This window comes from Leisingera daeponensis (assembly GCF_019801465.1).
GTDB classification, from domain to species: Bacteria; Pseudomonadota; Alphaproteobacteria; order Rhodobacterales; family Rhodobacteraceae; genus Leisingera; species Leisingera daeponensis_A.
This window is the reverse complement of sequence record NZ_JAHVJA010000006.1, coordinates 1-56,656: the sequence shown is the minus strand read 5'-3', so window position 1 is coordinate 56,656 and position 56,656 is coordinate 1. Positions and strand designations below refer to the sequence as shown.

The following is a 56,656-nucleotide window of genomic DNA, read 5'->3' as shown; positions in this document are numbered from 1 at the left end:
ACGGCGCTATGAAGCGGCACTGCTGAAAACTCTGGGTGCGCCGCGCAAACAGATCCTGGCAAGCTTTGCGCTGCGCTCCGCCCTGCTGGGGGCAGCAGCGGGGATGGTGGCCCTCGCGGCAGGCATCGCCGGGGCCTGGGCGATCAACGCCTATGTGTTCGAGACCAGCTATGCGGTGATCTGGCCGAATGCTGTGATGGTGATTTCCGGCGGGGTGCTGACGACGCTGCTGGCGGGTCTTGCCTTTGCCTTGCGGCCGCTGGCCGCCAAACCTGCCCGCATCCTGCGCGCGCGCGAGTAAGCGGAGATGCCGCGGCGTGCCTTAACGCGTGCCGCAGGAGACCGGCTGCAAGAGACGCATAAGGTCGTGGTTATCGCAGACCAGGGTGTCCAGTGAGATGTCGTCCAACGAGGCATAGAAAGCTTTTGCAGCATCCGCCAGAGCCACTTTGAGGCGGCAAGCATCTGTCAGCGGGCAAGTGTTGTCCGCATCCGCAAAACATTCGACCATCGGAAGGTTGCCCTCGACATCGCGGAACACGTCGCCGATCCGAATTTCCGTCGCACGCTTGGCTAGGCTCATGCCACCGTTGCGGCCGCGCTGAGTGGCGAGATAGCCCAGCTGGCTCAGTTGGTTGATCACCTGCGCCAGATGGTTCTCCGAGATGTTGCAGCACTCTGCAATCTCGGCCTTGGTCACAAGGCGGTCCGCATGCGCAGCACAATACATCAGCAGCCGCACGGCAATGTTAGTTCTTTTTGTAATGCGCATGGGTTAGCTCCCGCAGCTATACTGCATCGCTTATTGCACAAGCCGCCAAAAAGCGGTTTGACATACATCAATAAGTGGAAATGCGGCAGAAAGGCGCAGGTATGACAGCTCCTTACTTCTTTGGCTACGGAAGCCTCGTGAACACTTCCACCCACCGCTATGGCGGCGCGGCGCGTGCGCGGCTGCGCGGCTGGCGCCGCGCCTGGGTTCATACCGGACTGCGCGAAGTGGCCTTTCTGACCGCAGTGCCCTGTGAAGACAGTGAGATTGACGGGTTGATTGCCGAGGTGCCCGGCGGTGACTGGGCGGCTCTGGACGAACGGGAATTTGCCTATGAGCGGCTGCCGGCTTCCGGGAAGGTGGCGCACGGCCTGCCCGGCAAACCTGAAATTTCCGTCTACGCGGTTGCCGCTGGAAAACAGAACGGTGTCACCGAGCGGCACCCGATCTTGCTCAGCTATCTGGATGTGGTGCTGCAAGGCTACCTTCGGGAGTTCGGTGAAGAGGGCCTGAACGGGTTTGTGGGAACCACTGATGGCTGGGACGCGCCAATTCTGGATGACCGCGAAGCGCCGCGGTATCCGCGCCATCAGGTCATTACCGCAGCCGAGCGCAGAATCTTTGACGATTTGATCGACAGCACCGGTGCCCGCCGCATAGTCTGCAGGGCATGATCGAAAAGATTTTGCTGCATCTGGGCCGGATCGCCCGTCAGCTCTGGTTCAGGGTTGTTCTGATTTCCCTTTTCTCCGTCCTGGCGCTGCTGCTGGCACCGCTGGCAAAACCTTGGCTGCCGGATAACCTGAGCAAGGAATTCGGACGCGAGGCGGTGCTCCCGGTGCTGACAATCCTGGCCTCAGGAATGCTGGCGGTCACTACCTTCTCGCTGAATGTCATGGTCAGCGCTTACCGTACTGCCGCTTCTATGGCGACGCCTCGGGTCTACCGGCTGCTGCTGGAAGACACTGTCACGCACCGGGTACTGGCGACATTTGTCAGCGGCTTCATCTATTCGCTCAGCGGGGTGATCCTGTTCCGCGCGGGCTATTTCACGCCTGAGGGCGCCTTTGTCGTTTTCGGTCTGACCGTCATCGTGGTGGTGCTGATTGTCGGCGCCATACTGCGCTGGATCGACCACCTGTCGGGCCTGGGCAGCATGGACCACACCTTGCGGCTGATCGAAGGCCGCACGCGCGCCAGCCTGCGCGCCCGCTTGGACAAGCCCTGTCTCGGGGGGCTGTGCGCCCGTAAAGGCAACAAACCCTCAGATGCCGTGGATATTCCAGCCGCCAAGAGCGGCTTTGTGCGTTATGCCGGGCTGTCGCGGTTGAACGAGCTCGCGGATGAAGCCGGCACGCAGATCACCTTGGCGCGCGCGCCGGGAGAGTACATTCTGCGAGGCCAGCCGGTGGCCTGGGCCACGGCCGGGGACAACGATTTCTGCAAGGCGGCCTCTGCCGCAATCGACATCGGTGATGTACGCAGTTTTGACCAGGACCCCTCGTTCGGCCTGACCTTGCTGGCGGAGACCGCGCAGCGGGCGCTGTCACCCGGCGTCAACGATCCCGGCACGGCTGTGGAGGTGATGGGGCGGCTGGAGCGACTGCTGTGGGAGAACATGCCAGCAGATGAGACCAGCAGGACCCGCGAGCCGGCCTATCCGAATGTCAGCGTTCCACCGGTCACCGCCAGGCACCTGCTAAACTGCGCCTTTCCGCCGATTGCCCGTTGCGGCAGCGACTCGCCTTCTGTGATGCGCTGGATGGAAAAATCTCTGGATTCGCTGGGCGGCCATCCGAACCCGGACATGGCTGAGGCGGCCAAGGAGATGTGCAAGGAATTGCGCGACGGAAACTGGGGCTGATCCGGCTCTGTAGAAGAAGCAAAAGGCGGCGCCCTGAAGCACCGCCTTCCTTTATTGAGCCTGGCAGGGGTCAGCCGCGGGCGCGCACGGTTTCCATCAGCGCCAGCAGGGCGGACATGTCGGGGCCGCGCTCCATGCCGGTCACCGCCTTGCGTAAAGGCATGAAAAGACCCTTTCCCTTACGCCCCGTCGCCTCTTTCACTGCGGCGGTCCACTTGCCCCAGCTCTCGCTGTCGTAAGGGCCTTCGGGCAGCAGCGTCATCGCCTGGGCTATGAAGTCCTTGTCCTCATCAGCCACCAGCGGTTCGGCCCCATCGCGGCACAGTTCCCACCAACCAGCCAGATCTTTCAGCGTGGTGATGTTTTCTTTGGCCATATCCCAAAAGGCAGCCTGCTTGTCCGCCGGAACGCCCAGCGCGTCAACGTGGCCCTGCACGGCGTCCAGCGGCAGCGACTGCAGGTGGCGTGCGGTCAGCGGATAAAGGTCTTCGACGTCGAACTTGGTGGGGGCGGCACCAAAGCGGTTGATGTCAAAGCCGTCAATCAGTTCTGCCAGCTCCGTGCGCAGCTCAACCGGATCAGAAGAGCCCAGGCGCGCCATCAGGCTGAGCAGCGCCATCGGCTGCACGCCTGCTTCGCGCAGGTCGCGCAGCGCCAGGGTGCCCAGGCGCTTGGACAACGCCTCGCCCTGCGGGCCGGTCAGCAGCGAGTGGTGGGCGAAGGAGGGTACAGAACCGCCCAGCGCCTCGATGATCTGGATTTGGGTGGCAGTGTTGGTCACATGGTCGGAGCCGCGCACCACATGGGTCACGCCCATTTCGGTGTCATCCACCACAGAGGCCAGGGTGTAAAGGAACTGGCCGTCGCCGCGGATCAGCACCGGGTCGGAGACCGAGGCCGCGTCGATGGAGATGTCGCCCAGGATTCCGTCGGTCCATTCGATCCGTTCATGGTCCAGCTTGAAGCGCCAGACGCCATCCCCGCGCTCGGCGCGCAGGGCGGCTTTCTCGTCCTCGGACAGGTTCAGAGCGGCGCGGTCATAGACCGGCGGCTTGCCCATGTTCAGCTGCTTTTTGCGCTTCAGGTCCAGCTCGGTCGGGGTCTCAAACGCCTCGTAAAAGCGGCCGATTTCGCGCAGCTTGTCGGCGGCGGCGACATAACGGTCAAGACGCTCGGACTGGCGCTCCACTTTGTCCCAGGTCAGGCCCAGCCATTCCAGGTCCTGCTTGATGGCATCGACGTATTCTTCCTTGGACCGCTCCGGGTCGGTGTCGTCAATGCGCAGGATGAAGGTGCCGCCTGCCTTGCGGGCGATCAGATAGTTCATCAGCGCGGTGCGCAGGTTGCCGACGTGGATATAGCCGGTCGGCGACGGGGCAAAACGGGTGGTGGTCATCACGAGTCTCCTGTTGCCCTGCCCCTTGTCACATGGGCCGCAATTTGTCCAGTTTCGCAGACGTTAACGTGTTTTCGGCGGAGGTCTGCGGAACAAGTATTCCTGCAAAGAGAAAAGCCCGGCGGTCATTCCGGCTGCACTGGCCAGATCCCGTTCAGATCCCTGAGGCCTGCTTTGATCAGTTCAGCCAGAACATCGAGGTCAATATCAGCGAGCTTGTTCACATAGAGGCAGCTTTTGCCCAGCTTGTGCTTGCCCAGGCGGGACAGGATGGCACTGTAGTCCTGATAGCCCGGCATGATGTAGATCGAATGGCGCGCCCGGCGCGGGGCAAATCCGGTGGCCAGGAATTCCCCTTCCCGGCCCGTCGCATAGCGGTAGCGGTAGCAGCCGTAACCGATGATGGACGGGCCCCACATGTGCGGCTGGAAACCGGTCACCTTTCGGAACAGCCTGTCCAGCTCCTGCGCTTCGACCGATTTTCGCTCCGGCTCCACAGATTGCAGAAACTCTTCGACGCTTGCGCCCGTCGGGACAGTCTTGTTCCGGCTCATCCGCCAGCCCTCCTGCCGTAATGATAGTGCGCAGCCAGCGCTCTGACAGCCCGCATCAAGCCGGGCGGATGCCTCAATAGCCGGTTTGCGGCCCGTAACTGCTGCCGTCGGTGAACCGGGACAAGCGGAAGGCGCGCGGATCGACGACCGGGGTGCTGCCGGTAACCAGATCCGCCGTCAGCCGTCCTGCGGCGGGACCGATTCCGAAACCGTGGCCGGAGAAACCGGTGGCGATGAACAGCCCCGGCAGGCTGTCCACCTGCGAGATGACCGGGATCGCATCAGGCGTCACATCCATCAGCCCGGCCCAGCTTTGCACCACGTCGGCGTTCTGCAGCACCGGGAAGGCTTTTTGCGCGGCGGCCCAGCCGCTTTTCAGCGCCTTCTGCGAGGGCGCCGGGTCAAGTACGCGGCACTGTTCGAACGGGGTGGTGTCCTGCGGGCCCCAGCGGCGGGCCTGGGCCGCTTCCTCCGCCCAACGGCCGGAGATCCGGAACTGCAGCGCCCGCCATTCCTGGCGCAGGCTGCGCAGGTATTTCCAGCCAAGGCGCAAACTGTCGGGAACGATGTCCACCACATTCTCCATCGCGTCTGAGACCGTGTAGCCACCGTCCGCCCGCTTGCGCAGGCCAAGGTTGCCGCTTCGCACCGCGGTTTCCGGGCCGCCTTGCACAGGCGATGTACGCAGGACCGAGTTCAGCACCTTGAGCTGCGGCAGGTTCACGCCCGCGTTGCCCAGGAACAGCCGCGACCAGGCGCCGCCGGCGGTGACTACGGCGGAACAGGCCACCCGTCCGCGTTCGGTCATCACGCCGCTGATGCGGCCAGCGGAGGTTTCAACACAGCGAACGGCGCAGTCTGTCATCACCCGGGCGCCGGCCGCACGGGCGGCGGAGGCGATGGCATGGGTCGCCAGCTGCGGTTCGGCCCGGCCGTCCAACGGCGTGTGCAGTGCCGCACGGGTTGCGGTCTGATGCCCGGGCATCAGCTGCGCCAGCCGTTCGCCGCGGATCAAACGGGCGCCCTGCTCCCAGCCGTCGAGGTTGTGCAGCCAGCGTTCCAGCTGGGCCTCGCGCTTGGCGCCTTCCGCGGTATAGAGAATTCCGGAGCGGGTGAAGCCGGTTTCATGCCCTGTGCGCTCTGCCAGACCGTCCCACAGGCGCAGCGACTCTGCCATCAGCGGGATTTCACGCGGGTCGCGGCAGGCAATCCGCACCCATCCCCAGTTGCGCGAACTCTGCTCTCCCGCGATCTGGCCCTTCTCGCAAAGCAGCACAGAATGGCCTCGTTCGGCCAGTTCCAGCGCGGTGCTGGCGCCAATGATGCCGCCGCCGATCACAACGGCGTCGACGGCCTTGGGCAAGGCCAGATCAGGTTGGAAATGAGGCAGTCTGGGTCCAGGCATGAAGGCATCTATGCCCGGTGCCAAAGCGCTGGTCCAGCGTGCATGCGACACCGGTTGCGCCGCATTCCGCCATTGTGATTTTTCCGCCGCATATCAGGGCATTACCGGCAGCAGAAAGGTACAGCCGCCTTTTTGAAAGTGCAGAAAAACCTGCGCCTTCAGAGGGTTAATGCGCGCCTCAGGAAGGGTCGCGCCAGCGGTTCACGATCGGGTAGCGGCGGTCCAGCCAGAACGCGCGCCGGGTCAGCCGGGCGCCGGGGGCGGACTGGAAGCGCTTGTATTCGCTGATGTAAACCAAATGCTCGACACGTTTTGCAGTATCCCGTTCAAAACCGGCCGCAACACAATCTGAGATTGATCCATCCTGATCGACAAGGATGTCCAGGATCGCGTCCAGCACCGGGTAATCCGGCAGGCTGTCGCTGTCCTTCTGATCCTCCCGCAGCTCGGCACTGGGCGGTTTGTCGATCACATTGGGGCGGATCACCTCGCCTTCAGGCCCTTTCATCCAGGGCCTGTGGTTGGCGTTGCGCCAGCGGCAGGTTTCGAACACGCGTGTTTTGTACAAGTCCTTGATCGGGTTGTACCCCCCGCTCATGTCACCGTAGATCGTGGCATAGCCGACGGCAACTTCCGATTTATTGCCGGTGGTCAGGAGCATTTCCCCGAACTTGTTGGACATTGCCATCAGGAGCAAGCCGCGCAGGCGGGACTGGATGTTCTCCTCAGCAAGCCCCGGCTCCATCCCTTCAAACAGCGGTGCCAGCGTGTTGGTGATGGCGGCACGGCCCTCGGAGATCGGGACGTAATCGTAGTGGACGCCCAGCGCCTTTGCCACAGCTTCGGCATCCTCGAGCGATTCCCGGCTGGTGTACTCGGACGGCAGCATCACGCAGCGAACGTTTTCAGCGCCGAGTGCGTCCACAGCGATGGCTGCAACGATGGCCGAGTCCACACCGCCCGAAAGCCCCAGCAGAACCTTCCTGAAACCGGTTTTGCCCATGTAGTCGCGCAAGGATTCCACCATCACCCGGTAATCCTGCTCCCACTCATCCGGCAGATGCGCCTTTTCTCCCTCGACCGCGCGCCAGCCGTCATCGGTGCGCTTCAGGTCTAGATGGGCATAGGCCTCGTCGAACACGGGCATCTGCAGAGCCAAGGCGCCGCCTGGATGCAAGACAAAGGAGCCGCCGTCGAAAACCTGATCATCCTGACCTCCCACCATGTTCAGATAGATCACAGGCAGGTGAGTTTCGACCGCGCGCGCCACCATGTGGTTGAAGCGCACCTCCATTTTGTTGCGGTAATAGGGAGAGCCGTTGGGGATCAGCAGGAACTCGGCTCCGGTTTCGGCCAGAGTTTCCGCGACATCCTCATGCCAGCCGTCCTCGCAGATAGGGGAGCCGATGCGGGTGGAGCCAACAGAATAGGGGCCGCCCAGCGGACCGGCCTCAAAAATCCGCACCTCGTCGAACACGGTTTCATTCGGCAGGTGGTGCTTGAGGCTGCGGGAGGCGATCTTGCCGCCCTTGAGGATCAGGTAGGCATTATAAAGCTGTGCGCCCTCAACCCACGGGCTGCCGATCGCCAGCGCCGGGCCATCAGCGCAGTCTGCTGCCAGTTTTTCCACTTCGGCGATGGCGGCGGTATGGAAGGCCGGCTTCATCACCAGGTCCTGGGTGTTGTAGCCGGTGATGAACATTTCCGGCAGCGCCACCAGATCGGCGCCGGCCTTGCGGCCCTCCTCCCAGGCGGCGCGGGCCTTGGCGGCATTGCCCGCCAGGTCGCCCACGGTGGGGTTCAGCTGCGCCAGTGTCACGCGGAAACGGTCTGCCATGCTGCTAGGGCCCTTTGCAAATTTCCTACCTCAGCCATTTACCAGATTGACGGCCAAGGGGAAGGGCAAGGGGCCCGGGCCCGGGAAAAGACATTGCGGCCAGTGTTACGGTAGCTTAGTTTCCGGGCGAGCAACCCAATATGGCAGCAGCACCGTAATCCCTGGGCAGGCAGAGGTTTTCCATGACCCGTTTCGGCACCGCATTCGCGATTTCCACCCTTTTGGCTCTGGCCTCTCCCGCGCTGGCGCAGGAAGGCGAGGTCATCACCACCCAGGATGAAATCGGCGGCGTCTATGAAGGCACCTTTCGCAACGGCTTGCAGCATGGCACCGGCACCTACAAGCTGCCGAACGGCTATGAATACACCGGCGACTGGGTCGAAGGCGAAGTGCGCGGCCAGGGTGTCGCGCGGTTTCCGGACGGGTCGGTCTATGAAGGCGAGTTCGCGCAGGGCAAGCCGCACGGGCTGGGCAAGCTGACCCGCGCCGATGGCAGCACCTATGAGGGCGGCTGGCAGGACGGCCAGATCCACGGCGACGGCATGTCAGTTTACGCCAGCGGAGTGCGCTACCAGGGCAGCTTTGCCAATGGCAAACGTCATGGCCAGGGCGTGATGACCTCGCCGGACGGCTACACCTATGACGGCGGCTGGGCTGAAGGACGCCAGGAAGGCCAGGCCAAGATCACCTATGCAGACGGCACGGTTTATGAGGGCCAGGTGTTTGATGGCCAACTGCAAGGGCGGGGCCGGCTCGAAACCCCGGAGGGACTTGTCTACGAAGGTGAGTGGGTGGCCAGCCAGATGCAGGGAACCGGCCGCCAGGCGCACCCCAATGGCGATGTCTATGAAGGGGAGCTGAAGAACACCCGCCGCCACGGCCAAGGCAAAATGACCTACGCCAATGGTGATGTCTATATTGGCATGTTTGCCGACGATCAGCGCCACGGCACCGGCACCATAACCGAGAGAGACGGCTACACCTACACCGGCGACTGGGCCCGCGGCCAGATCGACGGCAAGGGGACAATGACCTATCCCGACGGTTCGGTCTACGAGGGCGATTTCCGCGACGACCTGGCCGAAGGCCAGGGCAAGATCACCTATCCGGACGGTTCCACCTATGAAGGGGATTGGGTCGCAGGTGTCATCGAGGGCGAAGGCACCGCCACCTACCCCAGCGGCCTCACCTATACCGGTGGTTTCAAGAACGCCAAGAACCACGGCCAAGGGGTGATGATCTACGCCGACGGCTACCGCTATGAAGGCGGCTGGCAAGACGGACAGCGCCACGGCGAGGCGACGGTGACCTATGCGGACGGATCGGTCTACACAGGCGATTTCGCCAACAACCAGCGACACGGGCAGGGCAAGATCGTGATGCCGGACGGCTTTACCTACGCGGGAGAATGGCAGGAAGGTAAAATCTACGGCCAGGGCGTTGCAACCTATGCCAACGGCGACGTCTACGAGGGAAGCTTTGTCAACGGCAAGCGCCAGGGCCCCGGCACGATGAAATACGCCAGCGGCCAGCAGGCGGACGGCACTTGGGAGAACGGTGCACTGGTTAGCCAGGAAACCGGAGACGCCAGCCAGACTGAGTAAGTCCGACGGAATGAAGGCGCGCCATGACGGCGCGCCTTTTCGTTTCAGCCAATGCGGATGCGGCTCAGATGGTCGGGCATCACAATCCCCTCCAGATTGGCAGGATCAGGCTGCGGCGGCTTCAGTTCCATCGCCATCGGTACCACGCCGGCCCAGATCGGCAGACTGTAGTCTTCCTCGTCATCCTTGGGCGGGCCGGAACGGATCTTGGCAGCGCCTTCCTCGATCGGCATCCGCAGCACCGCAGTCGCCTTTAGCTCCTGCGCATTCATCGGGCGCAAGGTATCCCATCGGCCGGGAAACACATGGTCCACCATCGCCTTGAGGCTGGCCGCCTTAGCATCATTGCCCGCGACCTTTTCAGCCACCCCGAACAGCATCGCGGACCGGAAGTTGACGGAGTGATGGAAAGCCGAGCGCGCCAGCACATAGCCATCCATGCAGGTGACGGTCAGGCAGACCTCCGCCCCTGCCATCGCGCGGATCGCCCGGCTGGCTGCAGAACCGTGCCAGTAGACGTGGTCCCCCTCGCGCCATTGCAGGGTCGGCAGCACCGAGGTGGCGCCGCCGATCTGGTAGCCAATATGTGCCAACGGCATGGCGTCGAGCACCTGATACAGGCTCTCACGGTCATAATGCCCGCGTTCATGGGCACGGCGCAGGCGGCTGCGGCCGGATTTCAGGGCGGCTGGATCTTCGGACTGGCGCATCGGCTGACCTCATATTTCTTATTGTTTCGCGTGACAGCTACGCGCACACTGGGTTGATATTAACTTCCAGTTTCTGACAAAAAGAGCAGTCCAGTATGATTGACCTGTCCGGTATGGTTTTTGGCAGTAAGGCTGAGCCGCTGTATCTGCAGATCGTCGCGGCGATGCGGTGCAGGATCAGCGAGGGGAGCCTTCGCATCGGCACCCGGCTGCCTTCGTCGCGGGCGCTGGCGCATGATCTAGGGGTGGCGCGCTCCACCGTTGTGACGGCCTATGACCAATTGGTGGCCGAAGGCTTTGCTGAATCCCGGCAGGGCGCCGGGATATTTGTCTGCGACGTTGCGCCGATCCGGCCGCCGGAGGTTCCTGCCAAGCCGATTGCAGCGCCACCGCCTCCTGCACCGGGTATGCTGCTGCCCGGCGCGCCGGACCCGGAGGTGTTTCCTGCGCGCCCGTGGGCGCGCTGTGTTGCTCGGGTGGCAAGAATGGACCCGCTGAGCCTGTGTCACCAGGAAGACGGCTTTGGCGACCCCGAGTTGCGCAAGGAAATTGCGGCCTATGCGGCGCGGTGGCGGGGCATCGAGTGCAGCGCGGAGCAGGTGCTGGTGACCAGCGGCGCACGCGAGGCGCTGGAACTGGCGATGGAGTTTCTGGTGGAAGGCGAAGACATTGCGCTGGAAACCCCTGGGTTCACCCCCACCCAGCGCTTTGCCTTGTCGCGCGGCTGGAAAGTGCGATGGCTGCGGGCAGGCCCGCGCGGCGCTGAGAGGCCGCGGCAGATGGCCAAGGTCACCCTGCTGACCCCCTCACATCAGTTTCCGCTGGGCGGCACCCTGCCAGTGCCGCAGCGGCAGGCTTTTCTAAAGGCAGCCAAGGAAAGCGGCGGCTGGATCATCGAGGATGATTTCGACAGCGAGTTCCGCTATGGCGGCCAGCCGGTGCCAGCAATGGCTGCGCTCGACCGCGAGGGGCGCTGCATCTATGTCGGCACCTTTTCCAAGACGTTTTCCCACGCGCTGCGGCTGGGTTATGCGATCCTGCCGCCGGTTCTGGTGCCGCAATTCCGGGCGCAGTTCATCCACCCGAGCGCAGGCGCTGCCGTCACCGCGCAGCGGCCACTGGCGGAGTTCATGGCATCGGGCCAATACGACCGCCACATCCGCCGCGCCCGCAGGCTCTATGCCGAACGCTATGCCGCGGCGGCTGAGGCGTTGGCGCAGTGGCCGGAAACACTCGGTTCCTTCCACCGTCACAACGCCGGCATGCAGATCGCCTTTCACCTGAAGCGGCCCCGGAAGGACGCGGAGATCTGCCGCCGCGCGGCCGCTGAGGGTTATGGCGTCCAGCCGCTGTCGCCTCATGACCCGGATGGCGCGGCACAAGGGCTGCTGATAGGATTCTGCCAGTCGCAAGCTGGAGAACTTCCGGGCCAGTTAGCCGGGCTGCGCCGGTTCGTGGAGGACGGCATTTAGGGTCAGGCCAAAGAAAAGGCCTCCCCGGGTGACCGGGAAGGCCTGATTTTCAAGCTTTAATCAGGCAGGGCCTATCAGCTGTATTTCCTGATCTCACCCGATTTCAAGCGCGACATGTAGCTGTTCAGCTCTTTCTTGACGATCGGCATCAGGAAGTAGAGCGCGATGATGTTGACCACCGCCATGGCAAAGATTGCCGCGTCGGAGAAGTCGATCACCGGACCGAGGTTGGCAGCTGCGCCGATCACAACAAAGATGCAGAAAATCACCTTGAACACCAGTTCGGTAATCTCGCCTTCGCCGAACAGGAAGGTCCAGGCCTTGAGGCCGTAGTAGGACCAGCTGATCATGGTGGAGAAGGCGAACAGGATCACCGCCAGCGCCAGCACGTACTGGAACCAGCCGAAGGCCGAGGAGAAGGCCGCCGAGGTCAGCGCCACCCCCTTGTTGCCGTCGACGGTCTGGATAGTGCTAGCGCCCTCGTCCAGCAGGTAAAGACCGGTGTTTGGGTCCTGGATCAGCTGACCGGTGATGATGATCACCAGCGCGGTCATGGTGCAGATCACAACGGTGTCGATGAAGGGCTCCAGCAGCGACACGAAACCTTCGGTGATCGGCTCCTTGGTGCGCACAGCGGAGTGGGCGATGGCTGCCGAGCCGACGCCGGCCTCGTTCGAGAAGGCCGCCCGCTTGAAGCCCTGGATCAGCGCGCCGACCATGCCGCCGGCGATGCCGAGGCCGGTGAAGGCACCTTCAAAGATCTGGCCGAAGGCCCAGCCGATCTTGTCCGCGTTCATGCCCAGAATAACAATTGCCGCTGCCACATACATGATGCCCATGAACGGAACCACCTTCTCGGTCACCCGGGCAATCGACTTGAGGCCGCCGACGATCACGGCAAAAACCACCGCTGCGAACACCACACCGGTGATCCAGCCCGGATACTCGCCCACGACGCCGGAGATTTGCGCGTGTGCCTGGTTGGCCTGGAACATGTTGCCGCCGCCCAGCGCGCCAAGGATACAGAACACCGAGAACAGCACCGCCAGGACCTTGCCCATTGGCAGGCCGCGTTCGGCAAAACCCTTGGTCATGTAATACATCGGTCCGCCCGACACATGGCCGTCCGCGAACTCGTTGCGGTATTTCACACCCAGGGTGCATTCGGTGAACTTGGAAGCCATCCCCATCAGGCCGGCCAGGATCATCCAGAAGGTTGCGCCCGGTCCGCCGATGCCGACGGCGACCGCAACGCCGGCGATGTTGCCGAGGCCGACGGTGCCCGAGAGCGCGGTTGCCAGCGCCTGGAAATGGCTGACCTCACCCGCGTCATTCGGGTCGGAATAGTCGCCTTTGACCAGCGAGATAGAATGCGGAAAAGCGCGGAACTGGATCAGGCCGAAGTAAATGGTGAAAACGGTGGCGGCAATCACCAGCCACGCCACGATCCAAGGAAAGCTGGTGCCGGGAAACGGGCTGAAGATCAGGTTGACGAACCAGCCGGTGGAGCTGGCAAACAGCTCATTGACGCGCTCATCGACGGATTGTGCCATCGCCGGCGCAGTTGCCGCCAGCAGCAGCGGCGCAGACAGGGCTGCCGCCTTGATTGATTTCCTCATGACTGTCCTCTGAGTTTATCTTTAGGGAACGATGGTGACAGGAACCGGCGCGGCCTGCGCCAGACTGCCCGCGACAGAGCCGAACAGCCGCGACGACAGCGCCGAATGGCCGGTGCGGCCGATGATCAGGTGGCTGGCGCCATGCGCCTTGATCACGTCGATCAGGGTTTCCGCGATATGGCCGTATTTCAGTTCGGTCAGAACGGTGACACCTTCGCCTTCCAGGCTCTTGCGTACGGGGGCCAGCAAGGCGTCTTCTGCGCGTTTCAGCTCTTCCTCGCGGCGCTTGTGGCGCTGCTCGATCTCCTCCGGAGTGAGGAAAGAATAGGGCGACCATTCCAGCACATGCACGATGACCAGCTCTGCCCCTTGCGCTTTGGCAAGGCTGACGGAAAACGCAAGCGCCGATTTGGCGGCCTCGCTGTCGTCATATCCAAGGACAATTTTATTCGACACTTTTCCCTCCTGTCGATGACGCCTTTCTCAACAAAAACGCCGGATCCGGGGCGTTGGCGCCGGAAACCCGTCCGGCGCAAGACCCATTGCCATGCCCGCCACAAAAAAAGACGCAGCGCGGACAAACTGACGCATTGAAACTGCGGCAGGTCCTTAATTATATTATACCCCTTTTTCAATACTGTCTTGCACTCGCCGCATGGAGCCGCAAAAGGCCTGCCGGGGTGATGCCGTGCCGCGACGGCAACCTGTCCCTCTCACTACGGTCAGAATCCCCCTTTCCATTCGGCGCTGCCTCTGTATAAATCCGTGGCATGACCAATTGCGCAGATATCACCCAAGCCGCCACCGCTTCCCGCGGTGCAGCTCTGCGCACCCTACTGATCCTAGCCCGCCTCTGAGCGTGCCCTTCCGGCGCGCCCGCTCAGAGGATTGCCGCACGCGCGCCACAACAGGCTTATGATGCCCCTAAGGGCCTAGGACAGAGACAAGAGATACCAAAATGACCAACGCATCCCCGATTTCCGGCGACAAATCCCGTGTATTGATTTTCGATACCACCCTGCGCGACGGTGAGCAGAGCCCCGGCGCAACCATGACCCATGACGAGAAGCTGGAGATTGCCGAGCTTCTGGACGAGATGGGCGTCGACATTATCGAAGCCGGCTTTCCGATTGCCTCCGAAGGCGACTTTGCCGCCGTGTCCGAGATTGCCGAGCGCTCCAAGAACGCGATGATCTGCGGGCTGGCGCGCGCCAATTTCAAGGATATCGACCGCTGCGCCGAAGCCGTGCGCAAGGCCGCACAGCCGCGCATCCACACTTTCATCGGCACTTCGCCGCTGCACCGCGCCATCCCGAACCTGACGATGGATGAGATGGCCGACAAGATCCACGAAACCGTGACGCACGCACGCAACCTGGTGGACAACGTCCAATGGTCGCCGATGGATGCGACCCGGACTGAGTGGGATTACCTGTGCCGGGTGATCGAGATCGCCATCAAGGCGGGTGCGACCACCATCAATATCCCCGACACCGTCGGCTACACCGCGCCTGCGGAAAGCGCCGACCTTATCAAGCGGCTGATTGAGACCGTGCCGGGGGCTGATGAGGTGATCTTTGCCACCCACTGCCACAACGACCTGGGCATGGCGACCGCAAATGCGCTGGCCGCGGTGGCCGGCGGCGCGCGCCAGATCGAATGCACCATCAACGGCCTCGGCGAGCGTGCGGGTAACACCGCGCTGGAAGAAGTGGTGATGGCGCTGAAGACGCGCAATGACATCATGCCCTGGCACACCGGCATCGACACCACCAAGATCATGCACATCTCGCGCCGGGTCTCGACCGTTTCTGGCTTCGTGGTGCAGCCCAACAAGGCCATCGTCGGAAAGAACGCCTTTGCGCATGAGTCTGGCATCCACCAGGACGGTATGCTGAAGAACCGCGAAAACTTCGAGATCATGCGGCCCGAGGATATCGGCCTTTCCGGCACCTCGCTGCCTCTGGGCAAGCATTCCGGCCGCGCTGCCCTGCGCGACAAGCTGGAGCACCTCGGCTATGACGTGGGGGACAACCAGCTCAAGGATGTCTTTGTCCGCTTCAAGGAACTCGCTGACCGCAAGAAAGAGGTATTCGACGACGACCTCATCGCTCTGATGCGGACAGGAACCGACGCGGACAATGACCACTTGAAACTGGTCTCGATGAAAGTGGTGTGCGGCACCGGAGGCCCGGCGGAATCCACTGTCGAGATGGAGATCGACGGCAATGACGTCACCGAGACCGCCGAAGGTGACGGGCCGGTGGATGCGACCTTCAAGGCGATCCGCAAGATATATCCGAACTCCGCCCGGCTGCAATTGTACCAGGTGCATGCGGTGACCGAGGGCACCGATGCGCAGGCAACGGTTTCCGTGCGGCTGGAGGAAGATGGCAATATCGCCACCGGCGAAAGCGCCAACACGGACACGGTGGTGGCCTCGGCCAAGGCCTATGTGAACGCGCTGAACCGTCTGATCGTGCGCCGCGGCCGGGTTGGCGAAGGCGCCGACACTAAGGAGATCTCCTACAAGGATCTGGCCTGACCCCAGCTCTCACCAAAACGAAAAGGCGCCCGTTGCGGCGCCTTTTTTTACTTCGCAGCAGCGGCCTATTCCAGCCCCGCCGTTCGCAGACCTTCGCAGAAATGAGCGGCATCTTCCTCTCGGCCATAGTGCAGCCCGGAAAGCAGCTTCTCTGCCGTGGCATCAGGCTGCATAACCCGGACTTGCTCCACACAGTCCTGCGCCTGCTGCGCGTTGCCGAGGAAACTGTGGCAAGCCGCCGCCAGCCCGGCCTGAACCGCATCCATCGACGGCAGCCGCAGGAAATCCGACAACGCCTCCTCATACAGGCGCGCGGTGAAATGCGCCTTGCCGAGGTGGCTCCAGAACCTGACCGGAAAATGCGGGTTGAGGCGCATCGCCTTGCGTATCCATTCCGCGCCCTCCTCCGGGCGACCTTGCCAGGTCAGCAACTCCCCCATCTGCACTACAACCAGATCATAGTTGGGATTGAGGGCCAGCGCGCGCTCCTGGTGGTACTGCGCCTGGGACAGATTGTTCTGGATAATGGCCAGTGCCGCCATCAGCCGGTGGACGTCGGCGTCGTTGTCATCCATTTCAGCGGCTTTCTGGATCGACGCCATCGCCAGCTCAAGCATTGCCTCGACGTCGTCGCACCAGCCGTATCCCCAGGCCTGACCGCGGATACAACCCCGCCAGGCGTGCGCATGGGCGAATTCCGGGTCCAGCTCAACGGCCCGGTCAATCAGCTTCATCGCCTCGGCATTGTCCTCGCGGGTACTGCGGTGGTGCAGCACCTTTGCAGCCAGAACGCATTCATAGGCCGCCAGGCTCGAGGGTTTTTTGCGAGAAACCTCATCCTGCTGGGCCGCTTCGATCCGCCCGGGAAGCGTAGCGACAATTGCTGATGTCACCTCATCCTGGATTTCGAAAATATCATCCAGAGTGCGGTCGTATTTCTCTGCCCAGATGTGGCTGTCGTTGCAGCTGTCAATCAGCTGCACGGTGACCCGCAGCCGGTTGCCCGCCTTGCGCACGCTGCCCTCGACAATGTAGCGGGCGCCAAGCTTTTCCGCCACTTCGCGAATGTTAACCGCCTGCCCCTTGTAGACAAAGGAGGAGTTGCGGGAAATCACGAACAGCTCGTGGCGGCGGCTCAGTTCGGTCAGGATGTCCTCAGTCAAACCGTCAGCAAAAAACTCTTGCTCCGGGTCGCCGCTCATATTGGCAAAGGGCAGCACCGCAAGCGAGGGTTTGACCACTGGAGCCGGAGCGCCGGCTTCCTCCGGCGGCGCCGCGGGAACGTCCTCATCCAACAGAAGGCGGTATACTCTCACCGGTTCGGAGATGTTCTTCAAGATGTGCTCACCCAGATCTTCGAACTGCAGCCCCCCCATTCGGCGGACCTGACCGTACACTGCGGCCGAGACACAGACGTCCCCGGTGCCGGCAAACTGTTCCAGCCGGGCTGCCACGTTGACGCCACTGCCGTAAATGTCGCCATCGTCAAAGATGATATCGCCAAGGTTTACGCCGACCCGGAACTGAATGCGCTTATCAGGCGCCACATCGGCGTTTCGGCGGCGCATCCGGTCCTGCACCTCAGCCGCGCAGGCCACTGCATCGCAAACACTAGGGAACTCAACCAGCATCCCGTCGCCGGTGGTCTTGATGATAGAGCCGCGGTTCTTGGTGATCGCAGGGTCGATCAGTTCAATCCGGTGGGTGCGAAGACGGGCCAGGGTGCCCTGCTCATCGACGTCCATCAGGCGGCTGTAGCCAACCATATCCGCCGCCAGCACGGCGGCCAGCCTGCGCTCCATATCGCACCCTCCCTGCTGAAAAGCGTAGCGGGAAAGCGATGGATTTCAAAGTTGTTTGCAAATCCTCAGCCTCGCAAAATGCGGGCTGCCGACGCCGGGGAGAGGCAGCGGATCAGACGCAACAGCTTCATCTGGCCTACCCGGATTTCGCTTTTGCCCGCCGCAATCCCGCCAGCAAGGCAGAGGCTGCCGCATTGGAGCATGGTCAAAGCCGCCGCACTAAACGGCGAGGCAGGCAGTGCCTCTTTGGTTGCTCGTGCAGAACTTGCGATCCGGGGTTACTTGCGGGACACCGCGTCGAACAGCGCCGAAATCCGCGCTGCTTCCTCTGCCGCGCCATAGGGCGCATTGACCACAAACATCCCGCTGCCCATCATCCGGTGCCCTTCACGCACCGGCGGGAACGAGACCTCGTGGCGCAGGGCATCAGGCAGCCCTTGCGTCTCCAGCGCCTTCAGCATCTGCTTATGGCTGCCGTCCTTCAGGATCGGATACCACAGCGCGATGACCCCGACGTTCCACTTCTTGTGCAGTTGGCCGATGATGCCGGGGATGCGGGCATAGTCGGATTTGATCTCGTAGCTGGGGTCAATCAGCAACAATCCGCGGCGCGGGGCTGGCGGCGCCAGCGACATGGCGAGCTCGAACCCGTCCTGCTGGTGCACCTTGGCTTTCCAGGGCTTCAGCGCGTCGCGGAGGGCGGTGTTTTCCTGCGGGTGCAGCTCGGCAAACTGAAGCGAATCGCCCGGCCGCAGCAGCGACGCTGCGATCAGCGGCGAGCCGGGATAGGCTGCCGACCCGTGCTGTTCGCGGATCTCCGTCAGCGCGCGGTGCAGCGGGTGGTCCACCGCCAGCCCCTGGTCCGCCAGTACCTTGGTGATGCCCTGTTCCGCCTCGCCCGTCTTCACGGCCTCGGGCGCGTCCAGCTGGTAAAGCCCGCGTCCCGCGTGGGTCTCGATATAGCTGAGCGGCTTGTCCTTGCGGGTGAGGTAGTCAAGCATCCAGGCAAGCAGCGCGTGCTTCTGGACATCGGCCGGATTCCCGGCGTGATAGATGTGCTGGTATGAAAGCATGCGCGTCCTCTAGCTTCTATTTCCAAGGGGCGGAAGAGGCGGCGTGCGCAGGATAAACGGAATCTCAACCCCGCTGCAGCAGACTGGCCCCCGACGAGTTGCCGCAGAATGCAGGTTCCCATGCCCCTCAGAATGAGCGCCCTTGCCCTGATCCTGACGTTTCTGGCCTTGCTGCTGTGCACCGCGGCTGCGGTCAGCGCGCAAGGATATTCGCTGGTAGGAAGCCAGTTCTTCCTGCAAAAGGCCTCCGCTCCGATGCCCGGACCGGCACCCTCCGCCGCGGCCCCTGCGCCGCAGGCAGTTGCCAGTCTGCTGCCCGACACCCTGCCGGGCACCGAACAGGGGCGCGGCGCCGTATCCCTGAACCCCGGCGCCGCCAGCCTGTTCCGCGGCCGCAGCGGCGGCGGGCTGTTCGCCCCGATCCTGAGGGCGCCGCCCAGCGTCAAACGTTTGCTGGACCTGATTGCCAGCGCCGAAGCCGGGAAGGCGCAATATGATGCGGTGCAATACGGCGCCACCCGCAAGCCGCCGAAGAAGCCGACAAGCATGACCATCGCCGAAATAAATACCTGGATTGATGCCACACCGGGCCAGCCGCATGCCATCGGGCGCTATCAGTTCATCCCCGCCACGCTGCGTCGGCTGGTCCGGCATCAGGGCGTGAAACCACAGGCCCGCTTCACGCCAGAACTGCAGGACCAGCTGGCGCATCAGCTGATCGAGGAGGCAGGCTACAGCGCCTTCCTGGCCTCCGAGATGCCGCGCAAGACCTTTATGCTGAACCTAGCCAAAATATGGGCCGGGCTGCCCGTATCCAGCGGAAAATCCTATTACGAGGGGTACGCCGGCAACAGCGCCAGCTTGACCTGGGCGCATTTCAAAGCAGAGATGCAGCGGATATTCCCGACCTGAGAGCTGTTTCAGCAGCACGGGCTGCGTCCCGTCGGGACCGGCTGGATGGACGCCGCAGGAACAGCGCATGAACGCGGCGCACTGACGCCACTGGATACTGGGCGGAAAGGCGCTGTTTCACCATAATACGCCCTTTCGCGGCCCTGCCGTGCCGCTTATAAGGTTTGGCGAGGCGGCTCCCGCAGGGAGTCGCCCATGGAACATTGGCAGCACTCACAGGATCCCTTCTATATGGCGCTTTTCGGAAACTTGGGCGGTCTGTTCTCCTCGGACATGGCCATCGACCTCGGCACAGCCAACACTCTGGTCTATGTCAAGGGCCGCGGAGTGATCCTGTCCGAGCCGTCGGTGGTGGCCTACCATGTCAAGGACGGTGTCAAGAAGGTGCTGGCCGTGGGCGAGGACGCCAAGCTGATGCTAGGCCGCACCCCCGGATCGATCGAGGCGATCCGGCCGATGCGGGAAGGCGTGATTGCCGACTTCGACACTGCCGAGGAGATGATCAAGCACTTCATCCGCAAGGTGCACAAGCGCTCGACCTTCTCCAAGCCCAAGATCATCGTCTGTGTGCCGCATGGCGCCACCCCGGTTGAAAAACGCGCGATCCGCCAGTCGGTGCTGTCCGCAGGCGCCCGCCGGGCCGGCTTGATCGCCGAGCCGATTGCCGCCGCCATCGGGGCAGGCATGCCGATCACTGATCCGACCGGCAACATGGTCGTCGACATCGGCGGCGGCACCACCGAAGTGGCGGTCCTGTCGCTTGGTGATATCGTTTACGCCCGCTCCGTCCGCGTCGGCGGCGACCGCATGGATGAGGCGATCATCAGCTACCTGCGCCGCCAGCAGAACCTTCTGGTGGGGGAGTCCACCGCGGAGCGCATCAAGACCTCCATCGGCACCGCCCGCATGCCCGACGACGGCCGCGGTCAGTCGATGCAGATTCGCGGCCGCGACCTGCTGAACGGTGTGCCGAAGGAGATCGAGATCTCGCAAGCCCAGGTGGCCGAGGCGCTTGCCGAGCCGGTGCAGCAGATCTGCGAGGCAGTGATGACCGCGCTGGAAACCACCCCGCCGGATCTGGCCGCTGACATTGTCGACCGCGGCGTGATGCTGACCGGCGGCGGCGCGCTGCTGGGAGATCTGGATCTGGCCCTGCGCGAGCAGACCGGACTGGCCGTGTCGATCGCAGACGAGAGCCTCAACTGCGTGGCCCTGGGCACCGGCAAGGCGCTGGAATACGAAAAGCAGCTTGCCCACGCCATCGACTACGACAGCTGATAGACCCTGATCGCCGGAGCGGCGCCAGCTGACAGGACGCTGGAAGGGGCGGCTGGAAGGAGAGACGTGGCAAAAGACAAGTCACAGCGCGACGATTACGCAACCCCGCTGCGGCGTCTGCTGACAGCGGTGCTGTGCTTGTGCCTCGCCGCAATTTTCATTGTCTGGCGGATTGACAGCCCGCGGGTGGAACGGTTCCGCGCCCAGGTGGTGGACAAGGTGGTGCCCAGCATGGACTGGGCAATGGTGCCGGTCACTGCCACCATCAACCTGATCCGCGATTTCCAAAGCTACCAGCGGCTGGCCGAACAGAACCGCGAACTGCGCAGCGAGTTGCGGCAAATGCGGGCCTGGAAAGAGGCCGCGCTGCAGCTGGAACAGGAAAACGCCCGGCTGCTGGATCTCAACAACGTGCAGCTGGATCCGCAGCTTACCTACATTACTGGGGTGGTGATGGCCGACAGCGGCTCTCCCTTCCGGCAGTCGGTGCTGCTGAACGTCGGCAGCCGCGACGGGGTGCATGACGGCTGGGCGGCAATGGACGGGATTGGACTGGTGGGCCGGATTTCCGGCACCGGGCGCGATACCGCGCGGGTGATCCTGCTGACAGACGCAGCCAGCGCGGTGCCCGCCATTATCCAGCCGTCGGGGCAGACGGCGCTGGTCACCGGCGACAACAGCGCCGCACCGGTGCTGAGCTTTCTGGAAAATCCCGATCTGGTGCGCCCCGGCGACCGTGTGATCTCCTCCGGTGACGGTTCCGTCTTTCCGGCAGGTCTGCTTATCGGCCAGGTCGCCAAGGACCGGTCTGGCCGGATGCGCGTGCGCCTGTCCGCTGATTACGGCCGGCTGGAGTACCTGCGGGTCCTGCGGCACCACGGCACCGAGGTGATCCAGGACCCGGGCGGGCTGGTCGGCGCCGCCCCCGGTGACCCGCTGCCGCAGCCGCGGCCTGAAACCCTGGGAGACGACAGCGCCAACAGTGCGGCAGAGGCCGGTAATGGCTAATACCTCGCCCGCCCGGATCTGGATGATGCGCGCGGCCTTTCCGGCGCTGGCGCTGCTGATCATTTTCTTTCACCTGTTGCCGCTGGAGACCGAACCCCGTTTCTGGGCGCCGCCGGATCTGCTGCTGGCGTTCGCCATGGCCTGGTCGCTGCGCCGCCCCGATTACGTGCCTTCCCTGTCCATAGGCCTGGTGATGCTGCTGGCTGACCTGCTGTTCCATCGCCCGCCCGGGCTGCTGGCGCTGCTGACAGTGCTGGGCTGCAGCTTCCTTAAGGCCCGCGCGGCGCCGCACCGTGACAGCACCTTTGCCAGCGAATGGCTGGCCGTAGCCCTTGCGCTAGCAGGGATTGCCACGCTGAACCGGCTGATCCTGGCCCTGTTCGGCGTGGAGCAGGCGCAGCTGAGCCTGACCGTTATCCAGGTTGTGATGACTATTGCCGTGTATCCGCTGGCAGTTTGGGTCAGCCAGTCTATTCTGAACGTACGCAAGCTGTCCCCGGCCGAGGCCGAAACTCTGGTAAGCCGCAGATGAAACGCAATTCCAAGGATCAGGATGCCGCACACGGCAAAATGACCCGGCGGGCGTTGTTCCTGGGCGGGCTGCAGCTGGCCTTTGCCGGCGGTTTGGCGGCCCGGATGCGTTATCTGCAGGTGGATCAGGCCGATGAATTCCGGCTGCTGGCGGAGGAAAACCGGATCAACATCCGCCTGCTGCCGCCGGCACGCGGCCAGATCTTCGACCGCAACGGGCTGATCATCGCGCAGAACTCGCCCTCTTACCGGATCACCGTAGTGCCCGAGGACGCAGGCGACGTGGAGGCGGTGATCGCAAAGCTGTCAGGTCTGGTGCCGCTGGACCCGGAAGACCTAGAGCGCGCCCGCGCCGAAATGCGCCGCTCACCGCCGTTCCTGCCGATCACCCTTGCCGACCGGATCGGATGGGAGGATATCTCCAAGGTCGCGGTGAACGCCCCCGCTCTGCCCGGTGTCACGCCGGAAGTGGGCCTGACGCGGGTCTATCCGCAGCTCGGCGATTTTGCCCATGTCGTGGGCTATGTCGGCCCGGTTTCCGACTATGACCTCAGCAAGATGGAAGATCCCGAGCCGGTGCTGATGATCCCGCGGTTCCAGATCGGCAAGGTTGGTTTCGAAGCCAGGCGCGAGGACGTGCTGCGCGGCAAGGCCGGCGCCAAGCGGGTCGAGGTCAACGCCACCGGACGGGTGATGCGTGAACTGGACCGGCGCGAAGGCATTTCTGGTGCCGACATGCAGCTGACCATCGACGCTGGACTTCAGAACTATGTGCAGGCCCGGCTGGGCCGCGAGAGTGCAGCCGCTGTGGTGATCGACTGCGAAGATGGCGACATCCGTGCGATCTGCTCTTCGCCCAGTTTCGACCCTAACCTCTTCGTGCGCGGTATCTCAGTGGCCGATTACCGGATGCTGACCGAGGACAAGTACCGTCCGCTGTCCAATAAAACGGTGCAGGGCACGTATCCGCCCGGCTCCACCTTCAAGATGATCACCGCTCTGGCGGCGCTGGAGAACGGTGTCGTCGGACCGGAGGAAACTGTCTGGTGCCCCGGCCACCTGAAAGTTGCGGGCCGCCGCTTCCACTGCTGGAAGCGCGCGGGCCACGGGCATGTGGACCTCAACACCTCGCTGAAACGGTCTTGCGACGTTTACTACTATGACGTGGCAATCAAGACCGGCATCGACAAGATTTCCGAGATGGCCAACAAGTTCGGCCTCGGCATCAAGCATGACCTGCCGATGTCAGCCGTGGCACAGGGAATCACCCCGACCAAGGAGTGGAAGGCCAGCTCGTACGGCAAGGACTGGCTGATCGGCGACACCGCAAACGCCTCGATCGGCCAGGGGTACATGCTGGCCTCGCCGCTGCAGCTGGCGGTGATGACGGCGCGCATCGCCACCGGGCGCAGCGTGACCCCGCGGCTGCTGAAATCGCTGGACGGTGTGGAGCAGCCCAGCGGTGCCGGCGAGCCGCTGGGGATCAGCGAGAACAACCTGCGCATGGTGCGGCGGGGCATGCATTCGGTCAGCAACGACCGCCGCGGCACCGCCTACCGCTCCCGTATCATCGGCGATGGAATGCAGATGGCGGGCAAGACTGGCACCAGCCAAGTCCGCAATATCACCGCCGCCGAACGGGCGGCCGGGGTGATCCGAAACGAGGATCTGCCCTGGGAAAGGCGCGACCACGCGCTGTTTGTCTGCTTTGCACCGTATGACAAGCCAAAATATGCAGTCGCCGTGGTGGTCGAACATGGCGGCGGCGGTTCCAAGGCGGCGGCGCCGGTGGCGCGTGACGTGCTGTTGCAGGCGCTTTATGACGGCACCCCACCGCTGGAAGCCTATCCCAACGCCGACCGCAGCCGTATAAAGGCGCAGCAGGAGCGGCTGGAGCGCGAACGCGTCAAGCGCCCGCTGGGCAGCAGGAGCAGCCGGGCATGAGCTATCTTGAGTACCACGCCAAATCGACTCCTACCGGCCTGCGCAAGGTTCTTTTCCTGAACTGGGGGCTCATCCTGCTCCTGGCCACGGTGTCGAGCGTCGGGTTTCTGATGCTTTACTCAGTGGCGGGCGGCTCCTTCAATCCCTGGGTGGAACCGCAGGTCAAGCGCTTTGCCCTCGGCCTGGGCGTGATGTTCGTGGTGGCGATGATCCCGATCTGGTTCTGGCGCAATATCTCGGTGGTGGCCTACCTGGGATCGCTGGCGCTGCTGGTCGCGGTGGAGCTGTTCGGCACCGTCGGCATGGGCGCGCAGCGCTGGATCGACATCGGCTTCATGCGCCTACAGCCCTCGGAAGTCACCAAAATCGCCATGGTGATGCTGCTGGCCGCCTACTACGACTGGCTGCCGCCCGAGAAGACCTCGCGCCCCTTGTGGGTGCTGCTGCCGGTCGCGCTAATCCTTCTGCCGACGGCTCTGGTCCTGAAACAGCCTGACCTCGGCACGTCGATCCTGCTGATGGCGGCCGGCGGCGGCGTCATGTTTCTAGCCGGGGTGCACTGGGCCTATTTCGCGGCGGTAATCGCCGCCGGCGTCGGGCTGGTGAGCGCAGTGTTCCAAAGCCGCGGCACCGACTGGCAGCTTCTGAAGGACTATCAGTTCCGCCGCATCGACACCTTCCTGGACCCGTCGCAGGATCCCTTAGGCGCGGGCTATCACATCACCCAGTCGAAGATCGCGCTTGGGTCCGGCGGCTGGTCCGGGCGCGGTTTCATGCAAGGCACCCAGTCACGGCTGAACTTCCTGCCCGAGAAACACACCGACTTCATTTTCACCACCTTGGCGGAAGAGTTCGGCTTCATCGGCGGCATCACACTGCTGTTCATCTACATGCTGATCATCCTGTTCTGCATCGCCTCGGCAATTGGGACCAAGGACCGGTTCTCCTCGCTGGTGATCATGGGCATTGCCATCACCTTTTTCCTGTTCTTTGCAGTGAACATGTCGATGGTGATGGGGCTGGCTCCGGTGGTGGGCGTACCGCTGCCGATGGTATCTTATGGCGGCTCGGCAATGCTGGTGCTGCTGGGCGCCTTCGGAATCGTGCAGAGCGCCCACATCCACCGGCCCCGGCAAACCCAACGCTAAGAATTTCAGGGAGATATCATGACTGCCAATGTCCTGTTTGCAGGCCGTCCCGATGCCTGGCCTGCTTATGAACCCCTGCTGCGCGCGGAGTTCGCCCGGCTTGGCGTTCCTGCCAACCTGCGCAATGAATTCGCCCCGGAGGAAGTCGATTACATTATCTTTGCGCCAAACGGGCCGGTCAGCGACTTCACCCCCTTCACCCGGCTGAAAGCGGTGCTGAGCCTCTGGGCCGGGGTAGAGAAGATCACCCCCAACGCGTCTCTGACCGTGCCGCTCACCCGGATGGTGGACAGCGGGCTGGAACAGGGAATGACCGAATGGGTGGCGGGCCACTCCCTGCGCTATCATCTAGGGATGGATACACATATTCTTGACCAGAACGGGCGCTGGGAGCCCAAAGCCCCGCCGTTGGCCAAGGACAGAAACGTCACGGTTCTGGGTCTGGGCGCCCTCGGCACTGCGTCGGCACAAGCACTGGCTGCGCTTGGATTTCAGGTCTCAGGCTGGAGCCGGACGCAAAAGGAAATAGAAGGCGTGAGCTGCTTTGCTGGTGCAGACGGTCTGAAGGAGGCACTGGCGAAGGCCGAAATCGTCATTCTGCTGCTGCCGGACACGCCTGCCACGGAAAACACCCTGAACGCCGAAACCCTTGCCATGCTGCCCAGGGGTGCAAAGATCATCAACCCCGGCCGCGGCCCGCTGATCGACGACGGCGCACTGCTGGCCGCTCTGGACAGCGGCCAGGTCGGACACGCGACGCTGGACGTGTTCCGCATCGAGCCGCTGCCGCCGGAGCATCCCTACTGGGCGCATCCCAATGTGACGGTGACACCGCACATCGCCTCTGAAACCCGCGAGAGCACCGCGGCAGAGGTGATTGCCGAGAATATCCGCCGCGCCGAGGCGGGAGAGCCGCTCCTGCATCTGGTCGACCGCAGCCTCGGCTACTGAGCGGAAAAGAGCGGGCCGGCGCCCGCTCTTTCATTGTTCCGGAATTACTCCTGTGCTGTTGGCCTGCAGGCGGTTTTGCCGCAGACAGAAGAGGCAAGCACGCCTATTCTGCAACCAGACCGCGGCCTTTCAGCAGTGCCTCCACGCCCGGCAGCCGTCCGCGGAAGGCGGTGTAAAGCTCAGTCGGATCAACGGAGCCGCCGGTGGAAAGGATGTGCTCTTCCAAGGCCTTGGCGCGCTCCGCATCAAAGGCGCCGCCTGCCTCCTCGAATGCGGCAAAGGCATCAGCATCCATCACTTCCGACCACATGTAGCTGTAATAGCCAGAGGAATAGCCGTCACTGGAAAACACATGCGCGAAATGCGGCGTTGCGTGGCGCATGATAATCGCCCGCGGCATGCCGATTTCTTCCAGCACTTCCGCCTGCCTGGCCATCGGGTTCGACGGCGCGGGGCCATCATGGAAGGCAAGATCCACTAGGGCCGACGCAACATACTCCACCGTCTGGAAGCCCATGTCGAAATTGGCTGCCCCCAGCACTTTTTCCAGCATTTCCTGCGGCATTGGTTCGCCGGTTTCCGCGTGGGTAGCGAATTCCTGAAGCACCTCCGGCACCTCCAGCCAGTGTTCATACAATTGGCTGGGCAGTTCGACAAAGTCGCGCGCGACCGAGGTGCCCGAGATACTTTCATAAGTCACGTTTGACAGCATCTGATGCAACGCATGACCGAACTCGTGGAACAAGGTGCGGGCATCGTCCCAAGACAACAGCGCCGGATCACCTTTGGCGAAGTTGCAGACATTGATGACCACCGGCGCCTGCACCTCCGGGAACTTGGCCTGCTGGCGCATGGCCGAACACCAAGCGCCGGAGCGTTTTGAACTACGGGCGAAATAGTCACCGATGAAGACCGCCACATGCTGCCCGTCCCGGGTCACCTCCCAAGCGCGGCAGTCGGGGTGGTAAAGCGGCACGTCCAGCGGTGCGAACTCCAGCCCGAACAAGCGGCTGGCGCAGGCAAAAGACGCCTCGATCATCCGGTCGAGCTGCAGGTAGGGCTTCAGCGCCGCCTCATCCAGATCATGTTCCGCCTTGCGGCGCTTCTCGGCGTAGTATCGCCAGTCCCAAGGTTCCAGATCACCGTTGATGCCGTCCGCCTGCATCATCGCGGTCAGCACCTGCGCGTCCTGATCGGCGCGGGATTTGGACGCGTCCCAAACCTCCATCAGCAGGCCGCGCACGGCCTCCGGCGTCTTGGCCATTTCGGTTTCCAATTTGTACGCTGCGAAATTATCGTAGCCCAGCAGATGCGCGCGCTCCTCGCGAAGCTTCAGGATCTCGGCCGCGATGGCGCGATTGTCGGTCTCGCCGCCATTGGCGCCGCGGGCGGCCCAGGCGTTGAAGGCCTTCTTGCGCAGGTCGCGGCGCGGCGAGAATTGCAGAAACGGTGTGATCAGCGACCGCGACAGGGTGACGACCGGACAGCCCTTGCCCTGTTCCTCGCCAGCGGCGCGGGCCGCCTTGACCACGAAAGCCGGCAGGCCTTCCAGATCCTCTTCGCTGAGTTCCATGAACCAGCTGCGTTCATCCGCCAGCAGGTTCTGGGTGAACTGGGTGCCAAGGGTGGCCAGCCGCCCCTTGATTTCCTGCATCCGCACGTCAGCATCGCCTTCCAGCGCCGCGCCGCCGCGGACAAAGCCGCGGTGGGTCAGCATCAGCACCCGCTGCTGTTCATCGGTCAGATCCAGCTCCGCCCGCTGATCCCAAACTGCCTTGATGCGCGCAAAAAGCGCCTTGTTCGCGGTAATGGCCGAGAAATGCGCCGCGAGTTTCGGAGAGAATTCCCGCTGCAGTTCCTCCCGCTTGGGGTTGCTGTCGGCGCCGGCTACGGTGAAGAACACGCACAGAACCTGCTCCAGCTCGCGGCAGGGTGTTTCCAGCGCCTCAATCACATTGGCAAATGTGGGCAGCTCGGAACTGTTCGCGATGGCGTCTATCTGAGCGGAGTGCGCCGCCAGCGCTTGCTTCAGCGCGGGGGCAAAATCATCATCGGAAATGCTGTTGAAAGGGGCAATTTCAAACGGCGTGTCCCAGCGGGACAGAAGCGGATTGGACATGTACGGCTCTCCTTTGACGGCGACGCTAGCGGGAAAGCCACCGGGCTGCAATCGAGCTTAGAAGCCGCAGCCAGGTCTGCCCGGATTTACCCGGATGAGGGCAAGGGCTGATCAACCGCCCGCTCCCAGGCCGTCCGCCAGTTCCGCCGGAATGATACGGATAGGAACGTCCGCTACATTGGCCGCCCGGGCAATGCGCCACTCGAACCGGCCCATTCGGCCATCGGTATCGATTAGGACCACCACTGGTTCCTTACCGGTGATTTCTGCTGCAAACAGGGCCTGCTGGAGGCTGTCGAGACTGCTGCGTTTGTCGAGTCCGAACTCGACAACCCGGCTTTTATTCTCGCAGTCGATGCGGATTGAGGCCGCACCGCCGGGATACGTGAAATCATGCACCTGCTCCGGTATACCACCGAACAGGGCGCCGCACAGCAGCGCGATGTAATAGGCTTCATTCACTGGCGTTGATCAGCTTTCCACGCTGCCGCCGCAAGCCGGGCAATCTTCCCGCCGGGACAGTCGGATCTTGCGGGTTTCGCCATACAGCCCGTCGTAGATCAGCATCTCGCCCCGCAGCACCGCCCCGGCTCCGGCAATCTGCTTGATCGCTTCCACCGCCATCATCGAACCGACCACACCGGGCAGCGGGCCGACCACCCCGGCCTCGGAACAGCTGGGCGCAAGACCTGCGGCCGGAGCCTCCGGGAAAATGCACTGGTAGCACGGACCGCCTTTTGCCGGGTGGAACACGCTTAGCTGCCCCTCCCATTGCGACAGCGCGCCGGAGATCAGCGGCTTTCCCAGCGCCACTGCGGTGCGATTGGCCAGGTAGCGGGTTTCGAAGTTGTCCGTGCCGTCGAGGATCAGGTCATAGTCGGCAAACAGCCCGGCCGCGATCTCCTCGGTCAGGCGGCGGTTGTAAGGGCGCACCTCCGCATAGGGGTTCTGCGCCTTCATCGCAGCCTGGGCCGAGAACACCTTGGGCTTGCCGATGTCCTCGTCCCGGTGAACCACCTGCCGCTGCAGGTTGGCATTATCGACCACGTCGTCATCAATCACCCCGATGACGCCCACACCGGCGGCAGCGAGATATTGCAGTGCAGGCGCCCCCAGACCGCCCGCACCGATCACCAGCACCTTGGCGTTCTTCAGCTTCTTCTGCCCTGCCCCGCCAAGTTCGCGCAGGACGATGTGGCGGGCGTAGCGGTCAAGTTCGCTTTCGGTGAAGGTGCTGGCAGGCTGGCTCATTTCGGTATCCTGGGGCTGGGCACGGCTTTTCAGGGCGGCCACGATACGTGCATAAAACCAGGCCGCAATAGCAATGCCGCCCAGCATCAGCCAAGGCGCCACGGCGCCGCCAGTGCCTTCACGCAAAGGGTGCCCGTCCGGCAAGGTCAGCTGAACAGCCAGAACGGCAGTGAACAGAACTGTGAGCAGCGTTATCCGCAGATTGCGCGGCAGGCCGAGAAAGCGCCCGCCCCACCAGATCAGCGCGCCCAGGACCAGGATCCGCAGCATCAGCCGCGCCCGGTGGAGCCGAAGCCGCCAGCACCCCGCTCAGTGCCGGACAGCGTGCCGGCAAGCTCGAAACGTGCTTGCAGCACCGGCGCCACCACCATCTGGGCGATGCGCTCTCCGTGGCGGATTTCAAAAGATTTGTCTCCGGCGTTGAGCAGGATCACCCCCAGCGGCCCTCGATAGTCACTGTCAATTGTACCGGGCGTGTTGGGCAAGGTGATCCCATGCTTCAGCGCCAGACCGGAGCGCGGCCGGATCTGCACCTCATAGCCCGCCGGGATCTCGATCCGCAGGCCGGTCGGCACCAGCTTGCGCTCGCCCGGCTGAAGCGACAGGCTGCCGCGGTCCGGCAGGTTGGCGCGCACATCGGCACCCGCGGCGCCGGCGGTTTCATAAGCCGGCAGCGGCACATCCCGGTCTGCACCCTCATCATGAATCACACGGATAGTCACCATCACAGCGCCCCTGCTTCTTCTTTGCCTAAATACTCAAAATCACTTGGCCAGCGCTGCAGCAATCCGGTCTGCCAGCCTGCGCGCGACCTCGCCCTTGCCCATGCGCGGCCACTCTTCGGCCCCGTCATCAGAAATCAGGATCACCGCGTTCTCGCTGCCGCCCATGATGCCGGTTGCAGGCGAGACATCATTTGCCACAATCCAGTCGCAGCCCTTGCGCTTGCGCTTGGCAGTAGCGTTTTCCACCACATCGTTGGTCTCGGCAGCAAACCCTACCACCAACCCGGGGCGGCCGTTTTTCATCTGCGAAACGGTCTTCAGAATGTCGGGGTTTTCCGCGAACTCCAGCACCGGCAGCCCGTCCTTGGATTTCTTCAATTTCCGGTCGGAGGCGCTGGCCACCCGCCAGTCCGCCACCGCGGCGGCAAAGACGCCGGCGTCCGCAGGCAGTGCTGCCTGCACTGCCGCCTCCATCTCGCGGGCGCTTTCCACCGGCACTGCCTGCACGCCCTCGGGGGGGCGGACCGCTGCCGGGCCCGTAATAAATACCACCTCCGCGCCCAGATCGCGCAGAGCACAGGCCACCGCTGCCCCCTGCGCTCCGGAGGAGCGGTTGGCGATATAGCGCACCGGGTCGATCGGCTCATGGGTCGGACCGGAGGTCACCAGAATGCGCTTGCCCTTCAGCGGCCCGTCCGCAAGCTTGGCGGCGATGGCCGCCAGGATCTCTTCCGGTTCGGCCATCCGGCCGGGTCCGAATTCGCCGCAAGCCATGCTGCCGTCATTGGGACCAACAAAGGACACTCCGTCCTCTTTGAGCGCCTGCAGATTGCGCCGGGTCGCCGGGTGCTCCCACATGCGCACATTCATGGCCGGCGCCAGCAGCACCGGAGTATCTGTCGCCAGCAGCAGGGTCGAAGCGAGATCATTCGCGTGGCCTTGCGCCATTTTGGCCATCAGATCGGCAGTGGCAGGCGCCGCCACCAGCAGATCGGCGCTGCGGGACAGCTGGATATGCCCCATCTCAGCCTCCGCTGTCAGGTCGAACAGCTCCTGATGCACGGCTGTTCCGGACAAAGCGGAGACCGACAGCGGTGTCACGAACTCAGCGCCGGCCTTGGTCAGCACAGGCGTCACCCGTGCACCCTGATCCTGCAGGCGCCGGATCAGTTCCAGTGACTTGTAGGCCGCAATGCCGCCGCCGATGATCAGAAGAATATGTTTGCCAGCCAGCATCAGCGCATCCTTGCCCGGTTTCCCGCGACCTTACTGCGGCGCGGCAGAAGTGTGAAGTTGTCAGCCGTTCTTGCGGAAGGCAAGACAGGGATCTGGCCGTTCGGCCGCCTGCGCATCTAGCACTAGGTCAAAAACACCGCTGATTTGCCCGTCTTCAGACTGGCCCAGGCTGCGGATATCTGCATCTGGACGGGCCATGGCGAGGTAGACCGCTATCCCCCGGTCAGTTCGGGCGTGGCCGTTCCCGGTAATGACGGCCACCGGTCCGCCTGTTTCAGTTAGTGCCTTGTCCGCGGCGGCTGCCAAGCTTGCATCCCGCAAGCGCTGGAAGTCGACCAGCACCGGCAGCATTTCCTGAGGTATCGCATTGCAGTGATTACCCAGCTGATCCGCTTCCCGCACCGCCTGCTCTTCTTCCGGCAACGGCTGATCCAAGCCAAATCTGGCAGAAGCCGTTGCCCCAAAAAAGGCAGCCGCACCCTGCTCCATGGCTTCGGTCGCCTGTTCCCGCAGCACAAGCGCGCCGTACTGACGCGCGCCCTTGGCCGCCGCGAAGACAGGTGCATATAGGGTGAACTCCGGCCAGCCGCTGGCAGCCCAGTCCAATAGGCTTTCCGTCTGCTCTGCGTCGGCAAGCGTACCCGGTTCCAGCTTTGCGGCCTGTTCCGCGGTCAGCATCTCCCAGACCACGGCTTTCGGCTCCAGCACCGACAGCAGCGCTGCCTGCCGCAAATGGTGGACAGCGTTATCGTGCACTTCGCCAAGGATCACCACATCCGCGCCGCGCAGCGCGTCCGCTGCGGCAGAAACCGAATCTGCGCGGGCGCCAGACAGGCCAAGCGCCGCCAGAGCGGCAGCGCTTGAAATGATCTTAAGGAGACTGTTCCGCTTTCTCATGAAAGCAGTTTGTGCACCTCGCGCGACTGGCCTTCAAGGCACTTGCGCATTTTCTGGAACGCTCCGGCTTCAAGCTGGCGAACCCGTTCCTTGGACAGGCCCAGTTCGGTGCCCAGGCTTTCCAGCGTGCGGGGCCGTTCGCGCAGCTTGCGCTCGGTGATAATGAAACGCTCGCGCTCATTCAGCGACTGCAGTGCCGAGACCAGCCATTTACGCAACTGGCGGCGGTCATGCTGTTCCTGCACCAGTTCTTCGGCCTGTGAGGCTTCATCTTCCAGCGCATCAATCCATTCGCGGCCTTCTTCATCCGCGGACTGGATCGCGTTGAGCGAGAAGTCGGCACCTGACAGACGCCCCTCCATCATTTCGACATCGCGCAGCGGCACACCGATTTCGGAGGCAATTTTCTGATGCAGCTGATGCCTGTCCAGCGGCACGCCCGTGGCGCGCGCTTCGCGCTCGAACTGCGCCTGCACGCGGCGCATATTGAAGAAAAGCGACTTCTGCGAGGAGGTCGAGCCAGTCCGTACCATCGACCAGTTGCGCATCACATAATCCTGGATCGACGCTTTGATCCACCAAACCGCATAGGTCGAGAACCGCACGCCGCGGTCAGGGTCGAACTTGTCTGCAGCCTTCATCAGACCCAGGCCCGCCTCCTGGATCAGGTCGTTCATCGGCGCCCCGTACCGCTTGAACTTGGCCGCCATGGAAATCGCCAGGCGCATGTAAGCGTTGATGAGCCGGTGCAGCGATTCGACGTCGCGGTCATCCCGCCAGGCATAAGCCAGACGCCGCTCGGTCTCCGCATCCAGCAGTTCCGCCTTCATTGCCTGCCTCGGCAATGGGTTTTCGACTGTTTGATCAAGTGCCATGTGTTTTCCCCCCGGAAACTAATTAACAAACTGCCGCCTGGGGGCGTGCTTGGAACAATCGGGGGCCCGGTTTTCATAGGCCGGCAGCTACAGCGCACTGGATGCGTCTCGCGGCTCATCCAAAGGCCAAAACGGAAAAGCTAAATGTACCTTGGCCCCTGCGCAGTCTTTCCCGGCCTGAAAAAGTGGAACCCCGGAACGCTGCGGTCTCTTGTCTTCACCGGGCCCTGCAGTTACCCACAGGAACGGCTTCGGACTCACAGGTTAGCAAAAAATGCCTGCAAATGTAACTTTTATTCTGGGGGGCGCCGCCTCAGGGAAGTCGGCATTTGCCGAGCAACTATGCGCAAATGCCGGAAAAGACAAAGTTTACTGGGCAACTGCGCAGGTTTTCGACGCCGAGATGCGCGAAAAAGTGTCCCGGCACCTCAAACAAAGAGGGGAGGGCTGGACGACTGTTGAGGAACCGGAAACAGCCGCGCATGTGCTGGCCCCTCTTTTCTCGGATCAAGTCTGCCTGATGGATTGCGCCACGATGTGGCTCAGCAACCACTTTCTGGCCGAGCACGATCTGGACGCCGCCACAGAAGAGCTGCTGTCCGCCATCGGCCGCTGCCAGGCAGATGTGGTCATTGTCTCCAATGAAACCGGGCTGGGCATCGTGCCGGAGAACAAACTCGCACGCCGTTTCCGCGAAGCCCAAGGGCGGCTCAATATTGCCTTGGCGGCACGTGCGGACACCGTGGTTCAGGTGACGGCCGGGCTGCCTCTGGTGCTGAAAGGGGTATTGTGACCACCCGGCTCTATCTGGTGCGGCACGGGCCGACCCATGCGAAATGCATGGTCGGCTGGTCTGATCTACCGGCAGACCTGTCTGACACGGCGGCCCTCAACCGCCTGTCGGAATATCTGCCTGCCAAGGCCCTGGTTGTGTCCTCCGACCTCTCCCGCGCAGCTGAAACCGCCAGCGCCATCCAGGGCCGCCGGGAACGCCTGCCCCATGCCCGGGCCCTGAGGGAAATTCATTTCGGAGCCTGGGAACTGCGGACTTGGGCCGAGGTGGACGCCGAAGACCCGGAGCGCATCCGCGCCTATTGGGAAACGCCCGGGGATGTGACCCCGCCAGGCGGTGAAAGCTGGCACCAAGTCTGCGCCCGGGTGAATGCCGCCATTGACGCGCTGATCGCAACTCATCAAGGCCGCGACTTGATTGTGGTCGGCCATTTCGGCCAGATCCTCACCCAGATTCAGCGGGCGGAGATGCTGACCGCGGAAGAGGTTTTCGCCCACCGGATCGACAACCTGTCGGTCAGTGAAGTCTCCTATGGTCCAGACGGCTGGCAAGCCGGGGTTATCAATCATCTTCCGTGAATATTGCCATCACAAACATTCCATTTTGAAATGTGCCGCCCCGCGATAGCCTCCTGTCATGGCTTATGAAATCTATATTGGCGACCGCATGTATTCCAGCTGGTCATTGCGCGGCTGGCTCATGCTCGAAAAATTCTCACTGCCCCATACAGTGCATATGGTGGAGCTTTATTCCGGAACCATGGCGCAGGAAATGGCGCATCTGGCACCCGCGCGGCTGGTGCCCGCGCTGCGCACGCCGGAGGGCCTGATGGTTGGCGAAAGCCTGGCCATTGCCGAGACTCTGGCCGAACGCCACCCGGACGCCGGGCTGTGGCCGTCCGATCCTGCACAGCGTGCCACGGCGCGCTGGCTGGCAGCGGAAATGGTCGGCGGCTTCTCGGCCCTGCGTGGCGAATGCCCGATGCAGCTGGCCCATATCTATGAAGGCTTCGAGATGTCGCGCGGTGTGAAGGCCGACTTGGACCGGCTCGAGGCGCTGTTTGCCCATGCCCGCAAGGTTTCCGGCCACGGCAGCGGCTATCTGTTCGGGGACTATTCTCTGGCAGATGTGTTCTACACCCCGGTTGCCGCCCGGATCGTGGGATATGGCCTGCCGGTTTCCGCAGAAACCCGCGCCTTCTGCAAGCTCCTGCTGTCCGACCCGGCGGTTCTGAAGTGGCAAGCGCTGGCGCAGGAGGTCAGCTACGACCCGGAACCCTATGCAATGGACCTGCCAAAGCGGCCCTGGTCGCTGGACTGAACAGACGGCCTGCGCGAAATCTTCGTGAATTCGCGACGCGCGTCTAAGCGCGTTAACGAATTGGAAACCACGATTTCCAAGCATCTCTCCCTGACCTTTCGAGAGGCGGGGAGAGATGACTGCACGGTCCTACACGGTGGCTTTTCAGGGCGTCGAGGCCCGCCAGGTCGAGGTGCAATGCGCCGTCGCTCCCGGCCTGCCTGCCTTCTCGGTGGTTGGCCTGCCGGACAAGGCGGTCCAGGAAGCGCGCGAGCGGGTGCGGGCAGCCTTTGCGGCGATGTCCATCGCCCTGCCCTCGCGCCGGATCACTATAAACCTGTCACCCGCGGATCTGCCCAAGGAAGGCAGCCATTTTGACCTGCCGATTGCGCTCGCCTTGCTGGCCGCCATCGGCATCGTCCCGGCGGAAAAGGCTGAGGAAACCATTGCCCTTGGCGAATTGTCGCTGGACGGCCAGCTGATGCCCGTGGCCGGAGCCTTGCCCGCAGCGGTCACAGCGGCGGAGGAAGGCCGGATGCTGCTCTGCCCGAAACCCTCAGGGCCGGAGGCCGCCTGGGTCGATGCGGCCCAGGTGATCGGTGCCGCCACCCTGACCGAGGTGGTGCAGCATTTCACCGGCCAGCGGCGAATCGAACCTGCCGCACCGGGGGAAGCTGTCCTCGGGCTAGGCGGCAAGGACCTCCGCGATGTTAAGGGGCAGGAGACCGCCAAGCGAGCGCTGGAAATCGCCGCCGCCGGGCGCCACCACATGCTGATGGTCGGCCCGCCCGGGTCTGGAAAGTCAATGCTGGCGGCACGGCTCCCCTCGATCCTGCCGCCGCTCACGCCGGCGGAGGCGCTGGAAACCTCAATGATCCATTCCCTGTGCGGGCTGATCGACGAGGGAGGCATCAGCCGCGCCCGCCCTTTCCGAGAGCCGCACCACACCGCCTCCATGGCCGCCATAGCGGGCGGCGGGCGGCGGGCGCAGCCGGGAGAAATCAGCCTGGCCCACAACGGGGTGCTGTTCCTTGACGAGCTGCCGGAATTCGGCCGCCCGGTGCTGGAGACCCTGCGCCAGCCGCTGGAGACAGGAGAGGTGATGGTGGCGCGTGCCAATGCGCATGTGAAATACCCTAGCCGTTTCATGCTGGTAGCGGCTGCGAACCCCTGCAAATGCGGTTTTCTGGCCGATGCCAACCGTGCCTGTTCGCAGGCCCCTATTTGCGGGGCAAATTACTTGGGCCGGATTTCCGGCCCGCTGCTGGACCGGTTCGACCTGCATCTGGACGTGCCGCCGGTCGATTTGGCCGACCTGGAACTGCCGCCCAGCGCCGAAGGTTCTGCTGAGGTCGCCCGGCGGGTGGCAATTGCGCGGGAAGTGCAGACCGCCCGGTTTCAGGACCACCCCGGCCTGCGCCAGAACGCCGACGCCGAGGGCGCGCTGCTGGAGGAAATCGCCGCCCCTGACGTCGAAAGCCGCGATCTGCTGGTCCGCGCGGCTGAACGCTTTGGCCTCAGCGCGCGCGGCTACCACCGCGTGTTGCGAGTCGCACGCACGATTGCAGATCTAGCCTGCGAGGAACACGTGCAGCGTCCCCATTTTGCCGAGGCGCTGAGCTTCAGGCTGCCGGGATGACCCCGAACCGGAGCACATCTCAGACCTTCGCTTCGATCGCCTGCCAGACCTTCTCAGCGATATTCACGCCGTCGAACCGCTCCAGTTCCTGAATGCCGGTCGGGGAGGTCACGTTGATCTCGGTCAGGTAGTCGCCAATCACGTCGATGCCGACAAAGATCTGGCCCTTCTCGCGCAACAGCGGTCCGATGGCGGCGCATATCTCCAGGTCACGCTCGCTCAGACCAATCTTTTCGGGCCGGCCGCCCACATGCATGTTCGAGCGGGTCTCACCTGCCGCAGGCACGCGGTTGATCGCGCCAACCGGCTCGCCATCCACCAGAATGACCCGCTTGTCGCCGTTGCTGACGTCGGGCAGGAACTTCTGCACGATCAGCGGTTCGCGGCTGAAGCCGGTGAAAAGCTCATGCAGTGAGGTGAGGTTGCGGTCATTGGCATCCAACCGGAACACGCCGGCGCCGCCGTTGCCGTACAGCGGCTTCAGGATCACATCGCCATGCTTTTCCTTGAACGCCTTGATGGTCTGCAGATCGCGGGCGATGGTGGTCGGCGGGGTCAATTCCGGGAAGTTCAGCACCAAAAGCTTTTCCGGGTAGTTGCGCACCCAGAACGGGTCGTTCACCACCAGTGCCTGCCCCTTCAGCATGTCCAATAGGTGGGTCGAGGTGATATAGTGCATGTCAAACGGCGGGTCCTGGCGCAGCCAGACCACGTCGAAATCCGCCAGATCAACCTCGCGTTCGGGCCCCAGCACCGCCGGGGCGCCCTCCACCCGCTGCACGGTCATATCGTGGCCGCGGGCGGTGATGCGGCCTTCCTGATAGGCCAGCTGGTCGGGGCCGTAGTAGAACAGCTCATGCCCCCGCGCCTGGGCTTCCTCGGCCAGGCGGAAGCTGCTGTCAGCGTTGATGTTCACGCCCATGACCGGGTCCATCTGGAAGGCGATTTTCATGGCAGTATCCCTCGTAAGCTGCCCGAATACATGGCCCACAGAACGCCAGGGTTCAATGGGGCAGCTGCGGATCAGTCAAAGCCGATGGCGTTTTCGATGATCTCCACCGCGCCCGTGCCATCCACCAGCGCCGCGTCGAACCTGACTGGTGTCAGCTGGCCTTGCAGTTCGTTTTCCAGGTACTGCCCGGCGCTGGCATAGATCCGTTCCGCCTGCCGACGCGTGATCCGCATCGCCGCGCCGGCACTGGTGGAGCTGTGCTTCACCTCCACGAACACCAGTTCTTCGGGGCCGCGCAGGATCAGATCGATCTCGCCGCCCGGCCCGCGCCAGCGGCGCTCGGCCACGGTGTAGCCGCGGTTTTCATAGTGGCGTGCAACAATCTCCTCCGCTGCCTCGCCAGCCATATGGGCGCGGGCACCGCGGTGCTGGCGGGCGCCGGCCATGTCTCAGCTGCCCTTCGCCAGCTGCAAGGCCATTTGGTATACCTTGCGCCGGGGCAGCCCGTGCATCTCTGCGACGATCCCCGCAGCATCCTTGACCGAGTTGCCCAGCAAGGCGGCCTGCAGGTCGCTTTCCAGATCGCCCTCGCTGACTTCCGCCTCCCGAGCGCGATCGACCAGCAGAACGATCTCGCCCTTGACCGGGTTCTCCTCCAGCCCGGCAGCCAATTCCATCAAGGGTGCGCGGCGCACCTCTTCGAATTTCTTGGTCAACTCGCGGCACAACGCGGCAGGCCTGTCGCCCAACACCGCGGCCATATCGGAAACCGAAGCTGCCACCCGTTTAGGGGATTCATAGAAAATCAGCGTGCCGGGGATGTCTCGCAACTCCTCCAGCCGCTTGCGCCGGGCGCCGGAGGCATTGGGCAGAAAACCTGCAAAGAAAAACGCATCCGTTGGCAGCCCGGCCAGCGTCAGCGCCGTGACCGCAGCAGAGGCACCAGGGGCGCAAGTCACCGTATGGCCCGCCTCCGCCGCTGCGCGGCTCAGGTCAAAACCGGGATCAGCGATCAACGGCATCCCGGCCTCAGACGCATAGGCAACCGATTTCCCTTCATCAATCGCCTCCAGCAGTTTCAACCGCGCCCCGGTGCCGCTGTGATCATGGTAGGCGATGATCCGCCGCCCGCCCAAGGGGACACCGTGAATCTCCATCAGCTTGCGCAGCGAGCGTGTATCCTCAGCCGCGAGAACATCGGCCGATGCCAGCACATCCAGCGCCCGCAGGGTAATGTCGCGGGCGGTGCCGATCGGCGTGGCAACAAAGTACAGCCCGGGGGACAATATGACATTCTGGTGATTCAACGCTGGACCCGCCTTTTTGGTCGTTTATGATCCGCCCTTAAACCCACACGGCGCTGCAGCGCCGGGAGAACGGAGTTTCAAGCCATTATGTTTGCTGTTTTCAAACGCGCCCGCAAGGCGGCACTGACAGCCGCCGCAGCCGTTTCCGCCATTGCCCTCACCGCCTGTGATCCGATTGCCGTTGGCACCGGCCCGACAATCAATACCTCCAAACCCGTTCCGGTGGCGCTGCTGGTACCGCGCGGGTCCGCTCAGCAGGGCGACAGCGTGCTGGCAAAGAGCCTGGAAAATGCTGCCCGGATGGCCATCGCTGACCTCGACGGCGTGCAGATCGACCTGCGTGTTTATGATACCGCAGGCAGCCCTGAGGTTGCATCCGGCGCAGCGCAGCAGGCGCTGAACGACGGCGCCCGCGTCATTCTTGGCCCGGTTTACGCCGAAGCCGCGAATGCCGCGGGTATCGCGGCGCGGCAGCGCGGCGTGAATGTTCTGGCTTTCTCCAACAACCCGGCGATTGCAGGCGGTAATGTCTTCATTCTGGGACCGACCTTTGACAATACTGCCCAGCGGCTGACCAGCTTTGCCGCCCGCAACGGCAAGCGCAACATCCTGATTGTTGGCGGCAATGACGCCGCAGGCACTGCCGGACGCAGCGCGATCCAACGCGCCGCCAGCCAGAGCGGTGTGAACATTGCGGGGAGCGTTGGCTATGAGCTGTCGCAGCAAGGCGTGATCAATGCGATCCCCAATATCCGCTCCCAAGCAGCAAGTGCTGATGCAGTCTTCCTGACTTCGACCACGGCCGGCGCACTGCCGCTGCTGGCGCAGCTGCTGCCGGAAGCAGGCGTCGATCCGGCAGAAAAACAATACATCGGCCTGACCCGCTGGGACATCCCGCCCCAGACCCTCTCGCTGCCCGGCGTTCAGGGCGGCTGGTTTGCGCTGCCGGACCAAAGCAAGGTCCAGCAGTTCAGCGCCCGCTACCAGGCCAGCTATGGGGCCGCGCCGCATTCCATCGGCAGCCTGGCCTATGATGGCATTGCCGCCATCGGCGCTCTGGTTGCCGCAGGCAAGTCCGACGCGCTGACCGCGGGTGCCCTGACCCAAGGCGCAGGTTTCCAAGGGGCCGGCGGCATCTTCCGGCTGCGGTCCGACGGCACCAATGAGCGCGGCCTGGCAGTTGCCACCATCCAAGAGCAGAAGGTCGTGATCATTGACCCAGCCCCAAGCAGCTTCGCCGGCGCAGGCTTCTGAACCCGCCCGGACGGCGCAGCCATCAGCCAACGGCCATCCTGAACCGCTGGGTCCGCTGATTTGCGGCCCGGCGGACATCTTTGACGCGGTCAGCATCCGCGCGCAGATCAAAGCGCTGGCAGAGGACACCGCCCCAGCCGCCCTGCGCAGTGAAACGGTCAAGATCCTGAAGGCGGCCAACAAGGCCGGGCGCACCGCTATTGCCGAAGCCTTTGCCGAACAGCCCTTCGCTGCCCGGGAGCTGACACGCTCCTACACCTTTTTGACCGATGGACTGGTCACCACTGCTTTGTTTGTGGCCAGTGAAATGCTGCACCCCCTGGCGAACCCGACCCGGGGCGAACGGATCGCGGTGATGGCAGTTGGCGGTTACGGCCGGGGCGAAATGGCGCCGGCCTCTGACGTCGACCTGCTGTTCCTGACGCCTTACAAGATCACTGCCTGGGCGGAGAGCGTGATTGAATCCATGCTCTACATCCTGTGGGACCTGAGGCTGAAGGTCGGGCATGCCAGCCGGACCATCAAGGATTGCGTCCGGCTGGGCGGAGAGGATTACACCATCCGTACCGCGATGCTGGAGCACCGTTTCCTGGCAGGCCATGCACCGCTGGCCAAAGAACTGGACAAGCGCCTGAAAAAAGAGCTGTTCTCCCAGGACGCAGAAGAATTCGTCGATGCCAAACTGGCCGAACGCGATGCCCGCCACCTGAAACAGGGCCAGCGCTACATGGTTGAGCCCAACGTGAAGGAGGGCAAGGGCGGCCTCCGCGACCTGCAGTCGCTGTTCTGGATCGCAAAGTATCTCTATCAGGTTCAAGACGCCGAGGAGCTGGTGCCTCTCGGCCTGTTCCGCCCCGAGGAAATGGAGCTGTTCGCCAAGGCCGCAACCTTTCTGTGGGCAGTGCGCGCGCATTTGCATTTGGCGACCGGCCGCGCTACCGAGCAGCTGACCTTTGACCTGCAGGTCGAAGTTGCCAGCCGCATGGGATACGAAGACCGCGCCGGGCGCCGCGGCGTGGAGGTCTTCATGCAGGAATATTTCCGCCATGCCACCCGTGTCGGTGACCTGACCCGCATTTTCCTGACGAAACTTGAAGCCAGCCAGCAGAAAGGCGCGCCGCTGCTGGAGCGGATCTTCCGCCGCCGCCCCAGAATCAAGCCCGGCTACAAGGTGGTGCATAACCGGCTGGACGTGATCGACCCCAAGGAATTCCTCGAGGACCGGGTGAACCTGCTGCGGATCTTCGAGGAAGCGCTGCGCACAGGCATGCTGATTCACCCGGACGCGATGCGCCTGGTGACCGCCAACCTGCACCTGATCGACGAGGACATGCGCAACGACAAGGAAGCCCGGCGTATCTTCTTGGACCTGCTGCTGAAGCACGGTAATTCGGAACGCGCGCTCCGGCGCATGAATGAACTTGGCGTGCTGTCCGCCTTCCTGCCGGAGTTTGAGCCCATCGTGGCGATGATGCAGTTCAATATGTATCATTCCTACACGGTGGACGAGCACACCATCCAGGTAATCGCCAACTTTGCCGCCATCGAACGCGGCGAATTGGAAGACGAACTGCCGCTGTCGTCCGAAATCCTGCGCAAGGGGCTCAACCGCAAGGTGCTGATGGTTGCAATGCTGCTGCATGACATCGGCAAGGGCCGCGAGCAGGATCACTCCATCCTGGGTGCTCAAATTGCCCGCAAGGTCGCGCCGCGGCTGGGCCTGAAACCCTCGGAATGCGAGACCGTGGAATGGCTGGTGCGCTATCACCTGCTGATGTCCGACATGGCGCAGAAACGCGACATCGCCGACCCCCGTACCGTGCGCGATTTCGCCAAGGCAGTACAGACGGTGAAACGGCTGGACTTGCTGTTGCTGCTGACCGTCTGCGACATCCGAGGCGTTGGCCCGGACACTTGGAACAACTGGAAGGCGGCCCTGCTGCGCGCGCTTTACGGCCAGACCCGCGCGGCGCTGGAGGGCGGCATGGAGGCGTTGAACCGCGAACACCGCGGCGCGTCGGCCAAGAAGGCCCTGCGCGATGCGCTGCCGGACTGGTCCAAGGCCGATCTCAAGACCGAAACCGCCCGCCACTACCCGCCATACTGGCACGGGTTGCATGTGACCGCGCATGTGGATTTTGCTGAAATGCTGCGCGATTACACCGCCAAGGGCGACCCGGGTGAGGTGATGATCCGGCTCTATCCGGATGTGGAACGCGACGCGACCCGGGCCTGCTTTGTGATGGAAGATCACCCGGGCATATTTGCCCGCATTGCCGGTGCACTGGCCCTGGTCGGGGCCAACGTTGTGGATGCACGCTCCTACACAACCAAGGACGGATATGTGACCGATGCCTTCTGGATCCAGGACAGCGAAGGCCACCCTTTCGACCCGATCCGCCTGCACCGGCTGAAGCAGATGATCGAAAAAACCCTGAAAGGCGAGGTCATCACCCGCGACGCGCTGAAATCCCGCGACAAGATCAAGAAGCGCGAGAAAGCCTTCAAGGTGCCGACCCATATCACTTTCGACAACGAGGGGTCGGAGATCTACACCATCATTGAGGTCGATACCCGCGACCGGCCCGGGCTGCTCTATGATCTTGCCCGGACTCTTGCCTCTGCCAACGTCTATATTGCCAATGCGGTGATTGCGACCTATGGCGAGCAGGTGGTGGATGCCTTCTATGTTAAGGACATGTTCGGCTTGAAGTACTACTCGGAATCCAAACAGCGGACGCTGGAGAAGAAACTGCGCGAGGCCATTGCCGAAGGCGCCAAGCGGGCGGATACATGAAACCGATCAAATTGCTGTCGGGTTTCCTGACCGTGGGGTTCTGGACGCTGGCAAGCCGTCTGCTGGGGTTTGCCCGCGAGATCCTCATTGCTGCTTTCATCGGCCCGGGGCCGGTGCTGGACGCCTTTATTGTCGCATTCCGCCTGCCCAACATGTTCCGCCGCTTCTTCGCCGAGGGCGCCTTCAACGCAGCCTTTGTCCCGGCCTTTTCAAAACGGTATGAGGCCGGCGAGGACGCCCGGTCTTACGCCCAGCAGGCCTTCAACCTGCTCGCAGCGGCGGTTCTTGCCCTGGTTGGTCTGGGCATGGTGTTCATGCCGGGGCTGGTGTGGCTGACGGCGGGCGGCTTTGTCGGCGATGCACGATTTGATCTGGCCGTGGGATACGGCTACATCGTCTTTCCCTACATCCTGTTCATGTCACTGGCAGCCCTGTTCTCCGGCGTCCTGAACGCCACCGGGCGCTTTGCTGCCGCAGCGGCAGCACCAGTGCTGCTAAATATATTTGCCTGCACGGCAATGACGGCCGGAGCGATCCTGGGCGGCGACGTGGTGGTTTGGCTGGTCTGGACGATCCCGGTTGCCGGTGTGGCCCAGCTGGCGCTGGTCTGGGCGGCCGCCGAAAGGGCCGGCGTTTCCCTGCGCCCCGGCCTGCCGCGCTGGAACAGCGAGATGCGCGATCTGGTGCGGGTGGCCGTGCCTGCCGCGCTGGCCATGGGCGTTACCCAGATCAACCTGGTGGTCGGGCAATACGTGGCCTCAGACATCGAAAAGGCCGCCAGCTGGCTGTTCATTGCCGACCGCTTGTACCAGCTGCCGCTGGGTGTTGTGGGCATAGCCGTTGGCATTGTGCTGCTGCCCGCCCTGTCGCGCCGCCTGCGGGCTGGCGACGGCGCAGGCTCGCAGGACGCCCTTTCGCGCGCCGGGGAGTTCTCGCTGCTGCTGGCGGTGCCTTCCGCCGTGGCCTTCATCACCGTGCCGCTGCCGCTGGTCTCGGTCCTCTATGAACGCGGCGCCACCGGCCCCGAAGATGTCGCCGCCATCGCCGTCGCGGTTGCCATTTATGGTGCGGGCCTGCCGGCCTTCATGCTGCAAAAGGTGCTGCAGCCGCTCTATTTCGCCCGCGAGGACACCAGGACCCCGTTCCGTTATGCGCTGGTGGCGATGGCGGTGAACGCCGCCCTGGCCTTTGGCCTCAAGCCGGTGCTGGGCTGGATCGCCCCCGCCATTGCCGCCTCCGCTGCAGGCTGGGCCATGGTGGCTCTGCTGGCGCTCGGCACCCGCAGCATGGGGGAGGACGCCCGGTTCGATACCCGCTTCCGCCGCCGCGCCTGGCGTATCCTGGCCGCTTCTGCCGTGATGGGCGCGGTGCTTTATACCGTGGCCGAAACGGCGGGCTGGCTGTTCACGCTGGACTACTGGCGTTACCTGTCCCTGCTCGGGCTAGTGGTGCTGGGCGGCGCGGTCTACTTTACTGTTGGCCAGGCCCTGGGCGCCTTCCGCCTGTCGGAATTCCGCTCCGCTCTCAGCCGCCGGAAACAGGCCTGATCCCGCAAGCCAGCTCCTCATAGGATAACAAGCCTTCAGGTGAGGCCTGCCCCTGAGACGCTTCTACGCCGGAGCCTGCCGTGCTTCGGAGCAGTTTCGCCACCGTTGGGAAATGCCGCCTTAAAGGTGCCCTGAGCGCTCCGGTGTCAATCGTGGCGGATGCGGTTGCGGATCCGTGCCCAGCCGCCCGGCGCCAAGAAGAACGAAAGCCCGAAGCCGGTGGCAAAGCCGCTCAGGTCTGCAACCCAATCCTTCTGGCCTCCAAACAGCAGCCCGAACAGCAATTGCGCGCCCATCAGGAAGGCAATCAGCGAAAAGGCCCGGCTCTGCTGCGCCCCGACAGAGGCCAGCGAGCGCCACAACAGGAAAGTGAACGCGCCAATCAGCCCGTAAACCGCGGGGAAACCGCCCACCAGCGGCACCGGCGAAGTGACCAGCAGAGCGTAGCCCAAGGCGCCGCCGGCCCCGGACAGCAGGAAGATGATGACCATCGCCAGATCGCCCATCACCTCGCCCACCATCTTGCCCATCGCCAGCACAAAAACGCAGACAAACAGCGCGTGGGTAAAGGCGCCATGCACGAAGATATAGGAAAGAAAGCGCTTCAGATGCTCCGGTACCCAGCGCCCGCTTTCCTGCATCCACCAGAAGATATCGCTGGAAAACGCATAGGACTGCACCGCCTCCAGCCGCCAGCCAATTGCCTCCGGCCCGCCGAGGATACCGCGGGCTCCCAGCGAGAACACCGCCTCTATCCCGATGATGATCAGCACCAGCGCCACCACGGCGGCGGGCAGCGGGTTGACAGGGGCGTTATGTGGCTGGCTGCTCATCCTGGCTCCTTGCGGCACGGAATCCCCCGCGCCTGTTGACCTATCCTGGCCTCATGGGTAAGCGACGATGGTGCATAATTCCAGACGGGAGTTTCCGCGATGAGCGAAACCAGCTTCACCCCGCGCGTGTTTTCGGGGATCCAGCCTTCGGGCAACCTGCACTTGGGGAATTACCTCGGTGCACTGAAGCGCTTCGTCGACTGGCAGGCCAAAGATATGGAGACCATCTTCTGCATGGTCGACCTGCATGCGATCACCGTCTGGCAAGACCCCGCGGATCTGAAGAAATCCACCCGCGAGCTCTGTGCCGGTTTTATCGCCTCAGGCATTAACCCGGAAGAGTCAATCCTGATCAACCAGTCGCAGGTTCCCGAGCACGCGCAGCTGGCCTGGGTGTTCAACTGCGTTGCCCGCATGGGCTGGATGCAGCGGATGACCCAGTGGAAAGACAAGGCGGGCAAAAACCAGCAAAACGCTTCCCTGGGATTGCTGGCCTACCCGGCGCTGATGGCGGCGGACATTCTGATCTACCACGCCACCCATGTGCCCGTGGGCGAGGACCAGAAACAGCATCTGGAGCTGACCCGCGACATCGCTATCAAGTTCAATCATGACTACGGCGTCAACTTCTTCCCGGAGACTGAGCCGGTGATCGAAGGCGCAGCTACCCGGGTCATGTCCCTGCGCGACGGCTCCAAGAAGATGTCGAAATCAGACCCCTCGGATGCCAGCCGCATCAACCTGACCGATGACGCCGATGCCATCGCCAAGAAGATCCGCAAGGCCAAGACCGACCCGGAAGCGCTGCCCTCCGAAGCGGATGGCCTGGAAGACCGCTCCGAGGCGCGCAACCTGATCAACATTTACGCCGCGCTGAATGAGCAGACCGTGGAACAGGTCCTGGCCGACGTCGGCGGCCGCCAATTCTCGGAGTTCAAGCCGATGCTGGCGGATCTGGCGGTTTCCAAACTGGCGCCGATCTCTACTGAGATGGCGCGGCTGATGCAGCATCAGGACGAGATCGACAAGATCCTGGCCCGCGGCGCCGAACGCGCGCGCGCGATTACTGCACCGATCCTGCGGCAGACCTATGACATCATCGGTATGGTGCCCCCGCCGGCGGTCTGACGCTCAGCCGCCAGCGGATAACTGCCTGATCCAAGCCGCCCCTTGCCCGGGGCGGCTTTTCTTTTTGCGGCGCAATGCGCAACTTTTTCTGAGCTTATCCGTTACCCTTGTGCGGCCATGTGCCGGAACAAGAAAGGAACCGTAATGAAACCGGGAATTTTCAAATCATCCACGGCGCTGGCAGTGATGGTCTCGCTGGCGGCCCCGATGCCCGCCCTGTCGCAGAACCAGGGCGGCAAGCAGATTGACCTCAGCCAGATGTCCGCCGCAGAGATCGGCGATCTCGTGGACCGCTGTCGCAAGCGTGCGGAACGGCGGCAGAGAAAGCTGGAGGCCGGTCGGGACGTCGAGGAGAAGAGCGGCAAGGTCGCAAGATTCTGTCAGTCCTATGGCGAAGGCGCCTTTGACCCCGCCCTGCCCGCGGATCTGCGGTCCGCCAGTGTTCTGGCAGGCATCGGCGCTGCGGAGGCAGAGGTGACGGTGTCCACTGATCAGGCAGCCGAAGCGCAGGCAGAGGCTGTATCGGAAGCCCAAACCGAAACAGTCAGCGAAGATCAACCCCAGGCTGACGCTGCAGCGGAAACCGCCGGGCAGCAGGACGCGCAGGAACAGCCTGCAGAGGCCGAAGCGCAAGGAGAAGCTGAAGCTCAGGCTGAAGCCGAGGAACAAGCACTGGCAGAGGCGTTGGCACAAGAAGAAGCTGAAGCGAAGGCCGTTGCCGAAGCACAAGCCGCAACAGAACAGGCTCAATCAGAAGCAGCCGCGCAGGCAGCGGCAGAAGAACAGGCCGCAGCTGAAGAACAAGCTGCAGCAGAACAGGCTCAAGCGGAAGCGGCGGCACAGGCTGCAGCCGAGGAACAGGCCCAGGCAGAAGCTCAGGCGGAAGCCGAAGCGCAGGCTGAGGCTGAGGTACAAACCGACCCCCAGGCTGACGGCAGCGGCGAGGCATCCGCAGGCGCCAGCGCCGAGGAGATCGCTGCGGACCTTGCCCAGTCACAAGGCGGGACGGCTGAAGAAACCGACAATCCCGAACTGGTTGAACAGGACAGCCAGGCCCAGGCTGATGCCCTGGCCGAGGAAAGCAGCGAGCCCGCTGCCGCCGCCGCGGCAGCCGTGGACGGCGCTGTTTCCGAAGGCGAAGCCGAAGTGACCGAAGAAGTAGTCACCGAGGAAACCGCGCGCAGCTCTGACGAGGAATTCGAAACCGAAGTCAATGAAAACGCCCAGGCAGAGGCCCAGGCACCCGCCCCGCAGGCCAATGCCGCCACTGAGGAGGACAGCGGCCTGTCGACCCGCGAGCGCAACGCCCTGCTTGGCCTTGGCGCCCTGGCGATCGGAACGCTGCTCAACAACGGCGGCAAGGTGGTCTCCAACTCCGGCGACCGCGCCATTGTCGAGCAGGACGGCCAGTACCGCGTCCTGAAAGACGATGATGCGCTGCTGCGCCAGCCGGGCTCCAACGTGACCACCTACCGCTTCCAGGACGGCTCCACCCGCACCGTAGTGGTGCGCGAGAACGGTGTTGAGGTGGAAACCATCCGCTCCGCCGAGGGCCGCGTGCTGCGCCGCACCAAACTGCTGCCGGACGGGCGCAGCGTGGTGCTGTTCGACGACACCCAGAAGGCCGAGCGCGTGGTGGTCAATGAGCTGCCGCAGGTGCAGGACAACCGCCGCGCCTTCTCCAGCACCGATGCGGTCTCGGCTGAGGACCTGGCCGCAGCACTGGCCGCCCAGGAAGCCAAGACCGTGGACCGCCGCTTCTCGCTGGCGCAGATCCGCAACATCGACGCGGTGCGCCGCCTGACGCCGGTGATCAACGTGGATTCGGTGAATTTCGACACCGGCTCCTCGGTGATCCGCCCGCAGGAGGCGGAGGAGCTGGCGACCCTGGGCAACGCCCTGCGCGAGCTGATTGACCGCAACCCGGGCGAGGTGTTCCTGATCGAGGGCCACACCGACGCCGTGGGCGCCGCAACTTACAACCTGGCCCTGTCGGACCGGCGCGCCGAAACCGTGGCGCTGGCGCTGACCGAGTATTTCGGCGTGGCACCGGAAAACATGGTGGTGCAGGGTTACGGCGAAAGCGACCTGGCCGTAAGCACCCTGAACGCCGAGCGCGCCAACCGCCGCGTCGCGGTGCGCCGCATCACCCAGCTGCTGGGCAATCCGGGCTGATTGGCCTGAAACGATACGGCATCCGGCGGGCACGTCCCGCCGGGTGTTTCACTATTACTCTGCCGGTGTCTTCTTCCGCGACAGCAGCCCGTATTTCAGCGCAAACCGATTCCAGGAAAACCGCCTCCGGCTGGGTGCCGTCTTCAGCGTCCCCGCAGTGCGGTCAAACTCATACATGTCGATGGCCCGTTCGGCGCAGCCGCAGGCCTCGCCCAGTCCAACCTTCTTGTAATAGAAATTCTCGAAGTTCTCAGGTTTCTGCATAGCATCCTCCGATATCTGGACAGGCTAGCGCAGAAACACCCGAACGCAAAACCGCGCCGCGGTCAGAGCCCCTTGACCCCGCTGAGCGTCAGGTCCGCCACCAGCCCGGCATAATCCTCGCGCGCCTTTGATCCGGCGCCGGAATTCCACATATAATACCAGTTCAGCATGCCAAAGACGGACATGGTGGCGCCGCGCAGCTTGGCCGCGTCACCGTTGAAAATCTCCGGTGCCACATCCTTCAGCGCATCACTCATGAACTGTACCATCTCGCGCTGGTAGCCGCGCAGATGCTTCTGCTGCTCCTCCGGCAGCGCCCCCATCGCGCCCAGCTGCACCTGATGCTCATGGTCGGCGCCCTGATAGGCCAGCATGATCTCCGACACGATGCGGCGCAGCCGGTCCTCGGCACCAAGACCCTCCAGATCCACTCGGCAGACCCGGTCGCGCAGCTCGCAAAGGTAAGTATCAAGGAGGCCGTAGAGCACGGCATCCTTGCTGTCGTAATAGTGGTAGATGTTTGCCTTGGAGATCCCGCATTCGCGCGCCAGCTGGGTCATCGACGCACGGTCGTAGCCGGACTCGGCAAACACTTTGGCTGCCGACTTCAGGATCTGCGCGCGTTTCTCATCGTGGTCTTTTGCGATCGTGCGGGCCAAGGCTCACTCTCCCGGGTCAGGTCTTGCTGCGGTTGTCGACGACGCGCCTGGCCTTGCCCTGGCTGCGCTCGACGGACCCCGGGTCGCCTACAATGATCTCGGTCGAAACGCCAACCATATCCTTGATCCGCTTGGTCAGCATCCGCGCCGCCGCGGTCTTGCTCAGCTCATCGGCGGCATCCGGATTGGCCTCCACAAACACCCGCATCGCGTCCATGCGGCCGGATTTGTAGAGCTCGATCTGGTAGTAGGGCGCCAGGCCGCCGGTCGCCAGCAGCTGCTCCTCCACCTGGCTGGGGAAGACGTTGACGCCACGAAGAATGATCATGTCATCGCTGCGGCCGGTGATCTTTTCCATCCGCCGCATCGACCGCGCAGTGCCCGGCAGCAACCGTGTCAGGTCGCGGGTGCGGTAGCGCACCATCGGCAGGCCTTCCTTGGTCAGCGTGGTGAACACCAGCTCGCCCAGTTCGCCATCCGGCAGCACTTCGCCGGTCTGCGGGTCGATGATTTCCGGCAGGAAGTGATCCTCCCAGATCACCGGGCCGTCCTTCGTCTCGACACATTCGCTGGCCACGCCCGGCCCCATGATCTCGGACAGGCCGTAGATGTCGACCGCGTGCATGTCGAAGGCCTCCTCGACCTCGCGGCGCATTGCGTCGGTCCAAGGCTCAGCGCCGAAGATGCCGACCTTCAGAGAGCTTTCGCGCGGGTCGAGGCCCGCCTTGCGGAACTGCTCAAGGATGTTCAGCATGTAGGAGGGCGTCACCATGATCCCGTCGGGCCTAAAATCAGTAATCAGCCCGACCTGTTTTTCGGTCTGGCCGCCCGACATCGGCACCACGGTCGCGCCCAGGCGCTCGATCCCGTAATGCGCGCCCAGACCGCCGGTGAACAGCCCGTAGCCATAGGCGTTGTGCACCATGTCGCCCTTGCGCAGACCGGCAGCGCGCAGGGACCGCGCCACCAGGTCGGCCCAGTGCGAGATGTCATTTGCGGTGTAGCCCACCACCGTCGGCTTGCCCGTGGTGCCCGAGGAGGCATGCAGGCGGAGGATCTGCTCGCGCGGGACCGCAAACAGGCCGAAGGGATAATTGTCCCGCAGGTCGTTCTTGTAGGTGAAGGGGAACTTGGCCAGGTCCTTCAGCTCCTGCAGATCGTCCGGGTGCACGCCCGCCTCGTCGAACCGCTGCTTGTACATCGGCACGTTGTCATAGGCGTGGCGCACCGACCACTTCAGCCGCTCCAGCTGCAGGCTGCGGATTTCGTCGATCGAGGCAATCTCGATCTGGTCCAATTCACCCTCCTTGGGGCTCAGATCTTCCATGGCGTCCTCCACACCTTATTCGTCGAACAACTGGCCCTTGATCGCGCGGGAAAAGCCCCGGAACTCCGCGATCTGCTGGCCGTCCTGATTGGTCACTGTCACGTCGTAAATGCCGCTGCGCCCGGTCAGCGAAACCTCGCGCGCGGTGGCGATCAACCGGTCGCCCAGCCGTCCCGGCGCGGTGAAGCTGATCACGTTGTGCTGCGCCACGGTCGACTGGTTGCGGCTGTTGCAGGCAAAGGCAAAGGCGCTGTCGGCCAGCATGAAGGTGACACCGCCGTGGCAGATGCCGTGGCCGTTGCAATGGTGCTGGGCGATGGTCAGCTCCAGCGTGGCCTCGCCCTCATCCACATGTGTGATCTCCATCCCCGCCCATTTGGACGCGTGGTCCTCGGCCCACATGGCGGCTGCGGATTTCTCGGCGCGCTCTTTCGGGGTCATGGTCATTTGCCTTTGAACGCGGGGGCGCGTTTTTCCAGGAAGCTGGCCACGCCCTCGGCGTAATCCGCGCTTTCTCCGCAGGTCTTCATCGCGTCCGCCTCGATCTCCAGTTGGTCGGACAGCGTGTTGACCGCAGCCGCCTGAATGCACTGCTTGGTCAGCCCCAGACCCAGCGTCGGGCCATTTGCGAATTTCTCCGCCAAGCCGCGCGCCTCGGCCATCAGATCCTCATCCGGCAGCGCCTTCCAGATCAGGCCCCAGTCTTCGGCCTTCTTCGCAGGCAGCGGCTCAGCGGTCAGCGCCAGCCCCTTGGCGCGCGCCTCGCCCAGCAGCCGCGGCAGGTGCCAGCTGCCGCCGGTGTCCGGGATCAGGCCCACCTTGGAAAACGATTGAATGAACTTGGCGCTCTCACCCGCCAGCACCATGTCGCAGGCCAGCGCCAGATTGGCGCCTGCCCCGGCGGCCACGCCGTTCACCGCGCAGATCACCGGGAAATTCAGCGAACGGATCAGCCGCACCAGCGGTGCATAGAATGTGCGCACGGTCTGGCTCAGGTCCGGCGGCCCGTCCATCTTGCGCGGATCGCGGTCGCCCAGGTCCTGCCCGGCGCAGAAGCCGCGTCCGGCGCCCGTCAGCAGCACCGCGCGGGCCCCGCCGTCACGCGCGGCCTCCAGCGCGGCGCGCAAGGCGTTGTGCATTTCCTCGTTGAAACTGTTCAGCCGGTCCGGACGGTTCAGGGTGATCTCCACCCAGGTCCCGTGGTCCTCCACCAGAATCGTATCGCTCATCGCTCCCTCACCCTGTCAGCGGTGCATTTGACAAATTCCTTGCATAAACCGACCGGACGGTCAATATATCTCAGCATCGGATTCCAGCCAGCCGGCCCCCTGCCGGCCTGACGAAAAGGACAGCATCATGAGCCTTCTAGAGATTTCCAGCTTTGCAGCGGGTCAATGGGTCGCACCGGGCGCAGGTGCCCGCAACATCGCCAGCGCCATCACCGGCGAGGTAATCGCCAGCGCCGGCAATGACGCGCTCGACGTGCAAGGAATGCTCGACTATGCCCGCACCGTTGGCGGCGCAAACCTGCGCAAGCTGACCTTCCACGACCGCGCCCGGATGCTGAAGGCGCTCGCCGGCCACTTGAACCAGCACAAGCAAGCGCTCTATGACCTGTCGTTCAACACCGGCGCCACGCAGTCCGACCATATGATCGACATTGACGGCGGCATCGGCACCATGTTCGTCTTTGCCTCCAAGGGCCGCCGCGAGATGCCGGACGCCCATGTCTACCTCGACGGCGACGTGGAGCAACTGAGCCGCAACGGCACTTTCCTGGGCCAGCACATCTGTACCCCGCTGCGCGGTGTCGCGGTGCATATCAACGCCTTCAACTTCCCGGTCTGGGGCATGCTGGAGAAACTGGCCCCCACCCTGCTGGCCGGTGTCCCCGCCATCGTGAAACCGGCCACCAACAGCTGCTACGTGACCGAGCTGGCGGTGAAACTGATGCTCGACAGCGGCATCCTGCCCGAAGGCGCGCTGCAGCTGGTTTCCGGCGGGCTTGGCGACATGCTGGACAATCTGACCATGCAGGACGTGGTCAGCTTCACCGGCTCCGCCAATACCGCGCTGAAGCTGCGCGCCAACCCGGTGATCCTGGAAAACTCGGTCCGCTTCGTGGCCGAACAGGACAGCCTCAACGCGTCTATCTTGGGCCCCGACGCGCAGCCCGGCACGCCGGAGTTCGACCTCTTCGTCAAGGAAGTCAGCCGCGAGATGACCACCAAGGCGGGCCAGAAATGCACCGCCATCCGCCGCATCATCGCGCCCCAGGCGCAGGTGGATGCGGTGATCGAAGCGCTCTCTGCCTGCCTGGCGAAGACCAAGATCGGCGATCCGCGCCTGGAAACCACCCGCATGGGCGCGCTGGTCTCGAACAGCCAGAAACGCGACGTGCTGGAAAAGGCCGCAATCATCGGCAAGGAAGCCGAGCGCGTCTATGGCGACCCCGACAGCTTCATCGTGGAGGGCGCCGACGCCGAAAAAGGCGCCTTTGTGCCGCCGATGCTGTTCCACTGCGCCGATCCGGACAACGCACAGCGCGTGCACGACACCGAAGCCTTCGGCCCCGTCTCCACCATCATGGGCTACCGGGATCTGGATCACGCCATCGATCTGGCCAACCGCGGCCAGGGCTCGCTGGTGGCCTCGGTCATCACACATGACCCGGCCGTCGCCCGCGAGGTTGCCATCGGCGCCGGCGCCTACCACGGCCGCCTGTACTTCAACAACCGCGACTCGATGAAGGAATCGACCGGCCACGGCTCCCCCCTGCCCCACATGGTGCACGGCGGCCCGGGCCGGGCCGGCGGCGGCGAGGAAATGGGCGGCGTGCGCGGCGTCAAACACTACATGCAGCGCACCGCCATCCAGGGCTCGCCCGACATTCTGTCGGCAATCGGCGAAAAATGGGTCCCCGGCGGCACCGAGATCGAAGGCCCCGCACACCCCTTCACCCGCAAGTTCGGCGAGCTGGCGATTGGCGAGACCCTGCATACCGCCCCGCGCACCGTGACGCTGGAGGATATCGAGACCTTCGCCCATTTCACCGGCGACACCTTCTATGCCCACATGGACGACGCAGCCGCCAAGCGGAACCCGTTCTTCCCGGGCCGCGTCGCGCATGGCTACCTGCTGTTGTCCTTTGCTGCGGGCATGTTCGTGCAGCCGGACGAGGGCCCGGTTCTGGCCAACACCGGCCTCGACAATCTGCGCTTCATGAAACCCATTTCCGCCGGCGACAGCATCAAGGTCCGCCTCACGGTCAAGAAAAAGACCCCGCGCAACGAGGAATACGGCGAGGTCCGCTGGCACGTGACGCTAACCAACCAGGACGATGAGATCGCAGCGGAGTATGAACTGCTCACCATGAACGCCTTTTAAAGTGGTGAAAAGTGGCAGGGCAGCGGTTACGCTGTCCTGCGCCCGGACTGGTCTAACCGGTCCGGGCGTTCTATATTTATCCCTATGAACGAACAGCATAACCCCTGGTTTGACGCCACCGTCCAGCAACTGAACGATCCGCAGAACCAGCGGGTCTGGTCGGTGATCGTTTCGCTGTTCGGTGATCTCGCTCAGGAAAAGGGGGCCCAGATCAGCGGCAGCGCCCTGACCCGCATCATTACGCCGATGGGGATAAAGCCCGAAGCAATCCGGGTGGCCCTGCACCGGCTGCGCAAAGACGGCTGGATTGAAAGCAGCCGCGCGGGCCGCGCCTCTGTCCATTACCTGACCGAATACGGCCGCAACCAGTCTGCTGCGGTCACCCCGCGGATCTATGAGCGCCATGCCGCCGCGCCAAGCGAGTGGCACCTTCTGATCGCCGAAGATGGCGCAGGCCAGGCAACCCTGGATGAGGTCCTGCTGCTGCCCAGCTACGTGGCGGTGAACCGCACCGCCGCTCTGGGCCATGGCCCGATGCCGCGCAACCTGGACGATTTAATGGCCGCCGGGGTGAGTTCCATCGCGGTGCCGGAATGGCTCAAGTTGCGCCTGTTTCCAGAGCACCTGCGCGACGCCTGCGCGGCCCTTCAGCTGGATTTGAAAAAGATATCCGCGCCGCCGGCGGGCCTGACGCCCGCGCAGACCGGCACCCTGCGGACCCTTCTCGTGCACCGCTGGCGCCGCGTGGTGCTGCGCCATCCGGACCTGCCGCCGGGCTTCCACCCTGCGGACTGGGCCGGCGAGTCTTGCCGGGCGCTGGTATTCGCCCTTCTGGATAAGCTTCCCCGCCCGGACCTGACCGCCCTCGACGGACTGTCCGAATAAGCGCCGCTTATGCCAGCCCGCCCTGCCGCGTGGCATCAGAAAGGGGCTACGTTTTTGTCAACCAACCGATAGCCTATTGAAATCAAACTATTTTCAGTCTGGAAAGAAAAAATCTCACGAGAATCCGCGTTTCTGCCCTTTTTCCGCTTGACCCGGCAGGCGGCATTCCGTAAATCGCCTCCACACAGAGCGGCGGAGTAGCTCAGTTGGTTAGAGCAGCGGAATCATAATCCGCGTGTCGGGGGTTCAAGTCCCTCCTCCGCTACCATAACTCACTGTTTTAAAACGATTTTTCAGGATCGTTTGCCAGTGAGAAAGCCTCCAGATAAGTTACACACCGAGCAGGACGTGACGAGTGTCTGGAAATTCAAAGAACAAAATCTCTAAGCTGAAGCAGGTCAGAACCAGACTGGCGATCTATCAGACAGGCCGTAGCCCGTTTTGGTTCGTGCGGCTCTGGGATCCGGTCGCGAAGAAGCACGTCCGGAAATCCACGAAAGAAACCAGCAGGATAGAGGCAACAGAAGCCGCAATCGAGTTTGCGGATGCGTACAAGAAGAACGTCGACCCATCCCTAGCTGCCGTGAAGGACCGAAGCTTCGAGTCGTATGCCCGTAAGCTTGACGCGTTCAACAAGGCCAAGGGCGGGAATGAACGAAGCTATTCCGACGGCCACAAGATTCTATTTCGTGAAGGCGACGGCCTGATCTCATATTTCGGCAAGTACGACGTCGCCAAGATCACTTCAGGCGAGATGCGGGATTAGGCGAAGGGCTCGACGCCATTGATCTTCGCCGTGGCAATGAGCGAAGCGATGCAGCCCCAGGCGCGGCCGCCTTCATCATGGCCGGCGAATAGCGCGTTCTTTCTTGTCAGGGCGAT

Annotated in this window: 51 protein-coding genes and 1 tRNA gene (1 of these 52 cut by a window edge); 26 read left to right on the top strand and 26 right to left on the bottom strand. The window is 63.3% G+C overall.

The window, feature by feature from the left end; translation table 11 throughout:
• Positions 1-301: the 3' end of an ABC transporter permease gene (locus KUV26_RS13965; RefSeq protein ID WP_222508797.1), read on the top strand. It extends 2,225 nt beyond the left edge of the window; 301 of the gene's 2,526 nt are visible here — the last part of the coding sequence; its start codon lies off the left edge, out of view; its stop codon occupies positions 299-301.
• A gap of 21 nt (positions 302-322) precedes the next feature.
• Here the strand turns inward: KUV26_RS13965 and KUV26_RS13960 are convergent, their stop codons facing one another.
• On the bottom strand, positions 323-772 hold the full coding sequence (locus KUV26_RS13960; RefSeq protein ID WP_222508796.1) for an RrF2 family transcriptional regulator: 450 nt from the start codon (positions 770-772) through the stop codon (positions 323-325).
• A gap of 101 nt (positions 773-873) precedes the next feature.
• On the opposite strand from KUV26_RS13960, the gene KUV26_RS13955 reads away from it, so the two are divergent.
• Positions 874-1,446, top strand: coding sequence for a gamma-glutamylcyclotransferase family protein (locus KUV26_RS13955; protein WP_222508795.1), 573 nt, complete (start codon positions 874-876; stop codon positions 1,444-1,446).
• Positions 1,443-2,636 (top strand): DUF2254 domain-containing protein, encoded by a 1,194-nt coding sequence (locus KUV26_RS13950; RefSeq protein WP_222508794.1) that lies wholly within the window; start codon positions 1,443-1,445, stop codon positions 2,634-2,636. The genes KUV26_RS13955 and KUV26_RS13950 overlap by 4 nt, the downstream gene beginning before the upstream one ends.
• A gap of 70 nt (positions 2,637-2,706) precedes the next feature.
• Here KUV26_RS13950 and gltX read toward each other — a convergent pair whose 3' ends face one another.
• From gltX to KUV26_RS13930, 4 genes are all read right to left on the bottom strand, one after another.
• A complete protein-coding gene (gene gltX, locus KUV26_RS13945) occupies positions 2,707-4,032 on the bottom strand; it encodes a glutamate--tRNA ligase (protein ID WP_222508793.1) in 1,326 nt (441 codons plus the stop codon).
• A gap of 125 nt (positions 4,033-4,157) precedes the next feature.
• A complete protein-coding gene (locus KUV26_RS13940) occupies positions 4,158-4,586 on the bottom strand; it encodes a DUF1801 domain-containing protein (RefSeq protein ID WP_222508792.1) in 429 nt (142 codons plus the stop codon).
• 73 nt (positions 4,587-4,659) lie between these two features.
• Positions 4,660-5,991, bottom strand: a complete 1,332-nt coding sequence (locus KUV26_RS13935) for an NAD(P)/FAD-dependent oxidoreductase (protein ID WP_222508791.1) — start codon at positions 5,989-5,991, stop codon at positions 4,660-4,662.
• 178 nt (positions 5,992-6,169) lie between these two features.
• Positions 6,170-7,828, bottom strand: a complete 1,659-nt coding sequence (locus KUV26_RS13930) for an NAD+ synthase (RefSeq protein ID WP_222508790.1) — start codon at positions 7,826-7,828, stop codon at positions 6,170-6,172.
• 182 nt (positions 7,829-8,010) lie between these two features.
• On the opposite strand from KUV26_RS13930, the gene KUV26_RS13925 reads away from it, so the two are divergent.
• Complete coding sequence (locus KUV26_RS13925; protein WP_222508789.1) at positions 8,011-9,432, top strand: MORN repeat-containing protein; 1,422 nt, start codon at positions 8,011-8,013, stop codon at positions 9,430-9,432.
• 44 nt (positions 9,433-9,476) lie between these two features.
• On the opposite strand, the gene KUV26_RS13920 is transcribed toward KUV26_RS13925, so the two are convergent.
• Positions 9,477-10,142, bottom strand: coding sequence for a pyridoxamine 5'-phosphate oxidase family protein (locus KUV26_RS13920; RefSeq protein WP_222508788.1), 666 nt, complete (start codon positions 10,140-10,142; stop codon positions 9,477-9,479).
• Positions 10,143-10,237: 95 nt separating this feature from the next.
• Between KUV26_RS13920 and KUV26_RS13915 the strand changes: the two genes are divergently transcribed.
• The gene (locus KUV26_RS13915) at positions 10,238-11,614 is read left to right on the top strand and encodes a PLP-dependent aminotransferase family protein (protein ID WP_222508787.1); all 1,377 of its coding nucleotides are present in this window, start codon (positions 10,238-10,240) and stop codon (positions 11,612-11,614) included.
• A 74-nt stretch (positions 11,615-11,688) separates the two neighbouring features.
• Here the strand turns inward: KUV26_RS13915 and KUV26_RS13910 are convergent, their stop codons facing one another.
• The gene (locus tag KUV26_RS13910) at positions 11,689-13,233 is read right to left on the bottom strand and encodes an alanine/glycine:cation symporter family protein (RefSeq protein ID WP_222504797.1); all 1,545 of its coding nucleotides are present in this window, start codon (positions 13,231-13,233) and stop codon (positions 11,689-11,691) included.
• Between the two features lie 21 nt (positions 13,234-13,254).
• Positions 13,255-13,689 carry a universal stress protein gene (locus KUV26_RS13905; RefSeq protein ID WP_222504796.1) on the bottom strand — a complete coding sequence of 145 codons (435 nt, stop codon included), beginning with the start codon at positions 13,687-13,689 and terminating at the stop codon, positions 13,255-13,257.
• A gap of 502 nt (positions 13,690-14,191) precedes the next feature.
• Here KUV26_RS13905 and KUV26_RS13900 point away from each other — a divergent pair.
• Positions 14,192-15,778, top strand: a complete 1,587-nt coding sequence (locus KUV26_RS13900; RefSeq protein WP_222508786.1) for a 2-isopropylmalate synthase — start codon at positions 14,192-14,194, stop codon at positions 15,776-15,778.
• Between the two features lie 65 nt (positions 15,779-15,843).
• Here the strand turns inward: KUV26_RS13900 and KUV26_RS13895 are convergent, their stop codons facing one another.
• Both KUV26_RS13895 and KUV26_RS13890 read right to left on the bottom strand, forming a co-directional pair.
• Positions 15,844-17,580 carry an adenylate/guanylate cyclase domain-containing protein gene (locus KUV26_RS13895; protein ID WP_222508785.1) on the bottom strand — a complete coding sequence of 579 codons (1,737 nt, stop codon included), beginning with the start codon at positions 17,578-17,580 and terminating at the stop codon, positions 15,844-15,846.
• Positions 17,581-17,858: 278 nt separating this feature from the next.
• The gene (locus KUV26_RS13890) at positions 17,859-18,653 is read right to left on the bottom strand and encodes a 23S rRNA (adenine(2030)-N(6))-methyltransferase RlmJ (protein ID WP_222504794.1); all 795 of its coding nucleotides are present in this window, start codon (positions 18,651-18,653) and stop codon (positions 17,859-17,861) included.
• 132 nt (positions 18,654-18,785) lie between these two features.
• Here KUV26_RS13890 and KUV26_RS13885 point away from each other — a divergent pair, with 132 nt between their 5' ends.
• The 7 genes from KUV26_RS13885 (at position 18,786) to KUV26_RS13855 (ending at position 26,425) form a co-directional block, all read left to right on the top strand.
• A complete protein-coding gene (locus tag KUV26_RS13885; protein WP_222504793.1) occupies positions 18,786-19,565 on the top strand; it encodes a hypothetical protein in 780 nt (259 codons plus the stop codon).
• Between the two features lie 231 nt (positions 19,566-19,796).
• Positions 19,797-20,843: a rod shape-determining protein gene (locus KUV26_RS13880; RefSeq protein ID WP_008554722.1), complete on the top strand. Its 1,047-nt coding sequence runs from the start codon at positions 19,797-19,799 to the stop codon at positions 20,841-20,843.
• 66 nt (positions 20,844-20,909) lie between these two features.
• Complete coding sequence (mreC, locus tag KUV26_RS13875; protein WP_222508784.1) at positions 20,910-21,851, top strand: rod shape-determining protein MreC; 942 nt, start codon at positions 20,910-20,912, stop codon at positions 21,849-21,851.
• Positions 21,844-22,383, top strand: a complete 540-nt coding sequence (locus KUV26_RS13870; RefSeq protein WP_222508783.1) for a rod shape-determining protein MreD — start codon at positions 21,844-21,846, stop codon at positions 22,381-22,383. The genes mreC and KUV26_RS13870 overlap by 8 nt, the downstream gene beginning before the upstream one ends.
• Complete coding sequence (mrdA, locus tag KUV26_RS13865) at positions 22,380-24,326, top strand: penicillin-binding protein 2 (protein ID WP_222504790.1); 1,947 nt, start codon at positions 22,380-22,382, stop codon at positions 24,324-24,326. Before KUV26_RS13870 ends, mrdA begins: the two co-directional genes overlap by 4 nt.
• Positions 24,323-25,474, top strand: coding sequence for a rod shape-determining protein RodA (gene rodA / locus KUV26_RS13860; RefSeq protein WP_222508782.1), 1,152 nt, complete (start codon positions 24,323-24,325; stop codon positions 25,472-25,474). The genes mrdA and rodA overlap by 4 nt, the downstream gene beginning before the upstream one ends.
• 18 nt (positions 25,475-25,492) lie before the next feature.
• Positions 25,493-26,425 carry a 2-hydroxyacid dehydrogenase gene (locus KUV26_RS13855; RefSeq protein ID WP_222508781.1) on the top strand — a complete coding sequence of 311 codons (933 nt, stop codon included), beginning with the start codon at positions 25,493-25,495 and terminating at the stop codon, positions 26,423-26,425.
• 103 nt (positions 26,426-26,528) lie between these two features.
• Here the strand turns inward: KUV26_RS13855 and KUV26_RS13850 are convergent, their stop codons facing one another.
• The 7 genes from KUV26_RS13850 to KUV26_RS13820 form a co-directional block, all read right to left on the bottom strand.
• Positions 26,529-28,544, bottom strand: a complete 2,016-nt coding sequence (locus KUV26_RS13850; protein ID WP_222508780.1) for a M3 family metallopeptidase — start codon at positions 28,542-28,544, stop codon at positions 26,529-26,531.
• A 111-nt stretch (positions 28,545-28,655) separates the two neighbouring features.
• Positions 28,656-29,006, bottom strand: a complete 351-nt coding sequence (locus KUV26_RS13845) for a hypothetical protein (RefSeq protein ID WP_222508779.1) — start codon at positions 29,004-29,006, stop codon at positions 28,656-28,658.
• A 9-nt stretch (positions 29,007-29,015) separates the two neighbouring features.
• Entirely contained in the window at positions 29,016-30,065 is a 1,050-nt protein-coding gene (locus KUV26_RS13840) for a HesA/MoeB/ThiF family protein (RefSeq protein ID WP_222508778.1), read from the bottom strand.
• A complete protein-coding gene (gene dut / locus KUV26_RS13835) occupies positions 30,065-30,520 on the bottom strand; it encodes a dUTP diphosphatase (protein ID WP_222504784.1) in 456 nt (151 codons plus the stop codon). Before dut ends, KUV26_RS13840 begins: the two co-directional genes overlap by 1 nt.
• A 39-nt stretch (positions 30,521-30,559) precedes the next feature.
• Positions 30,560-31,756 carry a bifunctional phosphopantothenoylcysteine decarboxylase/phosphopantothenate--cysteine ligase CoaBC gene (coaBC, locus tag KUV26_RS13830; RefSeq protein WP_222508777.1) on the bottom strand — a complete coding sequence of 399 codons (1,197 nt, stop codon included), beginning with the start codon at positions 31,754-31,756 and terminating at the stop codon, positions 30,560-30,562.
• A 60-nt stretch (positions 31,757-31,816) separates the two neighbouring features.
• Positions 31,817-32,653 carry a ChaN family lipoprotein gene (locus tag KUV26_RS13825; protein ID WP_222508776.1) on the bottom strand — a complete coding sequence of 279 codons (837 nt, stop codon included), beginning with the start codon at positions 32,651-32,653 and terminating at the stop codon, positions 31,817-31,819.
• On the bottom strand, positions 32,650-33,528 hold the full coding sequence (locus tag KUV26_RS13820; protein WP_222504781.1) for an RNA polymerase factor sigma-32: 879 nt from the start codon (positions 33,526-33,528) through the stop codon (positions 32,650-32,652). Before KUV26_RS13820 ends, KUV26_RS13825 begins: the two co-directional genes overlap by 4 nt.
• A gap of 274 nt (positions 33,529-33,802) precedes the next feature.
• Here KUV26_RS13820 and cobU point away from each other — a divergent pair, with 274 nt between their 5' ends.
• From cobU to KUV26_RS13800, 4 genes are all read left to right on the top strand, one after another.
• Positions 33,803-34,321, top strand: a complete 519-nt coding sequence (gene cobU / locus KUV26_RS13815; protein ID WP_222504780.1) for a bifunctional adenosylcobinamide kinase/adenosylcobinamide-phosphate guanylyltransferase — start codon at positions 33,803-33,805, stop codon at positions 34,319-34,321.
• Positions 34,318-34,899: a histidine phosphatase family protein gene (locus KUV26_RS13810; protein ID WP_222508775.1), complete on the top strand. Its 582-nt coding sequence runs from the start codon at positions 34,318-34,320 to the stop codon at positions 34,897-34,899. Before cobU ends, KUV26_RS13810 begins: the two co-directional genes overlap by 4 nt.
• Before the next feature lie 58 nt (positions 34,900-34,957).
• The gene (locus KUV26_RS13805) at positions 34,958-35,641 is read left to right on the top strand and encodes a glutathione S-transferase (protein ID WP_222508774.1); all 684 of its coding nucleotides are present in this window, start codon (positions 34,958-34,960) and stop codon (positions 35,639-35,641) included.
• Between the two features lie 115 nt (positions 35,642-35,756).
• Complete coding sequence (locus tag KUV26_RS13800) at positions 35,757-37,259, top strand: YifB family Mg chelatase-like AAA ATPase (protein ID WP_222508773.1); 1,503 nt, start codon at positions 35,757-35,759, stop codon at positions 37,257-37,259.
• A gap of 19 nt (positions 37,260-37,278) precedes the next feature.
• On the opposite strand, the gene gshB is transcribed toward KUV26_RS13800, so the two are convergent.
• The 3 genes from gshB to rsmI all read right to left on the bottom strand — a co-directional run bounded on the left by gshB (position 37,279) and on the right by rsmI (position 39,518).
• Positions 37,279-38,211: a glutathione synthase gene (gene gshB, locus KUV26_RS13795; RefSeq protein WP_222508772.1), complete on the bottom strand. Its 933-nt coding sequence runs from the start codon at positions 38,209-38,211 to the stop codon at positions 37,279-37,281.
• A gap of 71 nt (positions 38,212-38,282) precedes the next feature.
• Positions 38,283-38,657 carry a YraN family protein gene (locus KUV26_RS13790; protein ID WP_222508771.1) on the bottom strand — a complete coding sequence of 125 codons (375 nt, stop codon included), beginning with the start codon at positions 38,655-38,657 and terminating at the stop codon, positions 38,283-38,285.
• 3 nt (positions 38,658-38,660) lie between these two features.
• Positions 38,661-39,518 carry a 16S rRNA (cytidine(1402)-2'-O)-methyltransferase gene (gene rsmI / locus KUV26_RS13785; RefSeq protein WP_222508770.1) on the bottom strand — a complete coding sequence of 286 codons (858 nt, stop codon included), beginning with the start codon at positions 39,516-39,518 and terminating at the stop codon, positions 38,661-38,663.
• Between the two features lie 87 nt (positions 39,519-39,605).
• Here rsmI and KUV26_RS13780 point away from each other — a divergent pair, with 87 nt between their 5' ends.
• Genes KUV26_RS13780 through murJ form a run of 3 tightly spaced genes read left to right on the top strand, consistent with a single transcriptional unit; the run spans position 39,606 to position 45,116 of the window.
• On the top strand, positions 39,606-40,772 hold the full coding sequence (locus KUV26_RS13780) for a penicillin-binding protein activator (RefSeq protein WP_222508769.1): 1,167 nt from the start codon (positions 39,606-39,608) through the stop codon (positions 40,770-40,772).
• Positions 40,732-43,569 (top strand): [protein-PII] uridylyltransferase, encoded by a 2,838-nt coding sequence (locus KUV26_RS13775; protein WP_222508768.1) that lies wholly within the window; start codon positions 40,732-40,734, stop codon positions 43,567-43,569. The genes KUV26_RS13780 and KUV26_RS13775 overlap by 41 nt, the downstream gene beginning before the upstream one ends.
• Positions 43,566-45,116, top strand: a complete 1,551-nt coding sequence (gene murJ / locus KUV26_RS13770) for a murein biosynthesis integral membrane protein MurJ (protein ID WP_222508767.1) — start codon at positions 43,566-43,568, stop codon at positions 45,114-45,116. Before KUV26_RS13775 ends, murJ begins: the two co-directional genes overlap by 4 nt.
• Positions 45,117-45,262: 146 nt before the next feature.
• Here murJ and KUV26_RS13765 read toward each other — a convergent pair whose 3' ends face one another.
• Positions 45,263-45,949, bottom strand: a complete 687-nt coding sequence (locus KUV26_RS13765) for a rhomboid family intramembrane serine protease (protein WP_222504770.1) — start codon at positions 45,947-45,949, stop codon at positions 45,263-45,265.
• Between the two features lie 99 nt (positions 45,950-46,048).
• On the opposite strand from KUV26_RS13765, the gene trpS reads away from it, so the two are divergent.
• Positions 46,049-47,077, top strand: coding sequence for a tryptophan--tRNA ligase (trpS, locus tag KUV26_RS13760; RefSeq protein WP_222508766.1), 1,029 nt, complete (start codon positions 46,049-46,051; stop codon positions 47,075-47,077).
• Between the two features lie 144 nt (positions 47,078-47,221).
• Complete coding sequence (locus KUV26_RS13755) at positions 47,222-49,252, top strand: OmpA family protein (protein ID WP_222508765.1); 2,031 nt, start codon at positions 47,222-47,224, stop codon at positions 49,250-49,252.
• A gap of 54 nt (positions 49,253-49,306) precedes the next feature.
• Here the strand turns inward: KUV26_RS13755 and KUV26_RS13750 are convergent, their stop codons facing one another.
• The 5 genes from KUV26_RS13750 to paaG form a co-directional block, all read right to left on the bottom strand.
• Entirely contained in the window at positions 49,307-49,516 is a 210-nt protein-coding gene (locus KUV26_RS13750; RefSeq protein ID WP_222508764.1) for a hypothetical protein, read from the bottom strand.
• A gap of 62 nt (positions 49,517-49,578) precedes the next feature.
• A complete protein-coding gene (locus KUV26_RS13745) occupies positions 49,579-50,175 on the bottom strand; it encodes a TetR/AcrR family transcriptional regulator (protein WP_174147346.1) in 597 nt (198 codons plus the stop codon).
• A 16-nt stretch (positions 50,176-50,191) separates the two neighbouring features.
• Complete coding sequence (gene paaK, locus KUV26_RS13740) at positions 50,192-51,502, bottom strand: phenylacetate--CoA ligase PaaK (protein WP_222508763.1); 1,311 nt, start codon at positions 51,500-51,502, stop codon at positions 50,192-50,194.
• A 15-nt stretch (positions 51,503-51,517) separates the two neighbouring features.
• The gene (gene paaI / locus KUV26_RS13735; RefSeq protein WP_222508762.1) at positions 51,518-51,943 is read right to left on the bottom strand and encodes a hydroxyphenylacetyl-CoA thioesterase PaaI; all 426 of its coding nucleotides are present in this window, start codon (positions 51,941-51,943) and stop codon (positions 51,518-51,520) included.
• Positions 51,944-51,945: 2 nt separating this feature from the next.
• On the bottom strand, positions 51,946-52,731 hold the full coding sequence (gene paaG, locus KUV26_RS13730; protein WP_222508761.1) for a 2-(1,2-epoxy-1,2-dihydrophenyl)acetyl-CoA isomerase PaaG: 786 nt from the start codon (positions 52,729-52,731) through the stop codon (positions 51,946-51,948).
• Between the two features lie 127 nt (positions 52,732-52,858).
• Here paaG and paaZ point away from each other — a divergent pair, with 127 nt between their 5' ends.
• From paaZ to KUV26_RS13710, 4 genes are all read left to right on the top strand, one after another.
• Entirely contained in the window at positions 52,859-54,889 is a 2,031-nt protein-coding gene (gene paaZ / locus KUV26_RS13725) for a phenylacetic acid degradation bifunctional protein PaaZ (RefSeq protein WP_222508760.1), read from the top strand.
• An 84-nt stretch (positions 54,890-54,973) separates the two neighbouring features.
• A complete protein-coding gene (locus tag KUV26_RS13720; protein ID WP_222508759.1) occupies positions 54,974-55,774 on the top strand; it encodes a PaaX family transcriptional regulator C-terminal domain-containing protein in 801 nt (266 codons plus the stop codon).
• Between the two features lie 191 nt (positions 55,775-55,965).
• A tRNA-Met gene (locus tag KUV26_RS13715) sits at positions 55,966-56,042 on the top strand.
• Between the two features lie 87 nt (positions 56,043-56,129).
• Positions 56,130-56,540 (top strand): hypothetical protein, encoded by a 411-nt coding sequence (locus tag KUV26_RS13710; RefSeq protein ID WP_222508758.1) that lies wholly within the window; start codon positions 56,130-56,132, stop codon positions 56,538-56,540.
• Positions 56,541-56,656 lie beyond the last annotated feature (116 nt).

What these genes read in the sequence shown, in the direction of transcription:
- KUV26_RS13790 (WP_222508771.1), bottom strand. Translation starts at nt 38,657, where the DNA reads ATGGCCGGCGCCCGCCAGCACCGCGGTGCCCGCGCCCATATGGCTGGC.
- KUV26_RS13950 (WP_222508794.1), top strand. Translation starts at nt 1,443, where the DNA reads ATGATCGAAAAGATTTTGCTGCATCTGGGCCGGATCGCCCGTCAGCTC.
- KUV26_RS13800 (WP_222508773.1), top strand. Translation starts at nt 35,757, where the DNA reads ATGACTGCACGGTCCTACACGGTGGCTTTTCAGGGCGTCGAGGCCCGC.
- KUV26_RS13895 (WP_222508785.1), bottom strand. Translation starts at nt 17,580, where the DNA reads ATGGAGCGCAGGCTGGCCGCCGTGCTGGCGGCGGATATGGTTGGCTAC.
- KUV26_RS13955 (WP_222508795.1), top strand. Translation starts at nt 874, where the DNA reads ATGACAGCTCCTTACTTCTTTGGCTACGGAAGCCTCGTGAACACTTCC.
- KUV26_RS13900 (WP_222508786.1), top strand. Translation starts at nt 14,192, where the DNA reads ATGACCAACGCATCCCCGATTTCCGGCGACAAATCCCGTGTATTGATT.
- gshB (WP_222508772.1), bottom strand. Translation starts at nt 38,211, where the DNA reads ATGAAAATCGCCTTCCAGATGGACCCGGTCATGGGCGTGAACATCAAC.
- cobU (WP_222504780.1), top strand. Translation starts at nt 33,803, where the DNA reads ATGCCTGCAAATGTAACTTTTATTCTGGGGGGCGCCGCCTCAGGGAAG.
- KUV26_RS13920 (WP_222508788.1), bottom strand. Translation starts at nt 10,142, where the DNA reads ATGCGCCAGTCCGAAGATCCAGCCGCCCTGAAATCCGGCCGCAGCCGC.
- KUV26_RS13855 (WP_222508781.1), top strand. Translation starts at nt 25,493, where the DNA reads ATGACTGCCAATGTCCTGTTTGCAGGCCGTCCCGATGCCTGGCCTGCT.
- KUV26_RS13805 (WP_222508774.1), top strand. Translation starts at nt 34,958, where the DNA reads ATGGCTTATGAAATCTATATTGGCGACCGCATGTATTCCAGCTGGTCA.
- KUV26_RS13890 (WP_222504794.1), bottom strand. Translation starts at nt 18,653, where the DNA reads ATGCTTTCATACCAGCACATCTATCACGCCGGGAATCCGGCCGATGTC.
- KUV26_RS13885 (WP_222504793.1), top strand. Translation starts at nt 18,786, where the DNA reads ATGAGCGCCCTTGCCCTGATCCTGACGTTTCTGGCCTTGCTGCTGTGC.
- rodA (WP_222508782.1), top strand. Translation starts at nt 24,323, where the DNA reads ATGAGCTATCTTGAGTACCACGCCAAATCGACTCCTACCGGCCTGCGC.
- KUV26_RS13720 (WP_222508759.1), top strand. Translation starts at nt 54,974, where the DNA reads ATGAACGAACAGCATAACCCCTGGTTTGACGCCACCGTCCAGCAACTG.
- paaI (WP_222508762.1), bottom strand. Translation starts at nt 51,943, where the DNA reads ATGACCCCGAAAGAGCGCGCCGAGAAATCCGCAGCCGCCATGTGGGCC.
- dut (WP_222504784.1), bottom strand. Translation starts at nt 30,520, where the DNA reads ATGGTGACTATCCGTGTGATTCATGATGAGGGTGCAGACCGGGATGTG.
- KUV26_RS13870 (WP_222508783.1), top strand. Translation starts at nt 21,844, where the DNA reads ATGGCTAATACCTCGCCCGCCCGGATCTGGATGATGCGCGCGGCCTTT.
- KUV26_RS13780 (WP_222508769.1), top strand. Translation starts at nt 39,606, where the DNA reads ATGTTTGCTGTTTTCAAACGCGCCCGCAAGGCGGCACTGACAGCCGCC.
- KUV26_RS13820 (WP_222504781.1), bottom strand. Translation starts at nt 33,528, where the DNA reads ATGGCACTTGATCAAACAGTCGAAAACCCATTGCCGAGGCAGGCAATG.
- coaBC (WP_222508777.1), bottom strand. Translation starts at nt 31,756, where the DNA reads ATGCTGGCTGGCAAACATATTCTTCTGATCATCGGCGGCGGCATTGCG.
- paaZ (WP_222508760.1), top strand. Translation starts at nt 52,859, where the DNA reads ATGAGCCTTCTAGAGATTTCCAGCTTTGCAGCGGGTCAATGGGTCGCA.
- murJ (WP_222508767.1), top strand. Translation starts at nt 43,566, where the DNA reads ATGAAACCGATCAAATTGCTGTCGGGTTTCCTGACCGTGGGGTTCTGG.
- KUV26_RS13935 (WP_222508791.1), bottom strand. Translation starts at nt 5,991, where the DNA reads ATGCCTGGACCCAGACTGCCTCATTTCCAACCTGATCTGGCCTTGCCC.
- KUV26_RS13880 (WP_008554722.1), top strand. Translation starts at nt 19,797, where the DNA reads ATGGCGCTTTTCGGAAACTTGGGCGGTCTGTTCTCCTCGGACATGGCC.
- KUV26_RS13755 (WP_222508765.1), top strand. Translation starts at nt 47,222, where the DNA reads ATGAAACCGGGAATTTTCAAATCATCCACGGCGCTGGCAGTGATGGTC.
- KUV26_RS13840 (WP_222508778.1), bottom strand. Translation starts at nt 30,065, where the DNA reads ATGCTGCGGATCCTGGTCCTGGGCGCGCTGATCTGGTGGGGCGGGCGC.
- KUV26_RS13940 (WP_222508792.1), bottom strand. Translation starts at nt 4,586, where the DNA reads ATGAGCCGGAACAAGACTGTCCCGACGGGCGCAAGCGTCGAAGAGTTT.
- KUV26_RS13825 (WP_222508776.1), bottom strand. Translation starts at nt 32,653, where the DNA reads ATGAGAAAGCGGAACAGTCTCCTTAAGATCATTTCAAGCGCTGCCGCT.
- gltX (WP_222508793.1), bottom strand. Translation starts at nt 4,032, where the DNA reads ATGACCACCACCCGTTTTGCCCCGTCGCCGACCGGCTATATCCACGTC.
- paaG (WP_222508761.1), bottom strand. Translation starts at nt 52,731, where the DNA reads ATGAGCGATACGATTCTGGTGGAGGACCACGGGACCTGGGTGGAGATC.
- KUV26_RS13960 (WP_222508796.1), bottom strand. Translation starts at nt 772, where the DNA reads ATGCGCATTACAAAAAGAACTAACATTGCCGTGCGGCTGCTGATGTAT.
- KUV26_RS13850 (WP_222508780.1), bottom strand. Translation starts at nt 28,544, where the DNA reads ATGTCCAATCCGCTTCTGTCCCGCTGGGACACGCCGTTTGAAATTGCC.
- KUV26_RS13925 (WP_222508789.1), top strand. Translation starts at nt 8,011, where the DNA reads ATGACCCGTTTCGGCACCGCATTCGCGATTTCCACCCTTTTGGCTCTG.
- KUV26_RS13915 (WP_222508787.1), top strand. Translation starts at nt 10,238, where the DNA reads ATGATTGACCTGTCCGGTATGGTTTTTGGCAGTAAGGCTGAGCCGCTG.
- KUV26_RS13930 (WP_222508790.1), bottom strand. Translation starts at nt 7,828, where the DNA reads ATGGCAGACCGTTTCCGCGTGACACTGGCGCAGCTGAACCCCACCGTG.
- KUV26_RS13750 (WP_222508764.1), bottom strand. Translation starts at nt 49,516, where the DNA reads ATGCAGAAACCTGAGAACTTCGAGAATTTCTATTACAAGAAGGTTGGA.
- KUV26_RS13910 (WP_222504797.1), bottom strand. Translation starts at nt 13,233, where the DNA reads ATGAGGAAATCAATCAAGGCGGCAGCCCTGTCTGCGCCGCTGCTGCTG.
- KUV26_RS13765 (WP_222504770.1), bottom strand. Translation starts at nt 45,949, where the DNA reads ATGAGCAGCCAGCCACATAACGCCCCTGTCAACCCGCTGCCCGCCGCC.
- trpS (WP_222508766.1), top strand. Translation starts at nt 46,049, where the DNA reads ATGAGCGAAACCAGCTTCACCCCGCGCGTGTTTTCGGGGATCCAGCCT.
- paaK (WP_222508763.1), bottom strand. Translation starts at nt 51,502, where the DNA reads ATGGAAGATCTGAGCCCCAAGGAGGGTGAATTGGACCAGATCGAGATT.
- mrdA (WP_222504790.1), top strand. Translation starts at nt 22,380, where the DNA reads ATGAAACGCAATTCCAAGGATCAGGATGCCGCACACGGCAAAATGACC.